The following is a 57,671-nucleotide window of genomic DNA, read 5'->3' as shown; positions in this document are numbered from 1 at the left end:
AATTAGAGGTCCTATTTCGAAAAAATAATCTAAATATTATATAGTAACTATTTCATATTCAAAAGGGAATCAGTATCTTTGCGAACTTAAAATAATTTAGGTACAAAATTTATAAACAAAAACAGGTAAATGCCTACTATTCAACAATTAGTTAGAAAAGGTAGAGTAGCTCTGGTTGATAAGAGTAAGTCACCAGCGTTGGACTCATGTCCACAGCGAAGAGGTGTATGTACACGTGTATATACTACTACCCCTAAAAAACCAAACTCAGCAATGCGTAAAGTAGCTCGTGTACGTTTAACAAACGGTAAAGAGGTCAACGCTTACATCCCTGGAGAAGGTCACAACTTACAAGAGCACTCGATCGTTTTGATCCGCGGTGGTCGTGTTAAGGATTTACCAGGTGTGCGTTACCACATCATCCGTGGTGCATTAGATACTTCAGGTGTAGCAGGTCGTAACCAACGTCGTTCAAAATACGGAACTAAGCGTCCTAAACCAGGACAAGCAGCTGCAGCTCCAGCAAAAGGTAAAAAGAAATAATTAAACGGAGGAAAGAAAAATGAGAAAATCAAAACCGAAAAAGAGAATCATTTTACCTGATCCAAAGTTTAACGACGTTCAGGTAACACGTTTCGTAAACAATATGATGGTAGATGGTAAAAAATCTATCGCTTATTCTATTTTTTACGATGCAGTAGAATTAGTAGAACAAAAAACACAAGAAAGCGGTTTAGAAGCTTGGAAAAAAGCTTTAAACAACGTTATGCCTGCTGTTGAAGTTAAATCACGTCGTGTGGGTGGTGCAAACTTCCAAGTTCCTATGGAGGTTCGTCCAGACCGTAAAATCGCTTTAGGTATGAAATGGTTAATTTCATACGCTCGCAAACGTGGTGAAAAAACAATGTTCGAGAAATTAGCAGGAGAAATCATTTCAGCTTCTAAAGGTGAAGGTGCTGCTGTTAAGAAGAAAGAAGATACGCACAAAATGGCGGAAGCTAACAAAGCGTTCTCACACTTCAGATTCTAATTTTGAAGACATTCAAAAAAATATGATTACACCGACCTCCGATAAATATAATCTTTTATCAAGGTCGGTGTACTTATTTAACATTACATTTAAACACATAAGACCATTAAGGTCCGCTGCTTAAAAATATTATGGCAAGAGATTTAAAATTCACTAGAAATATCGGTATCGCTGCCCACATCGATGCTGGTAAAACTACAACAACTGAGCGTATCCTTTACTACTCAGGTGTAAACCATAAATTGGGTGAGGTTCACGAAGGTGCTTCAACAATGGACTGGATGGAGCAAGAGGCTGAGCGTGGTATCACAATTACTTCTGCTGCTACGACAGTTTTCTGGCAATACCGTGGTAATAAATACCAAGTAAACGTAATCGATACTCCTGGACACGTGGATTTCACGGTTGAGGTAAATCGTTCATTACGTGTATTAGACGGATTAGTATTCTTATTCTCTGCGGTTGATGGTGTTGAGCCTCAATCAGAGACTAACTGGAGATTGGCTGATAATTACAAAGTACCTCGCATCGGTTTCGTTAATAAAATGGACCGTTCAGGTGCTGACTTCTTAAAAGTTGTTGGTCAAGTAAAATCAATGCTAGGCTCTGATGCTGTAGCATTACAATTACCTATCGGTGCTGAAGATACGTTCACTGGTGTTGTTGATTTAATTAACAACCGTGGTATCGTATGGAATGAGCATGATAAAGGAATGACTTTTACAGAAGTTCCAATTCCAGCAGACATGGTGGACGAGGTTGCTGAATACCGTGAGAAATTATTAGAAGCAGTAGCTGGTTATGATGAGACTTTGATGGAGAAATTCTTCGAAGATCCAAATTCATTGACTGAGCGTGAAATCTTAGATGCTTTACGTAAAGCGGTATTGGATAATGCAATCGTTCCTATGGTATGTGGTTCATCTTTCAAAAACAAAGGTGTTCAAACCATGTTGGATCTAGTAATGGAATTGTTGCCTTCACCTCTTGATATCGAGGCTGTAAAAGGTACTAATCCTGATACTGGTGAAGAAATCACACGTAAACCATCTGTAAACGAGCCTTTCGCAGCTTTAGGTTTTAAAATTGCGACTGACCCATTTGTAGGTCGTCTATGTTTTATCCGTGCTTACTCTGGTAAGTTAGATGCTGGTTCTTATGTATTGAACACTCGTTCAGGAAACAAAGAGCGTATCTCTCGTATCTTCCAAATGCATGCGAACAAACAAAACCCTATCCCTTTCATCGAGGCAGGTGATATCGGCGCTGTTGTAGGTTTCAAAGACATCAAAACTGGTGATACACTTTGTGACGAAAAAGCCCCTATCGTATTAGAGTCTATGACTTTCCCTGAGCCTGTAATTGGTTTGGCGATTGAGCCTAAAACTCAAGCTGACGTAGATAGATTAGGTATTGGTCTTGGTAAATTGGCTGAAGAGGATCCTACGTTCGTTGTAAAAACTGACGAAGAAACTGGTCAAACAGTAATCTCTGGTATGGGTGAGCTTCACTTAGAGATTTTGATCGACCGTTTGAAACGTGAATTTAAAGTTGAGGTTAACCAAGGTGCTCCTCAAGTATCATACAAAGAGTCAATCACAGGTACTACTGAGCACCGTGAGGTATTCAAAAAACAATCAGGTGGTCGTGGTAAATTCGCGGATATCAAAGTTGTTATTTCTCCAGCGGACGAAGATTTCGATTTAACAAAATCACCTCTTCAATTCGTTAATGAAATTGTTGGTGGTAAAATTCCTAAAGAATTTATCCCTTCAGTTCAAAAAGGATTTGAAACTTCAATGAAAAATGGTGTGTTAGCAGGATTCCCATTATCAGGAATGAAAGTTCGTTTGATTGATGGTTCATTCCACGCTGTCGATTCAGATTCATTGTCTTTCGAATTAGCTGCTCGTCAAGCATACCGTGAAGGATTGCCTAAATGTTCTCCAGTGTTAATGGAACCAATTATGAAAATAGAGGTTTTAACACCAGAAGAAAACATGGGTGATGTAATGGGTGACTTAAACCGTCGTCGTGGTCAAATGCAAGGTTTGGATTCACGTAACGGTGCACAAGTAATCAAAGCATTAGTTCCACTTTCTGAGATGTTCGGTTACGTAACACAATTACGTACAATCACTTCAGGCCGTGCAACATCTACAATGGAATTTGATCACTTTGAAGAAGCTCCTCGTAACGTTGCTGAAGAGGTGATTGCAAAATCAAAAGGTAAAATCAAAGGTTCTGTAGAATAATATAGAACATAGATAGAGGAACAAAGATGAAGTACTGTTGTAATTTGTCTTTGTTCTTTAATGAAATATTAAATAAACACCGATTGCTAGTTGTGAATAGCTCTAATTAGCAGTCATTTTAAATAAATAAAAATGAGCCAAAGAATCAGAATTAAATTGAAATCTTACGATTACAATTTGGTTGACAAATCAGCTGAAAAAATCGTAAAAACAGTAAAACCTACAGGTGCAGTTGTTAGTGGTCCTATTCCATTGCCTACTGAGAAAAAAATCTATACGGTATTACGTTCACCACACGTTAACAAAAAAGCACGTGAGCAATTCCAATTGTGTGCTTACAAAAGATTGTTGGATATCTATTCATCAAACGCTAAAACTGTTGACGCATTGATGAAACTTGAATTGCCTTCAGGTGTTGAAGTAGAAATCAAAGTGTGATAGATTTCAATCACTGAACAAAAAAGGGCTTTTCTTGCGAAAAGCCCTTTTTTGTTGTTTATATTTTTTTGATTAGAACTGGTATCCAACACCTACTGAGAATACGCGGTTTTTAGAAGTGACCCCTTCGATATCTTTATACATATTTGTTAATCCTAGTCCATAACCAGCATTGATCAAGAAACCATTTGTTAGTTTGTAACCAGCCAATAAATTTAAACCAGCATCGAAGGTCTTTATACCGGCATCGCCAAAACTTCCGCTTTCACTATAATTTCCTTTACTAGCTTTTGCATGAATCCCAAACCCAGCATAAGGACCTGCACCCAAAAACACCTTTCCAGCATCTCCGGTAGGAACATAATATACTAAATTTACAGGAACCTCAATATACATCAGATTATCTTTAGCATCCTCATCCAAACCAAACTCACCAGCAGAAACCTTTCCTCCCTTACCTTGAAGTGAAAGCCCAGGCTGTACACTAAAGCTCGGCGCGAAAGGTATATCTGCATATCCTGTAATGTAAAATGATGTATTAGCATCTGAAGTATAGGTCGTATTACCTCCGCTTATCTTATATTTAGCAAAGTTAACACCAGCCTTAAGACCATAAGAAGTCTGTGCTTTGGCTCCAGCAATAAAACACAATGCTGCAGCGATTGATAGTAATTTTCTTTTTCATTAAAAACAAATTAAATAATGAACAAAAATACAACATAATTTAATTAAATACAATAAAATAGTAATCTTTGCAAGATAATCTTAAAAAAAAATTAGATAATAGGTATACCACATGTTAACAAAAATACATATAAGACATTCTACTTGTGTGCTTACAAAAGAATGTTGAAGATCACTTCGGCAAACCCCAATTATTTAAGGCAATACCGGACCCTGAGCTAACATTAGGCCTTGAAGTAGAAACAATGTGCGATTGATTTCATTCAATGACAAAAAAGTGCGCTTCGTAAGAAAAGCATTCTCTTTTTTAATCCAATCACAGTACCTGAAGTATCGGTAAAGTATAAGACACAAGCGAGGAAAACTCATTTATGACTTACCACAACTAGATTTGATAGCCAACTCCTATGGAAAATATACGGTTGTATGTATTGGATATATCCCTCGTTCTGATATCCAAAAGGCCTAATGCGTACCCACCATTAACCGAAATGCCATTCGCCAATTTAAATCCTGCCAACAAATTTAACCCAGCGTCATACTTCTTCATCTCATTGCTATTTTGCGTAACTCCAAATTTGACTTTATCAACAGTCCCAGTAAACTTCTCTTTACCTGAGATAGCAATACTTGCATATGGTCCCCCAGCTAGAAAAAATTGGACAAAATTATTTAGTGGAAAGTAATACGTTAAATTTAAAGTAACTCCAAAATACTGTATCTTACGCCATCCATCCATCAGAATTTCATTACCTAGGGAACCTGTACTCATTTTGCTTCCTGTCTGCTGAAAAGCCAATCCAGGTTGCAAACTGAACCTATTGCTTAGGGGAAACTCTACATACGCTTCAACGTGCAACCTTTTGATGGGCGGAGAGGCAGAGCTACCATAGTTTGAATAGTTCACTTCTTTTGCGAAATTGACAGCTGTACGAAAGCCAAAAGACATTTGGGCTTTTAGCCCTACCACGACCACAAGTGCTAATGTGGTCAATAACGTTTTTTTCATAAAATACTTTTGTTAACTATAAGCTCGTATAGTTCGCAAAAATAATATAAAAATACTATTATTTATCGCTATCACTATCTGTCAAAGGCGGAAGTTCTTTATGTAATGTTGCGTACATATCGTTATAAACTTCATCTTTACTATCTTCCTCTCCTAACAGAAATCCCCAGGGCCTAAGTTCTTTAATACGATCCATTACAATCTTAACTATTGCCAAAATAGGAATGGCTAAAAACATCCCGGAAATACCCCAAATCATCTCACCAATAATGATAGACAACATCGCAAACAATGAATTTACTTTAACTTTTGAACCCACAATTTTAGGGACGATAAAGTTACTATCAATCATGTGTACAATAATCAACGCTAAGATGACCAAAACCACATGGGTCAACGATGATGTTGCGAAAGTAAGAATGGAAATAATAAGTATAGAGGAAAAAATACCGACATAGGGCAGCACATTAAACACACCTGTAATTAATGCTAAAAGTAAACTATATTTGACACCAATCAATGATAAAACTATAAAGACCAAAAGCGAAACTAAGCTCATCTGGATCAATAAACCAATGAGATACTTTTTGACGACATACTGTACCTGCTGTACTACATCGACCACAATGGGCCGGTCTTCGACACGATTGACAAATAGAAGAAACTTAACAATATGTCCTCTATAGATGAGGAGAAAAAACGTATAAAGGAAAGTAAAAACAAATAATATAAACATGGAGGAAAGTGAAACCAATGCCGTTCCTAGAAATAGCGTACCAGAATCCACGGACTTCGAGGCCGTCTTATTGATGAATTCCATCTGCTCTTTGTGCCTTATGCCGAATTGTTCACTGACCCAGCTTTGCAGTTTACTCGCACCATCCATGATCTGCTCTTTAAATGCTGGAAAATCTTCCTTAAGAAGTGTGAGTTGGGAAGCTAATAGAAAAAGCCCATACCCCAAAACTCCGAAGAATAATATCACACTCAAAATGCCCGCTAATGTTCTTGGGAAGCGTAGTTTACGTTCCATAAAATTGCTCAATGGTATCAAAAGCAGGGAGAATAGCAATCCCAAGATCATCGGGACAAGGATGGTATCACCAATCTTTGCTAAATAACCTAACAGGAGAATACTAATAAGTACACTGGCCAACTTCACATAGAATGGTAAAGTAAGAAATCTTTTCATACAGCTATCTTTTGCATAAAAATAACAATTTAGGTCGATTTAAGTTTAATCCATTAAAAAAGTCCCCACAACCGCAGGGACTCTTTCCTCATAATAAGTTTAAGTACTTATATTTCTTATAGTCCGAAACCGATACCAACGGACCAAACTCTGTTTTTAGCCGAACCAACATTAGGTGATAAGTTCGTCAAACCTAAACCATAACCAGCATTGATCTGAAATCCGTTGGTTAATTGATAACCTGCTAAGAAATTTACACCAAAATCGGTACGCTTCATTTCGTCTCCAGAACCACTGCCAAACTTAATATCATCTTCCGTTGTGACACCGGCAAGAGTTTGCTTACTTTTGCCACTTAATCCAAAACCGACATATGGTCCTGCGCCAACAAAGAAATTACCGGACGCACCAGTAGGCAATTTAGCTACTAAATTGACTGGGATATCCAAAGACATAACAGTTACTTTATTTTCACTTGATCCTTCGCTGATGGATTCTTTCCCACCTTTATTTTGCAGGGATAATCCTGGCTGAATAGAAAATGTTGGTGAAATTGGTGCATCCAAATAACCTGTCACAAAAAATCCTGTGATAGATTTTGTACTACCATTGTCCATGGAATATTTAGGAATATTTACACCCGCACGTAATCCATAACCCAATCCTCCTTGTGCAAATGCGCCCATTGATCCAAATAAAATTGCTGCAGATAATAATAATTTTTTCATGTTTCCCAATTTAATTACTTTGTTCTTTATCTTTTATTCTCATATATTTCCTGTATGAGATTTCTGACAACGTGTTTTGCAATATCTATTCCAAAATATATAATACGTTCATTTTCAAATCAAAAAAATATTAAAAATCAAAAATACTATACTTACTAATGTCCTTTAAAAAAGACAATTGGTGGAGTAAATTCCACCTTACTATGTTGGTAATAATCATCTAAAAAAGCCTTCGTAAATAGCTGGATACTTTATTGAAGTAAAGCGGCTAAAATTTCGCTTTAAATTGTTAAACACATTTTCATAAACATGCGTTAAAGGCTATGCATTGAAAATACAAGCTTGGTTTTCAGAGCAATGCTTAAAAACTCAAAAGTTTTATCATAAAGATTTTTTAATTCCAATTATAAGTTTTATTTTTGCAGACCTTCAAAAGGAAAAAAATAGGGTCGGATGGCCGAGTGGCTAGGCTGAGGTCTGCAAAACCTCCTACAGCGGTTCGAATCCGCTTCCGACCTCGTTTTATTTTAAACAATAAAAATATTATCAAAATGGGAGTTACACGTTTAAAAAGAAAAGATAGAAGAAATAAAACTGTTTCACGTGTTGAAGTTCAGTTTTTGAAATTAGGAACTAACGTAGAGTTGGGTTCTAGATCAAAAATGAAAGCTAGCAACCAAATCGTTAAAAACGATGCTATCTTAAATCAATTAGCTTCAGAAGCTAAATAAGTAAGAAGAATCTAATAGCCTTTAAAGTATAACTTTAAAGGCTTTTTAATAGGTCCACCATTTGGTGGACTTTTTCTTTTGAGCTCATCCACTGTGCTTCATCCATTCCATTGACTTGAACCTGCTTAAATCTCATTTCCGAAACATGCAGCTCCTTTGCCGAACTGTGGATCGCAACTGCACCCGTTTCTTTTAAAATGTGAACGATATTAGATGCATCGACACCTGCACCAGGCATAATCACAATACGGCCACTGGCTTGTTGAACCAACTCTTTGAGTATTGAAACTCCAGCGAGTGCAGAATTTCTTAAACCGGATGTCAAAATACGATCTATCCCCATATCAATAACGTCTTCCAACGCACGGAAAGGATCTTCTACGCGATCAAAGGCGCGGTGGAACGTAACATCCATGGGGCGTGCAGCTTCAACTAACCGCAAGGTATTGACTTTATCGACCGTACCATCTGCATTCAGCATACCGATTACAACGCCATCCATCCCCAACTGCTTACATATTTCAATATCTGCGATCATTTCCAAAATCTCAGTCTCGGTATAAAGGAAGTCCCCTCCACGTGGCCTGATAAGCACATGAATACCAATACTAACCAATTTTCTTACTAACTGTAGCTGGCCAAACGAAGGTGTAGTTCCCCCGTTTTCTAAATTTTGACAAAACTCTACGCGGGTTGCTCCCCCCTTTTCGGCCTCTATAGCAGACGCTACAGAATTTGAACAGATTTCTAATTGGTAGTTTCCAATCGCCTTTTCCTTCATTTGATTTTATTAAGCTATTTTTCGTTTACGCGAATAACGTAAAAAAATAGCAAATAACCTATTCTCTTCCCTGTATTGGACTAATACTAAGGTTAAAAAGAGTAAAACTAATAGTTACGCATACAAATTAAAACATTAAAAACATTCTGCTTACCTATTTGTATTTACCTTACATGTTTTTATTTAAACAGCTAAAAATCAATTGTATATCATTTTAAGTAAATTATCATGGCAATTGTATCGAAGAATATGGAGACGCAGGAGAAAATTATCAGCACTTTTGAAGAGCTCCAACAAGCTATTTATGACCTTAGGCATCAAGTCGTTGAATTTGAGCTACTTTTCAATCAGGCGTGCAACAGACATATTGATTCCAATTTCCAAAAGGAATGGTTGCTGGATAGAATTTCTTCGCGCTACGATATGATAACACTTCGCCACGATGTGATGCTGCTGGTTCGCGACACAATTTCTGGATTCCGGGATTTTGACGGTTATTTTCTTGATGTCAAGCAGTTACTACAGTCGATCGAATCATTGATGCTCAGCCATGCCGATGAGGAAGAATATGAAATTGCAGCTATTATCAAAAAATGGCATGAAAAATTTGCCCAAGCGATTTATTTCGTAAACGACTTCACCTATTAAGTCGCCGTTTTGTTATACTTTTGCAGCATTGTAAAATATTGAGAAATGCGCAAACCTTCAGCTATTGTTGACTTACATACCGATGCCTTCCTTGATGATTGGGAAGATTATTCACCAGAGGAACTCTTACAGGAATCCATTGATTTTATGCGATCTAATCTAGACGCAGCTATTTATTGGGAAATGAACGAAATAAAGTTTATTCATGGCAAGGGAAAAGGAATGCTCAAAAAAATGGTTTTTGAAGAACTGAAGGAATACAAGGATAATGGATCTATTGAACGTTATTATACATCCTACCAGAATGAAGATATTGTGGTCGTTGTCATAGGAATTTAAAAAGGCTACCTATTCTCAGGCAGCCTTAGCGTGATGTGCAGTTACTTAATTGCTGGTGTAATAATCACCTTACGGAATTCAACCGGACCGTGATCCCCCTGGAAATAGATCGGTCCCGGCTCTGCCTCTTTGCTATCCAACGCACCGCCAGTTATGCCTGGGATTTCTTGATTACAGATCACAGTCTTACCATTTGCCACTACCGTCACGAGACGGCCAATAAGTGTAATGTCGAATGTTTGCCATTGTCCGGCTCCTTTATTGACCATTTCATTAGCAGCTAAAAAGCCATATACCCCTGCGAAAAGCACGGCATTTGGATGGGCATCCTTGGGACTATCCTCTATCTGAACCTCATAACGACCTCTCAGGTAGACTCCACTGTTGCTCCCTGCTGGAATTTTAAACTCGACGTGCAATTTGAAATCTTCAAATTTTTGTTCAGAAACTAAATTAGATCCGGACTGCGGACTGGTCAAAATACCATTTTTTACCAACCATTGATTTGTCTTACCTGTGGCTTTCCATCCGGATAGATCCTTGCCATTGAATAGTTGAATAGGTTTACCCCATTTGACAGCAGCGGTGCGCTTTAGTTCTGGAGCGCGTGTACCTTTAAAACGATATGTTTTGCCATCCGGCTCTGTTATCGTTCCTTCCAAAACACCATTGACAAGTTCGCCCTCCACACTCAAATTCATCTTTCCACTCTCCCATTGAGGAGGGATAGAAAACTTAAACTTTCCTTTTTCGTAAAACACATGAGAAACCGGTCGGGCACTCCCAGAAGTACTCACATAGTGACCGACTAACGTTCTATAGCCTGACAATTTCACCTCTAACCAGGATGGTGCTGGTGTACCGTTGACATCTACTTCGATATCCCATCGCCCTATCAGCTCTTTACCCTCTACATCTTGTTGATAATGGAAAGACTCTCCAACTGAATGTGTAGCAAAGGTTACTTGCGGTAATGCACAAGAGGCCAAAATTCCTAAAAGAAATGCCGCTTTTCTGTTCATATTATTTATGTTTATATTCGAATTGACAGTAAATTTAAAGCAATTTAACTGTTTAACAGCGGGTTTACAAAGATATTATGTTAAAAATAGATATAAAAAAAGCCCTAACTTTCGTTAGAGCTCTCTTAGTCGGGGTGGCAGGATTCGAACCTACGACCTCCACATCCCAAATGTGGCGCGATACCGGGCTACGCTACACCCCGAAAAAGGTATCACCTTTGTTTTGTGTGGCACAAAAGTACATTAAATATAGCTATCTTTCAAGAATATTCTTCATAAAACACTTAACAAACTGATTTATTGTAAAATAATTTATGAAAGATTTAATGCCTCAATCAATTTCGGTATAAAAACTAATATAACACCCCCCTAACTTGTAGAATAAATACACAAGCAAACGATTAAAATAGTGGTAGCTTAAACGGCAGGACCGGTTAAATGTTCTAAAGATTGAGCAATAGCGTATCTTAAAGACCCGAGATCTTCACCCTGTCCCGAAACAAAAAAAGCCCTAACTTTCGTTAGAGCTTTTTGCAGTCGGGGTGGCAGGATTCGAACCTACGACCTCCACATCCCAAATGTGGCGCGATACCGGGCTACGCTACACCCCGAAAAGGTATCACCTTTGTTTTGTGTGCACAAATATACGCTTATTACAATTTATTTGCAAATGAAATGCACAAAATAAAACTAACCTGTTGTTTCATTGCGACATATTCTTACTCACAACCGTCTTTTCCATTTACAGCACGTCTCCGATAACTCGCTTTTATTTCAGCACCTAACATGTTCGGATATGAACATCAGGTGTTCATATCCAAACACTTAAATCATTAAAAAAAAATGTAATTCATTCACTACTAGATATTTATTGATTTGGCAGTTCTTTTGAAACTGACCGAAATTAATATTTTTAAGAGTCTGTAGATTAAAATATTATTCAAAGCTATTGATTATCAGAAGATCAAAATGAACACATATAACGAAAAGTATGATAAAGAATTATTTACAAATCGCATGGCGGAACCTGATGAAAAACAAGGTCTTCTCCTTTATCAATATTCTTGGTTTAACGATAGGGATCACGGTCTGTGCTATGATATTCCTATTTATTGCCAATCAGTTTAGTTTTGACAAATTTCACAGCCAGGGTGACCGCATTTATCGCCTCATGCGCGGTTTCGACAATAGCAAAGATCGTGCACCTTATTTATCTGCCCCATATGCTCCTGCCCTATTAACCGATTATCCGGATGAAATCAAAAAGGCTGTACGAGTCATGCCCGCCAATGGACTATTCGCTTTTGATAGCATTACGTTCAATGAAAAAAAACTCTTTATTGCTGATGCTGATTTCTTTGAACTCTTTAGCTTTCCCCTGCTCAAAGGAAATCCAACGACTGTTTTGAAAAACCCAACAAGTGTAGTATTAACAGAAAAAACAGCGAGAAAATATTTTGGAAATGACAATCCAATTGGCAAAATACTCCAGTTGGATAAAAGCAAACAACTCACCGTTACAGGGATTGCAAAAGATCTTCCGGTCAACTCTCACTTAGATTTTGATTTGGTCATTCCATTATCCAACTATATCAATACCGAACCGTTCAAAGCATGGGAAAACAACAACTTATTTACTTATATCCTACTCAACGAAAATAAAAACGCCCAAAAACTTGAAAATCAACTCCCCTCTTTTATGGACAGGCATATGAAAGCGGTTTCCACAAATATGGGAATTCATTTTGATCTAGCGCTCACCCCGCTGAAAGACGTATATCTTGAGCCACACAGCGCATTTGACAGTGCAAAACATGGTGACAAAAAAGTCATTTACATCTTTTTATCGATCGCCATACTCATATTGGTTATCGCCTGCATCAACTTCATGAATCTTTCAACGATACGTGCGGTTGACCGATCAAAAGAAGTCGGCTTACGGAAGGTGCTCGGAGCACAACGTATTCAATTAATGGGACAGTTTATCGGAGAGTCTATTTTACTAACTGCAATATCCTGTTTGCTCGCCATCTGCCTGCTACAACTATTAATGCCCATATACAATCAGCTCTTGGGATACACGCTGACAGTTCCCTGGAATTGGTGGCCCATCTATATTTTTCTACTGGCGCTTATCGTTATTGTAGGCTTATTAGCAGGCAGCTATCCTGCATTATACCTTTCGACCTTTTCCCCTACACAAGCATTAAAAGGGAAATTACGCATAGGTAAAGGAGGAACGCTGTTTCGCCATACGTTAGTTGTGGTGCAGTTCAGCATCTCCATTCTGCTTATCATAGGTACAATGATTATTACCAAGCAGATGAAATATGTAAAAGAAATGGGGCTTGGATACGACGACCAACAGACCGTCGTTATCCCTATTGACAATGAAGAACTATATAACAACCTACGTACATTCAAAAATGAACTATCCGCGAGCAGCGACATTGCATCGGTCTCCTTTATGTCTGGCGAACCAGGCGGCTTTTTCGATAGCCACACATTTGAAGTAGAGAGAAAAATCGGTGAGAAGTGGAAATCCAGAACTGAATTCACTGATTTTGATTACGTAAGCACCTTAAAACTCAAAATAATTGCCGGCCGTAACTTCTCGGCGCAATATCCAACAGACTCCGCTAGCGCCGTATTAGTTAATCGTACTGCAGCATCAATGCTCGGATATACTCCAGAACAGGCCGTTGGAAAATGGATAAAAAATACGATCCGTGACCAATCTCCACGAACAATCATCGGCGTAGTGGACGACTTCAACTTTCTATCCCTAAAAGAAAACATGGATGCACTCGTGATTTCTCCTTCCGATGACCTAAGGGTAGCGCTTCTGAGATTGAACACAAAGGATTTCCCTGCGGCGCTAAATACTATTAAAAAGGCATTGGCTAAATCAGCTCCCTTATACCCTTTTGAATATAGCTTTTTGGACCAAAAGTTTGACACCCTCTACAAAACCGACCTCAGGCAACAGCGCATTCTTAGTCTTTTTGCGGGATTAGCCATATTTATAGCCTGTCTCGGCCTATACGGCCTAGCTTCATTTACGGCTACCAAAAGAAATAAAGAGATTGGAATACGTAAGGTGCTTGGCGCCTCGGTATCCGGCGTTACAGCATTGTTGTCAAAAGATTTTCTGAAACCCGTACTAATTGCTTTACTTATCGCGGCACCAACTGCCTGGCTGATCATGAATAAATGGCTGGAGGACTTTGCTTACCGCATTACTATTCCATGGTGGCTCTTTTTGCTCGCGGGAACTGTGACGATAGCGATCGCTCTGATTACGGTAGGATGGCAAGCCATCCGAATAGCGATAGCCAATCCTGTAAATAGTTTACGAGACGAATAATAGACAAAACAAAAAAGAAGCTGTCCGACAAGGGCAGCTTTTTTTATGGGACTAATTTTTCGTGTCGACTTGGAAAAATGGTTTTTCTGAAATTTGTGATCTTAACAGGTGTTAGACATGAATTTCCGAGCATACAGTTTCTTTTATGGCTGATTTTTGGGAGACAGTTTTTTTTCAAAAAGCCCCATTAGGCCACCATTTTTCTGAAATTATGGCCGAGTGCCATCAACAAGAATTCCAATTCTACCTTTTCCTTTCCTGTAAATGTAAATCTGCTGAACTTATTATTGCTTTTGAGCTGACCGAATACCGCCTCGACCTCTATCGGCCGTTTGCTTCTGTGTTCCAAGCCTTTTTCGCTCATCAAAAGCTCTTTGGCATTGTTTTTCAATTCATTAAGCCGATGGTTGACTTCAATCTGCCGATTATCTTTTGCCTTATGACATAAACTTCGTAGTGGACAGCCCTCACATCTTTTTGCCTGGTAACGAGAAACTTGCGACTCATAGCCATTGCTTGATGTTCGCTTTGCTGTGCCGATATTTTCCATACGCTGGCCCATCGGACAGACATAAAAGTCTTCCTGGACATTGTAGAACAGGTTCTGCACCAGAAATGGATTGTTCTTTGTTTTGCGTTTCTGCTCTTTATGGAAATAACTGTACTTCACATAGGCCGTAACTTCTTTTTGCTCAAGCATCTCGTAGTTCTCTTCACTGCCGTAACCCGCATCTGCCACGATCTCTTTGCTCTGTTTTTGATACGATTGTTCAAAACTGTCTAAATGAGATTCCAACGTTGTCGTATCGCCGGGACTCTGGTGGATGGAAACGTGGGTAATAAACTGGTTCTCCGTGGAAATCTGCGTGTTGTAGGCTGGTTTCAGCTGCCCATTCTGCATATGGTCATCCTTTAACCGCATAAAGGTCGCCTCTTTATCTGTTTTGCTGTAGGAGTTACGTTTGCCCAGGATTGCCAGATCTTCCTCGTATTTGGAAAGCTTCGGAAGATGTTCGTCCTGAAGTTTTTGAAGTTCTTTCAATTGCCTTTTAGTGGCATCTTTCAGCTTTTTGTTCAATACGGATAGCTTTTCGCGAAGTTCATCCGAATTGATTTTTCTGGGCAGTTCCTCTTTGTTCACATCTTGATTGTCAGCCTGTATACTGCTTTCGATATCCGAGAGGATCGTGTTTATCTTTACCTCCAGTTTTTCCTTATATTTCTCTACCGAACCACGCCAGACAAAGGTGTAGCGGTTGGACTTCGCCTCTATCTTTGTACCGTCGATGTATTGCACATCAAGGCTCACGTATCCCATTTCAACCAGCATTTTTACGACTTCCGAAAACAGTTTGTGGATGTGGTCTTTGAGGATCTTTCCTCGAAAATCGTTTATCGTTCGGAAATCCGGCGTGGAATTGCCCGATATGTACATAAAATGGATGTTCTCGGTCAGAGCCCGGGCAATCTTGCGACAGGAATAAACATTGGAAAGATAGCTGTAAAACAGAACCTTGACCATCATACGGGGATGGTATGCCGATGTACCTCCACCTTTATACAGTTTTATTATGTTACTTATATCCAGTGAATTAACCACGATGTCAACCAGTCTAACCGGATGGCTATCAGCAATCTTATCAAAAATGTTGATGGGAAAAAGTTCAGGGGTGTTGCCTGTCTGATGTTTAAATACTACCTTAGCCATTGTTGGTTTTTTGTTGCAACTCTAAGATACCTATTTTAGAGAAAAAAACACAACAAAAAAGGGTGTCTCGACTTTTCGGACACCCTCTTTAAGTCGGGGTGGCAGGATTCGAACCTACGACCTCCACATCCCAAATGTGGCGCGATACCGGGCTACGCTACACCCCGAAAAGGTATCACCTTTGTTTTGTGTGCCACAAATATCTAATCATTTTTTGACTTTGTCAACAGTCAACCAAAAAATAATCACTAACCAACTGATTAATTGCATACTATTTTTACAGGAATAATATATTCTCTAGCCTTTCCTTGTCGAAAACCCCGCCTAAATAACTGCCAAAGGAATATTCAAAATATCTTTAAATTATCCAATTCATTTTCATATCTTTGCATCCGATTTGAATATCAGTCAATAGTTTTTTAAAAAAGTATTTTTATATTCAGAAAATAAGTCGTAATATTGCATTCCGATTTTTACAGGATATAAATCGTTAATAATTACTCGAAATCATGGATTTAGTAAAATTTGTAGAAGAACAAGCGGTAGTAAAGAATGAAATTCCCGCTTTTAAAGCTGGAGATACCATCAGCGTTCATTATAAAATTCGCGAAGGAAATAAAGAGCGTGTACAGGTGTACCAAGGTGTAGTAATTCAATTAAACAGCGAAGGTGCTAACGCTACTTTTACCGTTCGTAAAATCTCAAACGGTGTAGGTGTTGAACGTATTTTCCCTGTAAACTCACCAAACATTGAAAAAATTGTAGTAAACAGCTACGGTAAAGTTCGTCGCGCGAAATTATTCTATTTACGCGGCCTTACTGGTAAAGCTGCTCGTATTAAATCGAAAAGAATCTAATTACGACTACCACGGCATAAAAAAAGGCTTTGAATGATTTCAAAGCCTTTTTTTATGGACTATAGATTTCCTTTTTACCCCCCAAGCCATATTACCAACTTCCTTCTGTAATAAATTTAGGATAATTATATCTTGCTGTTTAAAATAGTCCCCTCTTTTTGCCGCGCTAAAACATTTTACTTACTTTTAATACCGTATTGTCTTCACTTTATTTTTGGCACGAATAATTAAACTATATATCGATGAGAACTATCGCTTTTATCCTTATTTTTATTATCTATCCGAACTTTGCTTTCGCACAGCGGAATATGAATGAATTTCTTCAACTACAGCCGCAGCCTCAAGTGTACTATGTGCAGCCAATAACTGATGTTATTACTATAGATGGAAAAGACAATGAAGATTCGTGGTCTAAAGCCGTATGGACAGATTCATTTAAGGATATTGAGGGATTGCAAAAACCTCATCCCATATTTGACACAAAAGTCAAGATGCTTTGGGACAAAGAAAACCTATACTTATTTGCTAAGCTTGAAGAGCCTCATATTAAAGGATATTTAAAACAAAAGGACACCATCATTTATCACGACAATGACTTTGAAGTTTTTCTTAAGCCAAATTTACTATCTCCGGAATATATAGAGATTGAAGTAAATGCTTTAAATACGGTCATGGATCTTTTGATGACTAAACCGTATCGCTTTGGCGGCAGGGCTAATCTAAATTGGGACACAAAAGATATTGAAAGCGCCGTTTATCATGCAGGCACAATCAACAACCCGAAAGATAAGGATGAATATTGGACGGTGGAAATGAAAATACCGGTTAAGAGTCTGAAATACTTTGGCGAAGGAGATCAGATTAAGGCCAATGAAATCTGGAAGATAAATTTCTCCCGAGTTCAATGGCTTTATGAAAATACGGGAACAACTTATAGCAAGAAAAAAGACAATACTGGAAAGAATCTTGCCGAGGAGAACTGGGTATGGTCTCCTATTGGGCTTGTTAACATGCACTATCCGGAACGATGGGGGCATATCAAATTTATCGATAGTTCAAATCAGCTATTTATCGACGAGCAATTCTTATCTCTTGAAAAAATGGCCTGGAATATTTCTTATTTACAACAAATTTATAGAAACGATAAAAAACGCTATGCGACGTCTGTTCTGGAATTGAGCAAACTATATCCCGAAATTCTGAATGAGCGAAAAAAATATGACATCATATTTTCAAATAGTAATAATTTCTATCGTGTTGAAATCAAGTCAAAAACAAAGCCTACATTAAAGACAACGATAGATAGCCGGGGTAATATTTATTTTTAATTTAATTATTAGAGCAATCTTCAATGCTAATTTTTAATAATAATTGCTACCTTTGTATCCCGTACATAAAGCAACTATTATTGGTCATTTTGACCACATAAAATTGAAAATCCTTTAATTGTTATGACTAAATATATTTTTGTTACGGGCGGCGTTACTTCGTCGTTGGGGAAAGGTATTATTGCTGCCTCCCTTGCTAAACTTCTCCAAGCGCGTGGCTATAAAGTTACCATTCAAAAATTTGACCCTTACATTAACATTGATCCAGGAACATTAAATCCATATGAACATGGTGAATGTTATGTGACTGAAGATGGTGCCGAAACTGACCTTGACTTAGGTCATTACGAGCGTTTCTTGAATGTCCCTACCTCACAAGCAAACAATGTCACAACAGGCCGCATCTATCAACACGTTATCCAACAGGAACGTGAAGGTGCATATTTAGGAAAAACCGTTCAAGTAATTCCGCATATCACAGATGAGATAAAACGCAGAATGCAATTGCTGGGAGAGTCTGGTCAATATGATATTGTGATCACCGAATTAGGAGGAACTGTTGGTGATATTGAGTCTTTACCCTTCGTGGAAGCAGTAAGACAACTCCGTTGGGAATTGGGAGCCAATAATTCGTTGGTTATCCATTTGACTTTGGTTCCATATTTGGCTGCTGCTGGCGAGCTGAAAACAAAACCTACTCAACATTCTGTTAAAACATTATTGGAATATGGGGTACAACCTGATATTCTTGTTTGTCGTACAGAACATAAATTATCTCAGGAAATCCGTAAAAAATTAGCACAATTCTGTAATGTCAATATCAATGCAGTAGTCGAATCCATCGATGCTTCTACAATTTATGATGTGCCTTTACTGATGCTGAAGGAGAACTTGGATAAAACGGCATTAACAAAACTGAAACTTTCCAACAAAAATGAGCCTGATCTGGAAAACTGGAAAAACTTTTTAGGTAAGCTTAAAAACCCGACAAATGAAATTAATATTGCATTGATTGGGAAATATGTTGAACTTCCAGATGCGTATAAATCCATTACTGAAGGATTTATCCATGCAGGTGCTACAAATGAGTGTAAGGTAAAAGTGAGTTACATTGCTGCCGAAAGTGCTACAAAAGAAAATGTTGCTGAAAAGCTAAAAGGAATGGACGGCGTGTTGGTTGCTCCGGGATTCGGTGAACGCGGTTTGGATGGTAAGTTAAATGCTATCCAATATGTTCGTGAAAATAATATTCCTTTCTTTGGGATCTGTTTAGGTATGCAATGTTCAGTAATTGAATTCGGAAGAAACGTATTGGGACTGAAAGATGCCAACAGTTTTGAGATGGATGCCAACACGACTAATCCGGTTATCAATCTGATGGAGGAGCAAAAAAACATCACCAATATGGGTGGTACCATGCGTTTGGGCGCTTACGATTGTGAAATTAAAAAAGGAACTAAAGCCTTTGCAATCTATGGCAAAACAAAAATTTCTGAAAGACACCGTCACCGTTATGAATTTAACAACGACTATTTGAAGCAATATGAAGCGGCCGGAATGATTGCTTCAGGCTTCAATCCAGAGACTGGATTGGTAGAAATTGTGGAACTGAAAAACCATCCATTTTTCGTTGCCGGACAATTTCATCCAGAATTAAAGTCAACAGTTGCAAATCCTCACCCACTTTTTGTTAGCTTTGTAGCCGCTGCTTTGGCCAACAAGAAATCAAAGTAGTAATAGAAGGATACAATTAATTAAGTTTAATTATTAAAAATGGATAGAAATACCCTAATTGGTTTGGTCCTGATGTTTGCTATCATCACTGGTTCATTTTACCTGATGAAGCCTTCAGAATCAGAAATCAAACAAGAACAAGCGCGACAAGAGGCTAAAGCGCGTACAGAAAAAGGACTTCCTGCTGAAAGTGACTCTACCGCGAAAGCCAAAACAGCACAAACAGCAGTGATTGCTGATTCGGCGGAACTGAAAAAGCCTTTTGGTGCCACGAAATTTGGAACCGAGAAAGTCATCACGATTGAAAATGAAAAAATCATTGCCAAGATCAGCACGAAAGGCGGTAAAGTTAAATCTGTCGAACTAAAAGGTGAAAAGAATTTCAATGGAAAACCGTTGATGCTTTTTGAAGGTGAGGACAATAAATTTGGTTTTCTGTTTAATGCAGCGGGTCAAAACGTGGCAACAAACGATTTGTACTTCAATACAGAATCTTCGGATATCCAAGTTTCTGGTGAAGGAAAACAATCGGTAAAATTCAGACTAAATTACAATGCCGACCAATACATTGAATATATATACTCTATTGCCGGCAAAGGTTATAATGTAGCGCTGGACATCCATACAAAAGGGATACATAATTTAGTTCCACAAAGTCAAAAAACGTTGACCCTTAACTGGAATACCACGTTAAGACAAAAGGAACAAAATATAGAGTCTGAAAGACAAAAATCTACCCTTTACTATAAAGAAGACAATAAGGTAGATCATCTTTCAGAATCAAAAGACGCTGACGAAGCATTGGAGAAAAAAGTGGAATGGATTGCTTTTAAGCAACATTACTTTTCTAGTATCTTGAACGCGAAAGATGGTTTTGTGAATGCTAAAGTGGATGTAAAACATGCGACTGAAACGGATGTCATCAAGTTTTACAATACGAACGCGGAATTAGCATTTGATAACCATAAGGACAATAGCTATTCGTTGAACTTCTTCTTTGGCCCGAACCAATACAATGTGCTGAAAGCGGAGGGTAATGATTATCAATCGATCATCAATATGGGCTGGGGCCCTATGCGTTGGATCAACCAATGGATTACGGTACCGGTATTCAACTTCCTGGATGGTTTCCATATGAGCTACGGTATCGTGATACTCTTATTGACGCTGATGTTGAAATTGATCCTTTCGCCAATGACCTACAAATCCTATGTTTCTATGGCCAAAATGCGCGTATTAAAACCGCAGCTGGACGAGATCAAAGCAAAAGTCGGCGAAGACAACCAAATGTTGATGCAACAGGAGCAAATGAAATTGTACAAACAGGTCGGTGTCAATCCTCTTGGTGGATGCCTTCCCCTCGTATTACAAATGCCTTTTACAATTGCATTCTTCTATTTCTTCCCAAATTTGTTTGAATTGAGAGGACAGAGTTTCTTGTTTATGAAGGACATGTCAACCTATGATACATTATTCACATTTGCTCCCATCTTTGGATCGTTTAACCACATTTCTTTGATGTGTATCTTGATGACGTTAACAACGTTGTTGACCACTTGGTATAACAATGCTACATCCGGCGCTACAGGTCAGATGAAATACATGGGCTATATCATGCCGTTGATTTTCTTCTTTGTGTTGAACAGCTTCCCGGCTGGTTTGAACTACTATTACTTCTTGAGTGCTTTATTTACATTCTTGACGCAATTGGTAATCCGCACCATGGTGAATGATGAGAAAATATTAGCTAAATTGGAGGAGAACAAAAAGAATCCAAAAGCAGAAAAAAAATCAAGCTTCCAGGCTAAAATGGAAGAAATGATGCGTGCTCAACAGCAGGCACAACAAAATAAAAATAAATAGTAACATTTATTCGATTGATAAATAAGGCTTCCAGATTGGAAGCCTTATTTGTTTGTAAACTTTTGTAGCACTTTGCCAAACCAAACGTTAAAAGGGATGTTAATAGGTTAAAATTTAAAATATGAACTTTAAAAACATCGCAATATTGGCCATCTTAAGTATTGGTCTTGGTAGTTGTTCTGTCGTCAACAAGAAGTCGACTGATCAAAGTGAAAACAGTTCGACATCAACTGTCGTTGGAAAAAAGTGGCAATTAATTGAAATCAATGGGCAGGCCGTAGCGGATCAAATCAATGGTAAAATGCCCTACCTGCAACTGGAGGAAAAACGCTACAGTGCAAGTGGGGGCTGCAATGGCATCGGAGGAGATTTAATACTATCCAAAAATGGAAAAATTAAATTTGCTCAGGGAATGTCAACTATGATGGCCTGTCCGGATATGTCTATCGAACAAGCGCTGTCAAAAAACTTGATCGCTGCAGACAATTACACTGTCAACAATGGTATTCTTAGCCTGAACAAAGCTAAAATGGCTCCATTGGCAAAATTTAAGTTGATCCAGGACGATAAGCAGCAACTTTCTGGAACTTGGGAGCTTGATTATATATCGGGCGCACGCATTGCTTTCGAGGGTCTATATCCCGACCGTAAACCAACAATGATATTTGACGCGGTCAGCGGAAAGGTAAATGGCAATAGTAGCTGTAACAACTATAATATGACGTTCAAAACCAATGGAAATAGTATTAATTTCGGCCCCATTATGTCAACAAAAATGGCTTGCGAAGGGAATGGCGAAGCAACTTTTTTCTCTACCTTAGAAAAGGTGAACACGTACAGTATCAGCGAGAATACCCTAACATTTATCATGGGCGATATCGCCATTATGCGGTTTAAACGCAAATAGTCAAGTTCAGTTTGCGTTTAATTCAGCTAAAAAGGGCTTTGTTGTTTAACAAAGTCCTTTTTAGTAATTCTCGACATCAAGAAACGAAAAGTTAGCCGGAAAGCAGCTACACGAAAGCACTAAATCCAGTTATACTTCGACCAACAATGAGGGAATTAATCTCCTTTGTACCCTCATAGGAATAAATTGCTTCTGCATCCGCCAGAAATCGCGCGACATTATACTCTAACAAAATGCCATTGCCCCCCATGACTTCACGGGCTTTGGAAACAATATCTCTCGTACGCAAAGAACAAAACACTTTTGCCAGCGAAGCATGTTCATCTCTTAGCTCACCTTTATCCTGAAGTTCAGATAGCCTAAAGACTAGCGTTTGCATAGCGGTCAAATTGGATAACATTTCAACCAGGTGATTCTGAATAAGCTGAAAAGAGGCGATTGGCTTACCAAACTGTTTCCTTTTTCGGGTATAATCCAATGCATTTTCATAGGCTCCTCTAGCACAGCCCACAGCCATCCAGGCGACCCCGGCCCGCGTCATCTGAAGAACCTTACCTGTATCTTTAAAGGAATCTGCCTTTTGTAAACGGTCACTTTCAGGAATGATACAATGATTTAAAGTAATGAGGCCATTCTGCACAATACGCAACGCCATCTTATCCTTGATCTTTTCGACAGAAAAACCCGGGTTATCCTTCCTTACAATAAAACCTTTGACTTCTCCATCATCGAGATCCCTAGCCCATATAATTGTAATATCGGAAAAAGTAGAATTTCCGATCCATTTTTTCTGACCATTCAAAACCCAACCATCGGTTGTTTTTTTACAAGTTGTCGTCAATCCGCCTGCAGCCCCCGAGCCCACTTCAGGTTCTGTTAATCCAAAAGCACCTATCACCTGCATCTGTTGCATCTTGGGCAACCACTCTTGCTTTTGTTCTTCAGATCCGCAAAGATAGATTGACCCCATTGCCAAACCACTCTGTACGCCAAAGAATGTTGCTACAGAAGCATCCACACGTGCTATCTCAGCCGCTATAATTCCTTCCATCAAAGAACTTCCGCCCATACATCCATACCCATTGTATGTATATCCACAAATATTTAAAGCCGCCAGTTTGGGTACGATTTCAAAAGGAAATTCATCTCTCAACCAATATTTATTAACTATTGGTTTGACTTCGGTCTCCATAAATTCTCTCACCTTCAATTGTAAAGCGCGGTCTGTATCGTTTAATTTACTGTCCATCGCATAGAAATCACCATTAATAGGAGGCAATTCTCGCTTTTCCTTTCCGGAATTCAGCATTTTCATTAAACCATGCAGCTGTTTATCATCCATTTTTGATACAGCATCCATAACTGCTCCCAAATCCACTTTTTTTGCTATTTCTTCCAATTTGGCAAAGTCTATCGATTTTGCCAAATCCATTATATTCTTAACTTTATCAAACATATGTGTATTTTTTTTAAAGTGCGTACTTCTCAAAATAAGAAAAATAACCGAAAATTGTTTGCTATTTAATAACAGTTGGACCGATACATTTGTCGAGTTAGAGGCGGCACACAACTTATGCACAACAAATAGACAAGATCCACCTAGCGATTGCCTTACTTAACCCTTGTAACGCTAAAGGATAGCGCAGTCGAAAGCCTAAGATACACGTCTTGCTAAAAAAAATAAAACTTTGATAAACAAACTTTTATATAAATTTTTAAAAAAAATATATTTTTTGGGTTACCTTTTTTAGTTACGTGTATTAACAGATGAAAAAGAAAATTATTTCAATTTAAATTAGAAAATTAGAAAATGAAAAACGCATTAAAATTCGGTTTCTTAGGTTTAGCTTTAACTGTAGCTTTCGCATCTTGTAACAATTCAGAGAAAAAATCTGAAGGTGCTGCAGATTCAGCTTCTGCTTTAGTTGATTCAGCTGCTAACACTTTGGATTCAGCTGCTAACCACGTAGATTCAGCTGCTGTTAAAGTTGATTCTGCTGCTGCTAAAGTTGATTCAGCTGCTACTAAAAAATAATTTAGGACTGAATAAAGCTTTTGGAAGGCCTTTTTTAACAAAAGGTCTTTCTTTTTTCAAAAAGAGAAAAATCTGGGGTTACCTTTTTAATTTATCGGTATTAACCCCTAAATAACAAGATTTAAAAATATTTAATTTTAATAAAATGAAAAACGCATTCAAATTCGGTTTCTTAGGTTTAGCTTTAACATTAGCTTTCGCATCATGTGGTGAAACTGGTAAAACAACTGACGCTGCTACTGATTCAGCTAATGTTGCTTTAGATTCAGCTAACACACAATTGGATTCAGCAAAAACTGCTGTAGATTCAGCTGAGGCTAAAGTTGATTCAACTAAAGCTGCTCACTAATTTTCTGAAATATAATTTAGACCTTATAAAAAAGCTTCCTTCACCAAGGAGGCTTTTTTTATATCTGCGCCAATTAAATTGCTAAGCTCCAAGCATTTTTTTACCTTTGCCAAAAAATCATTCAATCTATGGCTTTATCATCTTTAACAGCAGTTACTCCTATCGACGGACGCTATTACAATAACACTCATGAACTTTCAGCATTTTTTTCTGAATTTGCTTTAATAAAATATCGCGTACGCGTGGAAGTGGAATATTTTATTGCATTATGTGAATCAGGTATTGCCCAATTGCAACAATTTGACAAAAGTCTAAATGAGAAATTGCGTGACATTTATAGAAATTTTTCTGAGGAAGATGCCATCTGGATCAAAGACACAGAGAAAGTTACGAACCATGATGTTAAAGCGGTTGAATATTTTCTAAAAGATAAATTTGAAAAATTAGGGCTACAGGACTACCTTGAATTCATTCATTTTGGTTTAACATCCCAAGATATCAATAATACAGCTATTCCGCTTTCTTGGAAAGAAGCCATCAAAGAAAGTTACTCGCCAGCGATTGACGAGTTGCTTCATGAATTAAAATCATTAGCGACGTCATGGTCAGGCATTCCGATGTTGGCCCGTACACATGGACAGCCTGCGTCTCCAACTCGATTGGGCAAAGAGTTCTATGTTTTTATCGAACGAATAGAGCGACAGTTACAACTACTCAATCAAGTTCCATATTCCGCCAAATTTGGCGGTGCAACAGGTAATTTCAATGCGCATCAGGTTGCTTATCCGAAAACCAATTGGATCAATTTCGGAAATAATTTTGTCAACAATATCTTGGGTTTAGACCGTTCACAAACCACAACGCAAATTGAACATTACGATAACTTTGCGGCAAGCTGTGATGCTTTAAAACGCATAAATAATATCCTAATCGACTTATGCCGCGATATCTGGACTTATATTTCGATGGATTATTTTAAACAAAAAATCACTGCCGGACAGATCGGTTCATCCGCTATGCCCCATAAGGTCAATCCAATTGACTTTGAAAATGCAGAAGGAAATTTGGGCATTGCAAATGCTATTTTCGAGCATCTCTCCGCTAAATTACCGATTTCACGTCTTCAGCGCGATTTAACAGATTCGACGGTTTTACGTAATATTGGTGTTCCATTTGCGCACACGCTAATTGCCGTTAAATCGACATTAAGAGGTTTACGTAAATTGATTTTAAACGAACAGGCATTGGCTGATGACCTTGAAAATAACTGGGCTGTTGTTGCCGAAGCATTACAAACCATATTAAGAAGAGAAGGCTATCCAAAACCGTACGAAGCGCTGAAAGATCTTACACGTACAAACACGCGGGTAACGAAAGAGACAATAGCAGCGTTTGTCGATCAGCTCCATGTTTCCGATAAAGTCAAAGCAGAACTCAAAGCGATCAGTCCTGCTAACTATACGGGTGTCACTTTATAAGCTTTTACTTATAAATGACCTTAATAAAGCTCCTTTTGATATATATTTGCTTGGAATAAAAAAATAGATAATACATGGCTACGATTAACGTATATACAGAATCTACACCCAACCCTTCTACCATGAAATTCTTGGTCAATAAGTTATTGATCAACGGTAGTGTGGATTTTCCAAATAAAGAAGCAGCACAAGATTCACCGTTTGCACTTGAATTGTTCAAATTTAATTTTGTAAATGGTGTATTTTTCGCGAGTAACTTCGTAACTATCACCAAAACGGAAGATGCGGAATGGGAAGACATCGAAGCTTTGTTGAAAGATTTTGTAAAAGGGGCTGTAGAGTCTGAACTTGCTGTAAAAACGGTACACCACGACACAGAAGTGAATTTTGAGGGCACCGAAACTGAAGTTAAGATACAACAAGTTTTACACGATTATGTACGACCTGCTGTTGAACAGGATGGGGGTGCCATACATTATAAATCATTTAATGAAGGTGTGGTAACGGTTGAACTAAAGGGCTCTTGTAGTGGTTGTCCATCATCGACAATTACTTTAAAAGCAGGCATTGAAGGATTGTTGAAGCGCATGGTCCCGGAAGTGACTGAAGTTGTTGCTGAAGCCATGTAATCTCAGCTTCACATTTATAATAAAAAAGGATTCGGCAATTAGTAGTGCTGAATCCTTTTTTTATGTCCGGTAATGTAAAAGGTCTGAAAATATCCAGCGTATCAAAGTACTAGTCAGGTAGGCAAAACTCCTCGGCTTCACTAGCATTTTTTGATTGCTATCCTGCGAACCTTCTTCTGAAGCGGCTTGATATTCGGGCATAAGTCAATATAAATTCATTTTTTAACAAGCATCTAGCTTAAAAATAGTTAACTTTACGACCAATTGTGAAACCAACAAAAAAAATGAGTGCAGATATTATCAAACTAGAACAAATTGCATCACAGGTAAGACGTGATATCGTACGTATGGTACACGCTTGTCAATCAGGACACCCAGGTGGTTCGTTAGGTTGTACAGATTACTTTGTGGCGCTTTATTTCAATGCAATGAAACGCAATCCTTCCTTTGACATGGATGGAAAAGGAGAAGATCTATTCTTCCTGTCAAATGGACACATCTCTCCTGTATTTTATAGTACATTGGCACATGCGGGATATTTTGAAGTGAGCGAATTAGCAACGTTCAGAAAAATCAATTCCAGACTTCAGGGTCACCCTACAACACACGAGGGCCTTCCGGGCATTCGTATTGCTTCGGGATCTTTAGGCCAAGGATTATCTGTTGCAATTGGTGCCGCACAGGCAAAAAAATTGAATAAAGACAATAATCTAGTTTATGTATTAATGGGTGATGGTGAATTGCAGGAGGGCCAAGTTTGGGAAGCTGCAATGTATGCACCACACAACAAAATAGACAATCTGATCGCTACTGTTGACTACAACAAAGCGCAAATTGACGGATCTACGGATCAAGTATTATCTCTTGGTGATCTTCGTGCAAAATGGGAAGCGTTCGGCTGGGATGTGATGGAAATTGCGAAAGGCAATGATATGAACGCTGTGGTAGCTGGTTTGGCAGAAGCCAAGTCACGTACAGGAAAGGGTAAACCTGTCATCATCCTAATGCATACCGAAATGGGCAGTGGTGTTAATTTTATGATGGGCTCTCACAAATGGCATGGTGTTGCTCCAAGTGACGAACAATTGGCGTCGGCGTTGAATCAGCTTACAGAAACTTTAGGAGATTACTAGAATGAAAAAATATACTTATACAGAGTCAAAAGATACACGTTCAGGATTCGGAGCGGGCTTATTGGAAGGGGGAAAGCAAAATGAAAATGTGGTTGCATTATGTGCTGATTTGATCGGTTCGTTAAAAATGAACGATTTTATTAAAGAGTTTCCAGAGCGCTTTTTCCAAATCGGTATTGCAGAAGCAAATATGATGGGTATTGCAGCCGGGTTGACTATCGGCGGTAAAATCCCATTCACGGGTACGTTCGCGAATTTCTCTACTGGCCGTGTTTACGATCAAATTCGCCAATCGATTGCATACTCTGACAAAAATGTAAAAATTGCTGCATCGCACGCGGGTTTGACATTGGGTGAAGATGGTGCAACTCACCAAATCTTAGAAGATATTGGTTTGATGAAAATGCTACCAGGAATGACGGTGATCAATCCTTGCGATTTTAATCAAACAAAAGCGGCTACTATTGCAGTAGCTAAATATGAAGGTCCAGTTTATTTGCGTTTCGGCCGTCCTGTTGTTCCTAACTTTACCCCTGCTGATCAAGAATTTGTTATTGGTAAGGCGGTGTTATTAAATGAAGGAACAGATGTTTCCATTATTGCTACGGGTCACTTAGTGTGGGAAGCTATACAAGCTGGGGAAAAATTGGCAGAATTAGGTATTAACGCCGAGATTATCAATATCCATACAATCAAACCTTTGGATGAGGAGGCTATTTTGAAATCTGTTGCCAAAACGAAATGTGTAGTAACGGCAGAAGAGCATAATCGTCTTGGTGGTTTAGGTGATAGCGTGGCTCAGGTACTAACAAGAGAGTTACCTACTCCGCAAGAGTATGTTGCTGTCAATGATAGTTTTGGGGAATCAGGTACTCCTGCTCAGTTGATGGAGAAATACGGTTTGAATGCAGCAGCTATTGTTGCAGCGGCTCAAAAAGTAATCAAAAGAAAATAACAATACTACGCAGGTCAATATATGGATGACGCTTTAATTATAGCAAAGTTCGCTGAAGAGAGTACGCGAGAAGAAGCTTTCCGTTTATTGTTGAAGAAATATCAACAGAAGATTTATTGGCATGTGCGAAGAATGGTCATCGATCATGACGATGCGGACGATGTTGTGCAGGATATCTTTGTGAAAGTATGGAAGAATCTTGGAAACTTCCGAGAAGACTCGCAACTATATACTTGGCTTTATCGCATTGCAACAAATGAATGTATCACCTTCTTAAATAAGAAAAAACAAAAGCAGAACGTGTCGTTGGATGACGACACGACTGCTTATTTGGCAGAAACACTTGCTGATGGCAATTACTTTAGCGGCGACAAGGCTCAAATGAAATTACAACAGGCACTGTTGACCTTGCCCGAGAAACAGAAATTGGTTTTCAATATGAAATATTTTGAAGACATGAAATATGACGAGATTTCAGAAGTGCTCGGAACGAGTGTTGGGGCGCTTAAAGCTTCATATCATTTAGCCGTCAAAAAAATTGAGGCTTTTTTTAACAACAATGATTAAACCTTTTGGCTAAATTAGGCTCTAACAGATACTATGAAGGAAAATGGCACATATCATGATGGGCTGGAGCCTAACAATCTTCCAGCATCGTTGCGTAAAAATCCATTTGACTTACCGGAAAATTATTTCAATGATCTAGAATCAAAAATAATTACGCAAGTCAAATTGGTTGAAAGCAAAGACACCGTCTTTGAGGTTCCAGAAGGGTATTTTGACAATCTCTATGATGTCATTGTGTGTAAAATCGCGGAAGATAATTTAAAAAGTCAAGTCATTGTGGACGGTTTCGAAATTCCTGAAAATTATAGTTCTGAGCTTTCAGGATCTATTCTCAGCCAAATTTCAGAAGACGCATTAAAAGAAAAAGTTTCATCTGATGGTTTTACACTGCCACATGATTACGACCACGTCCTTGAAAATTCTATTTTTTCACGTATAGCTGAACTCGAATTGAAGGATACAGTTCTTACAGATGGATTTTTGACGCCAGTTGACTATGAGAAAAGCTTAGAATTGACTATTTTATCGCGTATTGCTGAAGAAAAATTAAAAGAAACTGTTGGTACTACCAATTTTAATGTACCCCAACATTATTTTGAGAATCTGTCAGATAGAATTATTAACGCTGTACAGGAGGTTGAAGAAGATGTTACACCTATCCATCGCATAGGCAAACCAAAAAAATGGTATGCTCGTTACGCTGTCGCTGCATCTTTTGCGGCCATGTTGAGTATCGGGGGGTACTGGGGCTATCAATATCTACAACAAGATGCTGTTGCTGCGGATGGGATCACAGAGGAGCAACTGAGCCAGCATTTATCTGAAATTCCTAAGCAAGAAATCATCAATTACCTTGCAGCGTCAGCGTCTGGTGATGATATGATATATATGTCCCAATATACTGATGAAGCTAATCTCCCTACTAAGGGATTTGGCAGCAATTTATCTAAACAAGAAATAGAAGATTATCTAAATTATACCTTATAATGATGTTCAAGAAAAAATACATATGGATAACATTGTTCTTTAGTATATTTTCTATTGCCTTGAGCTTTGCACAAGACAAAAATCGATTTCAAGCTATAGAAAATGAAAAAATAGCTTACATTACTAAAGAACTAGATTTGACGCCAAGAGAGGCTCAGCAATTCTTCCCACTCTATAATGAGTATAGTCAAACACTTTGGGATATCAGAAAAGAAAAGTTAAATGGTGCTCCTAAAAACAGCTTTAGAAATGGTTCGAGAGATATATTACAGTACGATGCGAAAGAAGTGGAGATCAAAAAGGAATACCGGGCTAAATTTGCCAAAGTGATTGGCAACGCGCGGGCATCGCAATTTTTCGAAGTTGAGCAAGAATTTAGGGAACATCTTTACAAATCCCTGCAGAATAGAAGAAAATAATCTTAAAAATAGAAAAGAAGTCTTAAAGACTTCTTTTTTATTTTCGGACATTTGTAATATCATGTTAAGCAACAGAGAATTATTTTTAATGAATACTGCTCAAACATCTAGCTCCCCTAGATTGGTTGAAGTGGTAAAGGCTGAAGGTGTTTACCTTTATGGCCCCAATGGAGAAGAATATATGGATTTAGTCTCCGGGTTTAATGTCAGCAATATAGGCCATCGTCATCCAAAAGTGTTGGAGGCCATAAAATCACAATTGGATAAATACTTACATGTCACCGTTTATGGTGAATTTGTGCAGGTTCCTCAAGTGCAGTTTGCAACAGAATTACTCGCAGAGCTGCCTGCTCATTTTCAATCTGTTTACTTCACTAACAGCGGAACTGAAGCGGTAGAGGGTTCCATGAAAATAGCAAAGAAATATACTGGCCGTAGGCAGATTATAGCTGCAAAAAAAGCCTATCATGGCAGCACACAGGGTGCACTCAGTCTCATCGGAAACGACGAGTATCGTAAAGCGTATGCTCCTCTCCTACCCGAAATAGATTTTATCGAGTTTAATGAGCTGGAAGACCTAACAAAGATTACCGAACAAACAGCTGCAGTTATACTCGAAGCTATTCAGGGGGAAGCTGGTGTTCGGGTGCCAGACATCGCTTACATGCAAGCCGTCAGAAGACGCTGTGATGAAACTGGTACCTTACTCATCTTTGATGAGATCCAAACTGGCTTCGGCCGGACAGGCCGTCTTTTCGCTTTTGAACATTTTGGTATTGTTCCCGATATCTTGATGCTCGCCAAAGGTATAGGCGGCGGTATGCCTTTAGGGGCTTTTGTTGCAGCAAAGGAAGTTATGGATGTTATTAAAGATAATCCTATGCTTGGGCACATCACGACTTTTGGTGGCCATCCTGTGAGTTGTGCAGCAGCTCGCGCTTCGTTAGCAGTCATCAAAACAGAAAATTTAGTTGAGCAGGTAGAAAGAAAAGCTCTTTTATTCAAAGAAAAGCTCAAACATCCTGCGATCAAAGAAATTCGCGGATTAGGTCTTATGATGTGTCTTCAATTGCACTCTTTTGATCAGGTTTACAATGTGAGCAGGTACTGTGCTGAGAATGGGGTAATGATTGATTGGTATCTGCATTGTGAAACAGCCTTGCGTGTAGCTCCGCCATTGACGATTACAGAACTTGAAATCGAAAAAGCGTGTAATATCCTTATAAAAGGTTTGGAAAAGTATGCTTAAAAGTATGTAACTTTAAACATAATAAATCCTCATACTAAACAAGAACCTAATAATGAATACGAACCGCAGATCATTTATCAAGAAAAGTATCATTGGCACCGGTCTTTTGAGTGGCGCCAGTTTACTAGGAAACGAAGTTTTCGCCCATGAATCAACATCCAGTGCCTCAAAAATAAGTTTAAATAACGACGACATTATTTTATTCCAGGGCGACTCCATTACAGATGTGGGTCGGGATAGGAATAACAGAAATGCCAATGACACTGGTGCGCTGGGTCACGGTTACGCTTTATTGGCCGCTAGTCAACTTTTAAATAAATATCCAGCAAAGAAACTCAAGGTCTATAATACAGGTATCAGTGGCAACCGTGTACCGGATCTACAGAAGCGTTGGCAGGAAGATACATTAGCCATTAAACCAACAGTATTAAGCATTTTGATTGGTGTAAACGACTTTTGGCGCACGATTGATCGGGGCGCACAAACTACAGTTGATGAATATAAATCCCAATATCAACAGTTATTGCAGGAGACGCTACAAAAGCTTCCCAATGTCAAACTGATCATTGGAGAACCCTTTGCGGTCAAAGGGGTGGGCCATATTACTGATGCTTGGTATCCAAAGTTCTTGGCTTATCAAGAATCTGCCCGTGAAATAGCAAAAGAATTTGGGGGAATCTTAATTCCCTATCAAAAAATATTTGATAATGCTCAAAAGAGTGCTCCTGGTGCCTACTGGGCGGCAGATGGAGTTCACCCCACACTTGCTGGGGCACAGATGATGGCATCCGCATGGATGGAATGCATTAAATAAAAATAGCCAGCGGATATCGTACTGGATATTCGCTCGCTATTTTTAACAGACGACACAATTGCTATTGTTTATTTTCAAGTTTAAATCTCTTTGTATTGCGTTTTTTGTAGATCGGGAAGAAAATAAGCTACAATACCGATCAAAGGAAGATAAGAACATAAGTGATAAATAAACTCGATAGAAGTGTGATCTGCCTGCCAGCCTAGCACAGCTGATCCTATTCCGCCCATTCCAAATGCAAAGCCGTAAAATAAACCGGAAACCATGCCTAGTTTTTTCGGCAATAGCTCCTGTGCATAAACAATAATCGCTGGAAAAGCTGATGATAAAATTAATCCGATCATGACGATCAATATCCCCGTCATGGTAAGTCCTACATAGGGTAAAGCCAATGCAAATGGTGCAACGCCCAATACAGAAAACCAGATAACATATTTTCGGCCAAATCGATCGCCGAATGCTCCTCCTAATAGGGTTCCGACAGCAACTGCAATAAGAAAATAAAAGAGATAAACCTGGGCTTCTACTTCACTAATCCCAAATTTTTTAATGGTATAAAACTGAAAGTAATTTGTGATACTGGCGATATAGAAATATTTTGATACGATCAACAATAGGAGGATAATCACAGTCATGACGATCCGCCCATTGGGTAAATCTGGCACGCGTATCGCTCGCTTGGTAGATTTAGCTGTATTTCGAAGCCTTTCTTTATACCAACTTCCGATATAATAAGATATAAATTGGCCAATGATTGTGAATAGGCACATCCATGCGATTGCCTGCTGCCCTCTCGGTAAAATCAAAAAAGCGACAATAATTGGGGCCATAGCTGTCCCCGCATTTCCGCCGATCTGAAAAATAGATTGTGCCATACTCCTTCTTCCACCTGACGCCATGTAAGCGACGCGAGACGATTCGGGATGAAAAATTGAAGATCCAACCCCAACGAGAAAGACTGAACATAAGATCCATTCATAACTGTTTGCTTTTGAAAATAAAAGCATACCAAGGAGAGAAAAAGACATTCCGATAATCTGCGAATATGGAACAGGATGTTTGTCTGTAAATGAGCCCACAACAGGCTGGAATATTGATGCTGCTATCTGATAAACCATTGTGATCATTCCAACCTGCGAAAAGCTCAGATGATGTTCTTCTTTGAGCAAGGGATATGTCGCTGGTATCACTCCCTGAATCATGTCATTCAAAAGGTGCACCATGCTTACGGCAAATAAAATAGAAAAGATAGGTCTACTCGATTTTTCTTGTATCATGACGTTGTTCAAAAATTAAAAAGGTTGGTTTTCGCAAACCAACCCAAATTATCTTCATGTAATAAATTATAATACGCGGACCAACAATCCTTTCAGATATTCTCCTTCGGGAAAAGAGGCCCGCACAGGATGGTCCTCAGGTTGATGAAACTGTCTGATAAACTGAATTTCCTTACCTGCATCCAACGCTGCCCAAGCAAGCACTTGTTTGAAGGTATCCATATCCATTGCGCCTGAACAAGAAAAGGTTGCTAACAAACCACCACTATTTAACAACATCAATCCACGGCGATTCAGATCTTTGTAAGCTCGAGATGCTCTTTCCAAGGCTGATCGTGATGGTGCATACTTAGGCGGGTCCAAGACTATCATATCAAATTTTTCACCCGCATCGATGAATTTGCGTAATTGCTTGTTTACATCCGCCAATATTGCTTTATGTCGACTGGGTTCAAATCCATTTTCAACAATATTCTTTTCCAGGGTTTCAATAGCTAGTGCAGAGCTATCTACGGAAATGACTTCTGATGCCCCGTTTTTCAGGCTATTCAATGTAAAGCCACCAGAATAGCAAAAACAATCCAGGACTCGCTTATTAGAAACGTAGTTGGCTGTCAGCTGACGGTTTTCTCGTTGGTCGCAATAGAATCCGGATTTTTGTCCATCAATAATGTTCACCTTATAATGGATACCATTTTCGACAACGTCAACAAATTCTGGTGGAAGTTCTCCATACAAAAGCCCATTGGTGTCGGGTAGTCCCTCATGTTCACGGGATTTCAGATCGCTACGTTCATAAATTCCTTTTGGCTGTAGCAAAGCATTCAATTCGTCGATAATAATTGATTTAACTTTTTCAAGTCCAACTGCGTGAACCTGAATAGATATAAAATCTGCATATTTATCTGCAATAAGTCCAGGAAGAAAATCTGCTTCAGCAAAGATTAGACGAACAGTATTCGTCACGTCTTTCTGTAATAGGTGCTGTCGTGCCGCAACAGCCTTCTGGACGCGTGAACGCCACCACGCTGCATCAATCTGCACTTGAGGATTCCATTCTAACAAACGAATGGCCACGCGCGAGCTATTGTGAAATAGCCCATAGGCAATAAATTCACGTTCAGCATTGTAAACACCAACAACTTCGCCATCCTCAATTTTATCGGACAATGATTTAATTGCTCCAGAAAATACCCAAGGATGCAATTGCCACGCAGCTTTATCCTTACCCTTATTCAAATAAACTGATTTCATTACTGCAAAATTAATGTATTAATTCGACATCATGACGAAACTTTCTGGATAAAACCTCGCTCTTTCTCAAAACGTCATACTTTTTTTAAATTATTCCTTCCGTGTAAAAGAACCGCTATTTGTGAATGAAAGTAAAAAGGGCTCCGAAAGGAGCCCCAAGCATTTAATTATGGTTGATTAGATATTTTTTGAATGCTTCAAAATCGACTTTTAAAGGTTCAGCTAACTTTTCCCTTCCTTGCAAAGCTTCTGCTCCTTTAGGCAGAACTATCTTTTCAAACACATCTACAGCGATTGCATCAGGGAATTTGCAGGGATGAGCAGTAGATAAGAAAACCGAAGCATAGTGACCAGGATACTCATTTGCATAGGTACGAGCGCCAAGCCATGCGATTGCTGTATGTGGACAGGCGATATAGTTCGATTCTTCAAATAACTTCTGCATTCCTCTTTCTGTTTCTTCGTCTGTAAAAGTATAAGAAGATAACATACTTTTTAATTCGTCCACATCTCCTCCAAAGATATCCTGTATACGAACCCAGTTGCTCGGGTTTCCGACATCCATTGCATTGCTCAATGTTTGTACTGAAGGCAGCGGTTCATATTTGCCTGATGAAAGAAATCTAGGTACGGTATCATTTACATTTGTAGCCGCAACAAAATGTTTGACAGGTAGCCCCATCTTATAAGCTAATAGGCCTGCCCCAATATTACCAAAATTACCACTCGGTACTGTAAATACGACCTCATTGATTCCTTGCGACTTTAATTGCGCATACGCATAAAAGTAATAGAATGTCTGTGGGATCAATCGTGCTATATTAATTGAATTAGCTGAAGTCAACCGTAAGACAGCATTCAGTTCGGGATCATTGAAAGCCTGTTTCACTAATGCCTGGCAATCGTCAAATGTACCTTCCACTTCAATTGCACGAATGTTTTGTCCATTTGTAGTCAATTGTAATTCCTGAACCTCGGACACTTTACCTTTGGGGTATAAGATGGTTACACGCGTTCCCTCAACGCCCAAAAATCCCAAGGCAACAGCTCCACCAGTATCGCCAGATGTCGCAACAAGCACATCCAGTAATTTATCATCCGTCTTCGAAAAATAACCCATCACTCTGCTCATAAACCGGGCACCAAAATCCTTAAAGGCGTAAGAAGGTCCATGGAAAAGTTCGAGCACAGCTGTGCTGTCGGTCAAGAATTTTACGGGAGCATCAAAGTTAATCGCGTCGTTCACGATTTGCTTTAAATCTTCTTTGGGAATATCATCCCTCAAGAGCGTGTAAGCGACTTCAAATGCAATCTCTTGTAAAGAATGCTGCTGAATATTCTTAATAAATAATGGATCCAATTGAGGGATCGCTTCCGGCATATACAACCCTTTGTCTGCTGGTAGCGAATTGAAGACCGCATCTTTAAAGGAAACTTCTAATGTTTTATTATTTGTGCTATAAAATTTCATATGTAATATTCTTTTTTTTTTAAGGCCATATGAAACATCCCGTTTTAATTGAATTGATATTTTCACATGGATATTTCACTTTGTTATCTTTTTAAGAGGTAAATATGAATTAACCTTAGATTTGATAGACCGCTATGCTGTAAACAACTTTTGATCTAATATTCTGGGGCCTTCTACATTGACACGGGAAACGTATCCAAAACTATCAATTTCATTTTCTTTGAGATGAGTTTGAATTTTGTCTGCGATATCCTCTGCTATTTTCTCGTCTCGTGTTATTGCCACAACTGATGGTCCAGAGCCAGAAATACCGAAACTTAAGGCACCGTGTTTTAGAGCAATCTCTTTCATTTCATAAAATTGAGGGATTAAAATAGCTCGCGTCGGTTCGATAAGAACGTCTTTCATGCTTCGCGCAAGGAGATCATAATCTTCTTTGAACAAAGCAGCTACCAATCCCGCGATATTACCCCACTGGGTGACAGCGTCTTTTAATAGTACTTTATCTTTAATAAGTTGTCTAGCGTCGCGTGTGGGAACATCGACTTGTGGAAAAACGACTGCAGCAACGAGTTCTTTAGGCGAAGGAATGGAAATCACATCCAAAGGTTCATTTCCCCGAATTAAAGTTATACCTCCATAGAGTGCTGGTGCCACATTATCAGCATGCCCCGTACCACAGGCCAAGCGCTCGCCTTCGACACAGAATGGCAATAATTCTTCTTTTGTCAAGGGGTTACCCAGCATGGTATTGATGGCAAAAAGCCCTGCCACTGTGCTGGCTGCGCTAGAACCTAAACCCGATCCGATAGGCATATGTTTATGTAATTCAATTTCCACACCGACCTTTGAAGAAATATTCAGAGCCTGTAATAAATACTGAACGCAGGCAGAAACGGTATTTTTACCTGGATCAAGCGGCAATCTTCCATCGTCGCCTGTTATTTTACGAATAGTTACCCCGGGTTGTGTTGTGCGTCGCATGACCACCTCGTCTCCTGGCGCCTCAACCGCAAAGCCCAGTATGTCAAAACCACAGATCATATTGGCGACAGTTGCAGGTGCAAAGACACGAACTTCGGACAGCATGCTGTCTAAATTTATAATCTTATCTTTCAGATACTCTACATTTAAATTATTAGCCATCATGTAATTGTTATTTTCCTTGAATCGTTTTTATGCTCCAACATTTACTAAATCGGCAAATACACCCGCAGCTGTTACTTCAGCCCCAGCCCCCGGACCTTTTACTACTAAAGGACGTTCTTTATAGCGCTCTGTTGTAAATGATATAATATTGTCACTACCCGATAATGCATAGAAAGGATGGTTTTCATCAACAAACTGAATCGCAATGGATACTTTTCCATTTTCCAATTTTCCGATGTAGCGTATTACTTTATTTTCATCTTCAGCTTTCTTCTTCATGGCTTCGAAATAGTCATTTTCGCGCTGCAATTCTGCGTAAAACGCATCTACGGATTCAGCTTTCAAACATGCCGGCGGAAGTATTGAACCTAGGTCTACGTCCTCGGCTTCGACAGGATATCCGGCATCCCTAGCTAATATGAGCATTTTACGCATAAAATCTATACCGCCTAAGTCGTCCCTTGGATCTGGTTCAGTATATCCTAGTTCCTGTGCCTGTTTAACAACATCATAAAAAGAAGCATCAGCTTTAAAATTGTTGAAGATATACGAGATTGTTCCAGATAAAATAGCCTCTATCTTGACAATACGATCACCACTCAACATCAAGTCTTTGAGTACGCGGACGATAGGTAGTCCCGCGCCTACGTTTGTCTCATAAAAAAAGTCCACACCGTGTCGATGAGCGGTATCGCGGAGTGTTTTATATTGCTCATACTTACCTGAGTTCGCAATTTTATTGCAGGTGACGATCGAAATATTGGATTTAAAGATGTCTTCATAATAGGTAGCTGGTAATTTGCTCGCGGTATTATCGATAAAAACACAGTTTGGCAGATTGAGTGCCTTCATGCGTTCAATAAACAAGGCCAAGTCCGATTCAGTTCCATTTCTGTCGAGTTCATTAGACCAATTATTTAAATCAACACCTTCGGTATTAAAAAGCATCTTACGGCTATTCGAAATTCCGACGACTTTAATTTCGATATCGTTTTTATCCAGTAGGAAATCATGTTGACTTTCCAGCTGTTTAAATAAAGTTGCGCCGATGTTACCCGTACCAATATTAAACACATGAAGGGTTTTCTTTAGCTCGGCAAAAAAAGCGTCGTGTACAGCGTTAAGCGCCTTCGCCAGATCTTCCTTACCTATAATAACAGATATATTATATTCAGATGAGCCCTGTGCTATAGCGCGAACATTAATGCCATTCCTCCCTAGCGCGGCAAATAATCGACCGGACATACCAGGTGTCTTTTTCATATTTTCGCCAACGATGGCCAAGACTGAAAGGTTATCTTCAATCGCTGGAACGATGAGCTTATTGGCTTGGATCTCCAATTCAAACTCCACTTCGATTAATTGTATCGCGCGTTTGGCGTCAGATGGGTTTACAGCAAATGTGATGCTATGTTCGGAAGATGACTGCGTAATTAACACAACATTGATTTGCTCTCTAGCCAATAAAGTAAAAAGCCTTCCGCTAAAGCCCGACTTGCCGATCATGCCTGAACCACTTAGATTGATAACCGAAATATCTGATATAGAGGAAATTCCTTTTATTGGTAGCGCTGTTTTGCCGCTATCAAACTGAATGACGGTTCCGGAGAAATCAGGCTCAAAGGTATTTCTAATAACAATCGGAATTTTCTTCAAGAAAGCAGGGATCATGGTAGGAGGATAAATCACCTTAGCACCAAAGTAAGACAATTCCATGGCCTCGGTATATGATAAAACAGGTAAAGAAAAAGCCTTTTTCACAATGCGTGGATCCGCGGTCAACATGCCATTTACGTCTGTCCAAATTTCAATGGCTGCCGCGTCTAATATGGATCCGAAGATAGCTGCTGTATAATCTGAACCACCTCTTCCTAGAGTGGTAATACGACCGTTTTCGTTACTACCGATAAAACCCGTCACAAATAATAATTTATCGCCATGTGATATGTATAGTGATTTCACCAATTGCTCGGTCAATGTTTCATTTAAATGCGCATTACCAAAGTTCGAATCAGTTTTCACATAGTGAGAAGCATCCACAAATAATGATTCTGGAACATATTGTTCCATCACTTTAGATACCATATAATTCGAACAACGCTCGCCGTAGCTTAATATCAAATCTTTGCTTTGATAGCTCAGCTCTTTTAGTGCAAAAATTCCTTGAAGAAGATCTTCTATTTCATTAAAAAATAATTTCAGCTTTGTAAATACAGGATTTTGATATTTCACAGCCAGAAGTTCTTTCACTACTGTAAAATGCCTATCTTCCAATGATTTCAGTCCCTCTGAAAAGGATTTTCCTTCTGCAGCGTCCTCAGCTAATTGCGTAAGTAAATTTGTCACACCCGACATAGCTGACAACACAACCAACGGTTTTTCCTTTGCATCATAAGATTTTTTCACGATGCCCAGGACTGCCTTTAAGCTTTCTACTGTACCGACTGATGTGCCTCCAAATTTTAAAACTTTCATGCTACTTTATACTGTTTGTTTAGATTGATGATTTTGCGATAAAAAAGAAGCGCTTTCCTGTTTTGAGGAAAGCGCTTCTAAATATTGTGTCTACAATTATATACAACGAAACTACTTCCTCCTGAGTCTTATCCCGGTGGTAATAATAATCGACGTAATAATTGAAGTTGTGTTCATTGCTTTTAATTATGTTTTGTAAATATAGAACAAATATTATCACTTTACCAAAGGAAATTAATATTTTTTTTAAGATTCACAATAGTAACCTCATTGAGGTGGTATTTTATCATCACATAAGTACACTAAAATAGCGTAGGTGCTGTCCTTAATAAATACGGAAACGCATCAGATGAAATCGTTCTCAACAGGTATAAATACATCTTTGAAGATGTTAAAATTGTTAAAATTTCGTTAAATACGTGAAAATAAATTTGACCTTAAACTGTTATTGTATTATATTCGCAACAGTGCTGTCCAAAATAGATGACAGTATTCAATTTTTAAAAGTTAAATGTTGTACAAAAAAGCGATTTAATGAAAACAAAGAAATTTATAGCGTCAATGCTATTTATCGGCTTATGTCTAGTGTCGCAGGCACAAACCAACAGAAACTCCAAACCAGAATCAGATCCTGACAACTTAGCGAAGGAATACTTTTCACAAATCATGGGAGTTGCAGTATCAGCAACAACAAACACCAAACTTTATCAATTTGTTTATGAATGGCTAGGTACTCCTTACCGTTTAGGAGGAGATTCAAAGAGAGGCATTGATTGTTCAAAATTTTCTTACGAATTATACGACAAAGTGTTCAACACATCGCTGGGGTATAATAGCAGAAATCAGTACTCTCAAGTAAAAACCGTCGAAAAGAATGAGCTTAAAGCTGGTGATTTGGTATTCTTCAAAATTAGAAGTAGAAGTATTACCCATGTAGGGGTTTATATCGGAGATAATAAATTTGCACATGCATCTTCTAGTAAAGGTGTCATGATCAGCAACCTAGATGAGCCATACTGGAGACGTTATTACTACAATGGAGGTCGTTTACCAGAAGATAATAGAACGCTTACTGCGGAGATAATCAAAGCAGAAAAAGATAATAAATTGAATTAATAGGATTAGATTCACTCTCAGAAAGTCCAAAGCGTTTAACTCGTTTTGGACTTTTTTTATACAATATAATATCCTATTTTTACCCAATAATCATTGGAAATACTATTATGTCTTCAAAGAAAACCCTCATCTTAAATAAAGAACAAATAAAACAAAAATCTATTCGGATTGCCTATCAAATATTGGAAGACAATTTTGAAGATGAAACGCTCGTATTAGTAGGTATTGCTGACCGGGGCTATGTATTTGCTCAACGTCTTCAAGCAATTTTGCAGGATATTTCAGACAAAGAGATTCTATTGATTAAGGTAACAATGAAGAAGACCAGCAGGTCATTAAGCGCAAACACAGACTTAGCTGTTGACATTGCAAAAGACAAGACGATTATCCTTGTTGACGATGTACTCAATAGTGGCAGGGCACTAGCTTATGGGCTGGGTGTATTTTTGAATGTACCATTAAAAAAAATGAGAACTGCTGTATTAATTGATAGAAGTCACCATAAGTTCCCAATATTTAGCGATTACTATGGTACAAAGCTTTCTACGATATTACGGGAGCACGTAACTGTTACGCTCGAAGAATTTGACAATGAAGAGGATGCAGCATGGTTAATTTAAACCATGCTGTTATTTTTTTGAGACTTTCAATTTCATACCTGGTTTTATCCGGTTTCCGCTCAAATCGTTTTCACTTTTAAGCCGGCCCACTGAAGTACCATTTTTATCTGCAATCTCAGATAATGTATCGCCTTTCTTTACGACATAGTAAGCTGTACGTGTGATGTTGGCTACATGCTGCTGGCTTTTCTTTGCAGATCGTTCTGTATTGCGGGCTAATTTTGTATTTACAAAATCATCCTTCTTTTTTATTAGTAGGTTTTGTCCAGGAACAATTTGATTGCCGCGCAGATTATTCCAGGATTTTATATCCTGAACTGTCACGTCAAACTTATCAGCAATGGAAGCGAATGTTTCGCCAACTTTCACTTTATACTTTCCATTGAGTAGGGTCTGCACTATGTTTTCATTTTGGATTGCATTTGACGGGGCGACTGGCGTATTAAGTGCTGCATACAACTCTTCTGTAGCAATTTTCTTGTCCACTACAGGTAACACTAACCGCAATGGGGCATCCTCGGTACCATTTAATACATTCTTCTTAAAGCTAGGATTTAATGCACGTAATGTTTCTTTAGACACCTGTAATGCATCTGCTATTTGGTTCAATGATATCCGCTTATTGATATCCAAGATCTGCGTTCTTAATGAAAGTTCGGTATCTGCCGCATTGATATTATTTTCATCTGCATACTTCATCGCATAGGTCATAGCGATAAATTTCGGGATATAGTTTTGAGTTTGTTGTGTCAAATAAGGTGCAACATCCCAAAAAGTTGCCTTCTCCTTTCCTGAGCGCTGAATTGCACGGCTAACAGCTCCTTTACCGCCGTTATAGGATGCTATCGCTAATAGCCAATCGCCGTATTCCTCATAAGCCTCTTTTAAAATCTTTGCGATTGCATAGCTGGAAGCGATCGGATCCATACGCTGGTCGGTATAACTGTCTACTGTAAGGTGATAAGTTTTGGCTTCGTAATACATTAACTGCCATAAACCTGTCGCTCCTGCACTGGAAATATCGCGCGGATTTAGGGATGATTCAACTACACTAAGGTATTTGAGTTCGCGTGGCACACCGACCTCATCCAAAATTTTATCAAACAATGGAAAATAGTATTGTCCTAATCCCATCATTCTACACATATAAGGATTATAATTGTCTGAGGTGTATTTCGCCACCAGCTCTTTCACTCGAGGCGAGTAGTCTAGAGGAACCTCTCGTTCTATTGCCTTCAATTTCCGAACCAGCTGTATATCTTCGTCTGTTATTTCAGAATACTGCTGTCCGTTATTCCCCGTAGATTTTATACTATCTAGGTATTGGTAAATCTCCTGTTTTTCCTTTTCGATGCTTTTTTGAAAGAAGTTTTGAGCTGCTTCTTTCATACCTTCTACAGCGCTTTCTTGGGCCTTAAGTGGCAGCACAAAGCATACCCCTCCTAGTAATGAAATTAACGCCTGTTTTCCGATCATAAATTTACTGTTAAATCCGAGTTTGATTGATCTACTGAAAAATCAACAATAATCTAAACGCTTAGAAATGGGTTTTAGTATAAAAATGGTTTTCGCCCTATTCAGCTTTAGGTCGAGTATAAAACAAAATACGATTTTGCTCCTCGCAAAATCGTATCCATGCTATAATGGGATCTAAACTTCCCTTATTTATTATCTTCTACCTCAGTTTTTTTCTCTGTTGGAGAGTCCTCTTTTTGGCCATCTTTAAATTCCTTAACGCCCTTACCCAACCCGCGCATCAATTCGGGAATCTTCTTGCCACCAAATAATAGTAACAATATTACTACAATGACAATTAACTCTTGCCCCCCGATTCCCATGATTAATAATGATGTTGACATAACTATAATTTCTTGTTTTTCAATTCTTTTAAACTAAATTTCTCACTCTCCTTACAAATGTAAGGATAATTATTAAATATAGTAATTATTTCTTATCTAGCCAACCATGACATTGGGTTGAGTGGTGTCGTTCCCTGTAAAACAGAAAACTCTACCATCGGAACCCCAGTATCTGAGTCGACATCAGCTGTTCCTATGGTTTGTCCTGTGCTTATTTTTTGTCCTTTTGAAACATTTACACCTGCCAAATTCATATACACCGTAAAGTATTCCCCATGTTTAATCATGACAATACGCTGCCCCATCATTGAAACTATACTTAACACTTCTCCATTAAATACTGCTTTCACAGCTGCACCGCTCGACGTTTGAATTTTAACCGTCTCATGATCCCAATTGACGTTTCTACCGACACTTTCTGAACCAAACTCTTGCATGATCTTCGCATTGGAAACAGGCCAAGGTAAACTACCGCGATTAGATCTAAAATCATTCGAAAGTTTAACAGCTTCCGGTGTGCTACGCAAGACTTCAGAATCTGATTTTCGCGCAGTATTGCTGCTTTTTGAACTTGCGGCATTTTTATTTTTTGTATTCGTTGTAGGCTCATTTGCTTTACGGTTTCGCTCAGCTGCAGCTTCAGCAGCACGGCGCGCAGCCTCAGCCCGGCGACGTTCAGCCTCAATCTCCCTTCTAATGATTTCCTTAATGGCTGCATTGATACGACGCTCCTCTTTTTGTTTTTGCGTAATATCTTTTTTCACGCCACGCTCTGTAACGATCAATTCACTTAATTGCCCTGAATAAACGGATCTTTGTTGCGATATGGTTCTCTTCTCATTTTCCTGCTCTTTCATTAAAGCAACCTGCTTGTTGCGGTCAGCTTGCAACTGAGCAATTTTCTGTTCAATCTGCTTCTTGGTATTTTCGATGTCGGCAGCTTTCAGCTTTCTAGAATCGTTGAACTGTTGTAAATACTTTACTCTTCTAAACCCTTGATTGAAATCTTTCGATGCAAAAATAAACATCAATTTATTGTATGCATTCCGATTTCTGAAAGCAAACATAACCATTTTCTCATAGTCACGTTTCATCTTCTCCAATTCAGCCTTTAATTTACTCACTGCAGCCGTATTGGCATTAATATGTCTATTAATCACAGCTACTTCGGAAGTAATGGTATTTATCTTCTGCTCGCGCAAATTAATCTGCTTACTCAATGCTGTCACTTGTTGTTGGGTCAATGATTTTTCTTTTGCAATTTCTTTGACCGTATTTTGTAATTCAGCAATTTCACGATTGAGCTTCTCACGTTGCTTTTCAAGTTCAGCTCTAGTTTGCGCCGATGAAATCCCAATCATGAATAGGAAAACAGCTATACCAAGTATTGTCTTTTTAAAGTTCATTTACAGTACTATTTTTTTGTGTTTGCCATCTTTCTAACTTATCACTTCATATCCTACTTTAGCAAACTAATTGCGAAAGTAATAAATCTAAATCATATAGACATCCTGTCATCGGATTACCTTATATCGCGACGATACTGAAAAAGGCATTTCGACAGGTTCATTAAAAGTAACTTTGTTAAAATTAATTTCTGTCTTAATTTCTTGGCGGCCATCAGAAATTATCATTTTTAAAAGCATCGGAAATTCCTGTCCCGAAGCCATAGCATATTCGCCATAGTTAGCTTCCAATAATTGTTTCTTTGAAAGCTGGGCTAATCTAAATTGATAAGGCCTATTGTTATTATTCAACCTATACAAAAAATCCAACTCATTGAGTTTACCGTCCAACTGAACGGACATTGAATCCTGCTTAAAGTTTACCTGATCAATATCAGACAGGAGATCCACAGATAGGTTGGCCAGCAATAAGTCTTGTAAGTTTCCAAAGGTCAGATCGGAACTAGCGAAACGGTATAGATAGTCAAAAGGCTTAACCATATATTCACTTTGGAACTTATTGAGGATCTGAACACTGTCTGGAGTTATTAGAACACGCGCCACTTCGATACCCAATGTAGCAGAAATGGAAATCCAGATTCGCTTGTCCTTTTCTATTCTAATAGTCGAATTGACGTCATAACTGTCCTTTCCCATATCAAGCCTCATTTTAGCTTTTCCCGAAAAAGTCGAATAATTCAAATTGGTCAAAAAAAGATTGCGTAAACTATTTTTCTTTGCCTCTCTGGTATTATCCTTTATAATCAATTCGTTTTGAGCCCTCAGCTCAGCTTCTTTCAGCATCCTCTTCTTCGAACTACAGGAAGAGAGCAACATCACTACAGCACAAGCCCAAACAATTTTATTCCACATAACTTTTTGTGTCAATCTTCTTTTTCAATTTCAGCTTATTATCATCCGAATCCACTCCTTTTTCCAAAGCCAAAGTCCATTGTTTAACAGCATCGTTTGTTTTCCCTAACTTAAACAGAATATCACCATAATGCTCCAGCAACACCGAAGTTTGTGGATTAGTATTTTTTAATGCCTTTTGAATCCAAACCAATGCTTCGTCATATTTTCCATCGGCAAATAGTACCCAAGCATAAGTATCCTCAAACGTACCATTATTAGGTTGCAAATCTGTTGCCTTAGCAGCGTATTTCGTAGCCTCATCAAGTCGTTCCTTTCTTAACGACAAATAGTAGGCTAAATTGTTCATTGCTGTCACATTTGTACTATCAAGTCGGATGGCTTCCATGTAAGCTGCGTCGGAGGCTTTATACATTTTAAGCGAGTTATAAATATCACCCAAGCCGCCATAGATATTTGCTTGTAAGAATGGAGATTCCTCCTGTGCATTATTGAGTGCTGCCTCCATAAACTTCCGACTATTTTCCATATCCTTCTTCATCAGATAAGCCATACTGGTAAAATAGAGTATTGTAGCGTTATTAGGCACATAATGCAAAGCTTCTCCGCCATGAGCGATTGCCTGATCGAATTCACCTTTATCCATATCCAAGCTCATTAACATTCGCCAGGCATCGATCTGATAAGGGTTCATACTAACCGCTACTGCCAAAGAGCTTTGCGCAGCAGTTTTATCATCTTTTAGCCATAGTACCTGCCCCTTTGCCATATGGCTTTCAGCAATCCGTGGATGAACCTCCACCAAGATATTAGCTAACTCCAGCAGCTGATCCGGTGTATAAGGCCCCTTTGGATTCAATAAGGTCATTATGATTCGATTTTTGTCTGCAAAGTCTATCTTTTTAGATTGAAACCCTTGTTTGAGTGCATCAAAGGATAACTTGAACTTTTTATCAAATCGGTATAGATCAGCTAAATCAAAATAAAGAAAGTCTTCTTTTGTGTTGAGAATTCCCTTATTGATATATTCAAGTGCTAGCTTCGAGTTTTTGGAAAGATTATAAGCTTGTGCCAGCTGACCATACACCTGGGCTAAAGAAGTCCCTTTATCCGCCCAGGGCTTCAAAAGCTCAATGACACTTTTATAATTGCCAGCATCATTCAACAACACACTACCGACCATATCCAACGTATCGGAAGCACCTGCAATTTCTTTGGTTTTATAAAAATACTCTAAGGCCACATCTTTATATCCGCCATTAAAAAGAAGCATGATGCGTTCGCGTTTAAGTGACGCGGTGTTATTATCATCCTGATCAATCAGCTTATCGAGATAAATCAATGCACTGTCAGCATCATTTTTACTTTTAAACGCGTCGACTGCGAAACTCAGATATTCTGGCTTAGACTGGATATCCAGCGCTTGCTTAATGGCTTGAATCGCTCCATCCTGATTTCTCATCTGAGCAAGAAGAATCGCTTTAGTGAAATAGATATCGTCTGCCTGCGGAAAGTCTGCGATGATAGCGTCAAGAGAATCCATACCTGGTCCAATTTTGCCTTGCTTCAATATCTCTTGCACATTTTTAAATCGGGTATCATATGGTTTTGTTTTCCTATCTTGTGATTGCGCGTGCAATGAATTCACTACCAAAAGGAACACGCCAATAAAACTTAAAAATCGTTTATTCAAAAAATTAAATCTCATCTACTTCCGCTAAATAATTAAAAATTTGTTCCTGCAATATACTAACTAATGTAACAATATTCATTCGAGGTAGTTGTAAAAATATTGAGATTAGGGGGGAGTGTGGCAAATTCGACTCGTTTTCAGCAAAATAAGCAAAATAGATTTTAAAATATAGAATATTAGATGTACCTTTGCAGACCCTTGAGATAAGGGGAAGAAAAATTTTTTAATAAATTATTTAAACAAAAGCAAGTGAATACGTTAAGTTACAAAACTGTCTCTGCCAACAAGAACACCGTTAACAAAGAGTGGATCGTTGTTGACGCTGAAGGAGAGATTTTGGGGCGTTTGGCGAGCAACATCGCGAAAGTAATTCGTGGTAAGCACAAGCCTACATTCACCCCACACGTAGACTGTGGAGATAACGTGATTGTTATCAATGCAGACAAAATCAAATTGACAGGAAACAAATTAGGCGACAAAGTTTACGTACGCTACACTGGATATCCAGGTGGTCAGCGTTTCGTTTCTCCTAAAGAGTTAATGGCTAAATTCCCTGAGCGCATCATTGAAAAAGCTGTTCGTGGTATGCTTCCTAAAAACCGTTTAGGTCGTCAATTGTTTAAGAACCTTTACGTTTATGCTGGTACTGAGCACAAGCATGAAGCACAAAATCCAAAACCAGTTAAATTTTAAGGAGAATCGACATGTCAACAACTAATACTTCAGGAAGAAGAAAAACTGCTGTTGCCCGCATTTACTTAACTGCTGGTAGCGGAAACATAATCATAAACGGTAAAGACCACAAAGAGTATTTCCCAACATTACCTTTGCAATACATCGCTACTCAATCTTTGAACGTAGCTGGTGAATTAGCAAACTTTGATGTAAAAGTAAACGTTAACGGAGGTGGTGTTAAAGGTCAAGCAGAAGCTGTTCGCTTAGCGATCGCAAAAGCATTGGTTGAACTTAACCCAGAAGTTAAACCTGCATTACGTGCTAAAGGTTTAGTAACGCGTGACGACCGTATGGTTGAGCGTAAGAAACCAGGACGTCGTAAAGCTCGTAGAAGATTCCAATTCAGTAAACGTTAATCAAAGGAGGATCAAAAAATGGCAAGAACTACTTATCAAGATTTATTGGATGCAGGTGTGCACTTTGGTCACCTTACACGTAAATGGGATCCGAAAATGGCTAAGTACATTTTCATGGAGCGCAACGGTATCCACATCATTGACTTGAACAAAACACTTACGAAGTTAGAAGAAGCTGCATCAGCTATCAAACAAATCGTAAAATCAGGTCGCAAAGTTTTATTCGTAGCTACGAAAAAACAAGCAAAAGAGATCATCGCACAACAAGCTAAAGAGGTCAACATGCCTTTCGTGACTGAGCGTTGGTTAGGTGGTATGCTTACAAACTTCGCTACAGTTCGTAAGTCTATCAAAAAAATGTCTAACATTGACAAAATGCAAAAAGACGGTACTTACGATGTATTGTCTAAAAAAGAGAAGTTGATGATTCAACGTGAGCGTATCAAATTAGAAAATCTTTTAGGAGGTATCGCTGATTTGAACCGTTTGCCAGCTGCTTTATTCATCATCGATGTGAAAAAAGAACACATCGCTGTTTCTGAAGCAATGAAATTAAACATCCCTACTTTTGCAATGGTAGATACAAACTCTGATCCTTCAAACATTGATTTCCCAATCCCTGCAAATGATGACGCTAGCAAATCTATTAGCTTAATCGCAGGTATCATTGGTCAAGCAATCCAAGAAGGTTTGGACGAGCGCAAACGCGACAAAGAAGAAGAAGCTGAAAAAGATGCTGCTGCTGCTAAAGCAAAAGCTGATAATGGTGAAGCTTCAGAAGCTAAACGTCCTCGCAAAGCGAAAGACGGAGAATAATATTTTTATTCCAAACCGGATGGCGTAGCGTTAGTTTCTGGAAAAGTTTACTTTTCTTGAACTAGCCTATCTGTCCGGTTTTTTGTTTAACAGAACCCGTTTAGCAAGGAATGTTAAACTTCATATTAGCTTAACCTTTTTTAAGTTAATATTGTACAAATTTCAGTCGTAAATAATAATAAAAAGAAATAAACATGTCAGTACAAATTTCTGCATCAGATGTAAACAAATTGCGTCAACAAACTGGCGCTGGTATGATGGATTGTAAAAAAGCTTTGGTTGAGTCTAATGGTGACTTCGAAGCTGCTGTAGATTACTTGCGTAAAAAAGGCGCTAAAGTAGCTGCTAGCCGTCAGGATCGCGACTCTAACGAAGGTGTTATCATCGCTAAAGCTACTGCTGATGGCAAATCAGGTATTGTAGTTGAAGTTAACTGTGAAACTGACTTCGTAGCTAAAAACGCAGACTTCGTAGCCTTCGCTGAAAAAATTGCAGATATTGCATTAAACCATAAGCCTGCTTCTTTGGAAGAATTAAAAGGTTTGGAACTTGATGGCAAAAATATCGCTGATTCTTTAATCGAGCAAACTGGTGTAATTGGTGAGAAAATCGACGTTTCTAAATACGAAACTATCACTGCTGAAAAAGTTATCGCTTATATTCACGGTAACTACCGTTTAGGTGTATTGGTAGGGCTTTCTGCTGACGCTGCTGGTGCTGAAGAAGCTGGTAAAGATGTTGCAATGCAAATTGCTGCAATGAACCCTATTGCAATTGATAAAGATGGTGTCGATCAAAACACAATTGAGCGTGAAATTGCTATTGCAAAAGAGCAAATCATCGCTGAAGGAAAACCAGCTGAAATGGCTGAAAAAATTGCTCAAGGTAAATTGAACAAATTCTTCAAAGATACAACCTTGTTAAACCAAGAGTTCGTAAAAGATTCTTCTAAAAATATTGCGCAATTCTTAGATTCAGTTTCTAAAGGATTGACTGTTACTGCTTTCAAACGCGTACAACTAGGCGCGTAAGCCTACCTCCATTCTATTAGTAGAAATGGATCTAACTAAAACAGGAGCTATTCAATGAATAGCTCCTGTTTTAGTTAGATCTTTTTTCCTCACTATACAATCTTCCCCGCCCCGCCCTTTTATTTTATATCAAATTTTATGTAACTTAAGGATACATAAAACTGGACGATATATGGGCATGTTAACAGAAAACGCACTAAAAGGAAAACGAATTCTGATCACTGGTGGTGGTACGGGGCTAGGCAAAGCAATGACAGATTACTTTCTCGAGCTTGGGGCCTCTTGCTTGATTACAAGTCGCAAAGATGATATTATACAACAGACAGCAAAAGAATTATCAGAAAAACATCAGGCTAAATGTCTTGCTGTGGCGGGGGACGTTCGCAATTATGATGATGTTGAACACGTCGTTTCATTTGGATATGAACATTTCGGTGGAATAGATATTCTCATAAATAATGCCGCTGGAAATTTTATCTCCCCTACTGAACGTTTAAGCCATAGAGCCTTTGAATCTGTCATTGGAATTGTCCTTCAAGGGAGTATAAATTATACCCTCGCGCTAGGAAAAAGGTGGATCGCGCAAAATGAACAAAATAAAGCTGTACTCAGTATTATCACAACCTATGCGTGGACGGGATCTGGATATGTCGTACCATCTGCAACAGCCAAGGCTGGAGTTCTAGCGCTAACCCGTTCGTTGGCTGTGGAATGGGGGAAAAAAGGGATACGACTAAACGCTATAGCACCAGGTCCATTTCAAACCTCCGGAGCCATGGAACGCTTGTTGCCTGGAGAATTAGGCGAACTTCTCTCCCCAACCAAACGTATCCCTTTGGGTCGCCTGGGTGAACTACAGGAACTTGCTAACCTCGCTGCTTATTTAGTATCTGACTATGCAAGTTATATCAACGGTGATGTCATCACTATAGATGGTGGAGAGTGGCTTAAAGGAGCCGGCGAATTTAATGGTTTGGATGTTATTCCGCAGGACCAGTGGGATAATATTGAAAAAATGACTAGGAATGCAAAAAGCACCTAACAATTCATTGGAATCAAAAATTATTTATATTTTATCATGAATGTAAATCCATAATTGTTCCATTACAACAAGAGGAAAAATTAAGTGTTTATTCTATTTTTCTTAGGTTTGTAGTTGGTATTTATTCAATAGAATCGTACATATGACGAATTTATCTTTCGCTTCTCAAAAAATCAAGCAGAAACAAAAAATAGAACTAAATAAAACAGGCTTTGATTTTGCTTTAGTATATATATTGGAGGGATCGATCCTTTCTAAAGAAAATAAGTTGAAATTTTCAAAAGGAAACTTACTCTTTTTGAATAAGACCTTTGAAACACTTGACACTAAGAAAGATGCAATAGTATTTGTCCTTTATTTTTCCGGTTCCTATTTTAAAGATCTTCATTTTATACAGCAAAATTTCAGACTTTCTTTCAGCCCGGTGGATATTTTCAATTCGAAGACATTTTTAAATAGGAGCCTATCCCTTAAGAAAGAAAATAAAAAATTGACAGAGCAGGTATTCGAACTGATACATCAATATGACCGTGAGGACGCAACGACTTCTATTTTCATATTCCACCAAATTATGTCTCTTTTCGCCTTAGTGGAAAATATTGTAAAGGACCTGGGCCTGCCTATTCATGCATCTTATGAAATGTCTCAAGAGATCGAGCAATATATTCATCAAAACATTTATTTTCCCGACAAATTACAAATTAAATCGATTGCCGATCAGTTTCAAATTTCCGCTAATTATTTTGGTGCATTTTTTAAAAAGCGATATGCTGTGAGTTATAAAACATATATCGATGATATTCGTATTAAACTTATTGAAGATAGGTTAGCTTCCAATACATATAGCATGAAACAAATTGTAGAAGAACTTGGATTTAACGATGAGAGTCACTTGACTAATTTTTATAAGAAGAAACGAAATATTACACCAAGCTCTTATAAAAGAGCTAAAAATAGCGCCTGATTAGTTGTCGAGCTGAATTCTACCATGGACACTATAATTTAGACAAAGCTGAATGGCTTCTCCTAAAACTAACATGTTCTGCCCTTTTTAAAATGAAATTTTATCTTTTTGGTATTTCAATAGCGCTTGAGCCCTACTTTGTCTAGTAAAATCCAAACTTTTTTTTATGTGAACTGTTTTAATGATGAATAAAAATTAGCAGAATTATGTCAAAAAAAGAATATAGAAACGGGAAAGTTGAAGAAGACTATCCAGATAAAGATCAGGACCTTACTTTTAACAAAGAGCTTGACAGTTATGAAATGGATGTCGACGGTAACGATCCAGATTATGCTCACCCAGCTGATTACGATACTATTGCAGAGGGTGCTGTTGATGATGATTCAACCTATGACAATTCAAACCCATTTGTGGGAGATGAATATGCTTCGAAAGATGAACTCCAGGGTGAAGATTTGGATCAGGCGAACATGCGAATTGAGACTTTTGATCATGAACGGTTATCTCCTTTAGACAAGAAATTAGCAGAGAATGAAGAAGATTTGAGAGATGATCTTGATGAAGAAGGATATCCTAAAAATGACAGATAGTTTCCGAAAATAAAACCATTGTAAGGGACCAAAAGGTCCCTTTTTCTATTTTTTGAAATAAGAATCTTTTATTTAAAAAATACAGTCTATACCGATCTCAACAGTAATCATAACTCCCAATTTTTACGTAAGTTTACTTTGAAGATTGTTATCATATGCAAAGTATATTACCGCTCATCCGGATCGTTGACCTTAAAAAATCGTACGGAACCAAGGAAATTTTGAAAGGAATCAACCTCGACATATTCCCAGGCCAAGTTATCGGATATATTGGCCCAAATGGGGCAGGCAAATCCACCACCGTTAAAATATTGACAGGACTAATTGAAGATTTCACAGGCACTGTAGAAATTAATGGTATCAACATTCAAGAAGATCCATTGGCCGTGAAAACATTGTTAGGATATGTTCCCGAGAATGCTGAATTATATGAAGTACTGACTCCAATTGAATATTTAGATTTTGTGGGTAAACTCTATGGAATGGAAAATAATATTATTCTGGAGCGTTCCTTAAAGTTATTGACTGCTTTTGGTCTTGAATCAAATGCAAATAATAGAATGGACACCTTCTCAAAAGGAATGCGTCAAAAAGTACTACTGATTTCAGGAATTATTCACAACCCTCAAATTATTGTTCTGGATGAACCCTTATCTGGACTTGATGCCAATGCTGTTATTTTTGTTAAGGAACTTATTTCCTTGCTTGCAAAAGAAGGAAAAACAATTTTCTACTGCTCCCATATGATGGATGTTGTCGAAAAAGTATCCGATCGAATTTTACTTATAAACCAGGGGAGCATTATTGCGGATGGTACAATTGAGGAGCTAAAGACAGAAGCTAACGAATCTTTGGAGCATATATTTGCAAAATTAACAAATAGTGGCAGCAATACATTGGATGTCTCCAATATCATTAGAGCAATTCAATAACATGGAAAAACTCATCTTAAAGTTTATTCTTCTGTTTCCTGGGGTTTGGAAAAGCTTAGGTATTAATTTTGAACAGTTTAAGATCATCTTACAAACGAAAATCATTTTAGAAAACCGAAAACCTATTAGTTTTCGGAGACGTAGAACGGAGAAATCCTCCTCATCGTCTTCGATTTTACAATTTGTGTTATACCTGATTATTGGCTTGGTATTCATGGCCATACTTTTGTCAATTCCAGATAGATATTTAGCTGTTTCTATCATGCTGCTCACCTTTATCAGTATGCTAAGTATTACATTGGTTACTGATTTTTCACCTATATTATTAGATACCCGGGACCAGTATATCATTATGCCGCGTCCAGTTAACGACAGGACCCTATCGATTGCGCGAATAACTTTTATTGCAATAAAGCTGTTTAACCAAATAATTGCACTCACCGCACCAGTACTTGTTTATGTATTGTTTAATTGGGATATTACTTCAGTCCTTGTTCTATGTTTACAGCTTATGTTCAGCACCTTAATCGCTCTCATCGGTGTCAACGGATTTTACCTGATCAGTATTAAATACCTGCCCATCCAAGAGTTTAAAGATGTTATTACTTATATACAGATAGGCCTCTCACTGGTTCTTTTCCTGTCCTATTATGTTGGTCCAAATCTGATTCAATCTATTGTAGAATCTCATTTGACGATGGAACAGCTCCGATTTCTTTGGATATTTCCGAGTACTTGGATTGCATCTTTTCAACCCTTAATGTTCGGAGACCAAAATTTACCCGTTATCATGCTATCCATATTGGGGGCACTCACTCCCCTTGTAGGTGTCTATGCCTGTATCAAGTTATTTTCACGTGGATTTAATGCAAAAATAGCTGCATTGGCAAGCGCAGACATCTTCCCCAATGAAAATTTACCTTTGAAGCAGAATCATGGATCTAAACTGCCTGTTTATAAATGGATATCCGCGAAAGTATGTTCATCCGCAGTTGAAGAGGCAGGATTTGGCATTGTATGGCTGATAAGTGCTAAAACAAGAGAATTTAAACAACAGCTCTACCCTTCGTTGGCTTATTTGCCTATTTACTTTACTTTTTTATTTATACGTACTGGAGAAGAGCTCCCAATGGCGGACAAGATATTAAAAATTCGGGATTCAGGCCTGTATATCATTATGTTCTATCTCTCATTACTCACTATTTTAACCGTTTTCCAGCTTATTACTCAAAGCAACAAGTATAAAGCAGCTTGGATCTATCATACTGCTCCCATACACAAGCCGGGACAGTTGATGACCGGCGTTCTTAAGGCTTGTCTCATTAAGTATGTTTTACCTTTCAACGTCGTGTTTTTATGTATCTGTATACCCCTATTTGGTCTCAATTCAATTAATGATCTACTATTATCTTCTGCAGTTGGCGGCATTGAAAGTATTTTGATTATGCTTTTTATGGTCAAAAGCTACCCGTTTTCAAAAGCAAACCAATCCAATTCTAAAGCAATAACCAATTTATTCATCTTAGGCCTTTTGGGGATATTGGGCTTCTTACATAAAACAATCTTCCACTTCGAAACGCTAATTTGGATTTTAGCCGGACTCGGATGGATCATATTCTTTTTGATGTTAAAGTATCTACAGAAAGAAGATTGGAAAAGCCTTGCTTATGACGACAATTGATGAAACATACAGATTGTCTACCACCAACGGATAACACTTGAACAGGCATTTTTGCTGAAAACGCGCAATCTCTTTAGCCGAACATCTAAAGAGGCAAGCAGTATTCAGAGGGGGTGAAAAAAAATAACTATTCTCCATAAGGCAATAAAAGGGCTATACTTTCCTCTAGCCACCAAAATAAGGTATTTTGTAGAACAAGATATTTTTCATAAAAAAGCATCAACCTAAAGAGATTGATGCTTTTAGTAGCGGGGAGCAGAATCGAACTGCCGACCTTTGGGTTATGAATCCAACGCTCTAACCATCTGAGCTACCCCGCCGTTTCGGTATGCAAATATACCACTTCATGTGTCAATTCAAAAGATTTTTTTATTTTTTTACCAATTATCTAGTATTAAAACCGTCTATTAAGCGCAACAAACTCATTTTTAACCAAGTAAATTTATTATCTAAAAAAAGCAGATAACTTTTAAAAATTTGATCGTATTAAAAACGTAATATTTATCAAAATAAGGACTCAACTTTTCATAAAAAAACTTGCAATAACAAAATAAATATGTATTATTACAAATAATAAGTTTATGCAATAAAAAGCAATTTTGGAAGAGATTTGTAGCGGGGAGCAGAATCGAACTGCCGACCTTTGGGTTATGAATCCAACGCTCTAACCATCTGAGCTACCCCGCCATTTTGGGAATGCAAATATAGCTTATTTTTGATTTAAACAAACTAATATTTAAAAAAACATTTATATGGCAGATAAAATAAAATTCCAACTAGAATATATCATCAACTCTTCACCTAGAATTTTATTTCCGTATTTGCAAGAACCAAACGAATTGGCACAATGGTTTGCAGATGATGTAAACTATAAAGACACCGTTTATACTTTCATTTGGGATGATGAACCACACCGAGCAAAAATTGTAGCATCGAAAGAAAATAAATCCGTACGCTTTAAATGGCTTGATGATGATCCCTATTTTTTCGATCTGGAGATCGACCAAGATGAACTAACAAATGATGTTGCTCTTAAAATAACTGATTTCGCTAAAG

Annotated in this window: 53 protein-coding genes, 6 tRNA genes and 1 pseudogene (1 of these 60 only partly in view); 37 read left to right on the top strand and 23 right to left on the bottom strand. The window is 38.3% G+C overall.

The genetic code is table 11. The features are described from left to right. Window positions 1-129 precede the first annotated feature (129 nt). The 4 genes from rpsL (at window position 130) to rpsJ (ending at window position 3,723) form a co-directional block, all read left to right on the top strand. Window positions 130-543 carry a 30S ribosomal protein S12 gene (rpsL, locus tag J2X77_RS21760; protein WP_002993550.1) on the top strand — a complete coding sequence of 138 codons (414 nt, stop codon included), beginning with the start codon at window positions 130-132 and terminating at the stop codon, window positions 541-543. 19 nt (window positions 544-562) lie between these two features. After that, the gene (gene rpsG / locus J2X77_RS21755) at window positions 563-1,030 is read left to right on the top strand and encodes a 30S ribosomal protein S7 (RefSeq protein ID WP_046671863.1); all 468 of its coding nucleotides are present in this window, start codon (window positions 563-565) and stop codon (window positions 1,028-1,030) included. A 131-nt stretch (window positions 1,031-1,161) separates the two neighbouring features. Next, on the top strand, window positions 1,162-3,285 hold the full coding sequence (fusA, locus tag J2X77_RS21750; RefSeq protein ID WP_209581590.1) for an elongation factor G: 2,124 nt from the start codon (window positions 1,162-1,164) through the stop codon (window positions 3,283-3,285). 132 nt (window positions 3,286-3,417) lie between these two features. Beyond that, a complete protein-coding gene (gene rpsJ / locus J2X77_RS21745; protein ID WP_028070501.1) occupies window positions 3,418-3,723 on the top strand; it encodes a 30S ribosomal protein S10 in 306 nt (101 codons plus the stop codon). A gap of 72 nt (window positions 3,724-3,795) precedes the next feature. Here the strand turns inward: rpsJ and J2X77_RS21740 are convergent, their stop codons facing one another. From J2X77_RS21740 to J2X77_RS21725, 4 genes are all read right to left on the bottom strand, one after another. After that, on the bottom strand, window positions 3,796-4,386 hold the full coding sequence (locus J2X77_RS21740) for a porin family protein (RefSeq protein WP_310082511.1): 591 nt from the start codon (window positions 4,384-4,386) through the stop codon (window positions 3,796-3,798). A 406-nt stretch (window positions 4,387-4,792) separates the two neighbouring features. Beyond that, a complete protein-coding gene (locus J2X77_RS21735; protein ID WP_209581585.1) occupies window positions 4,793-5,416 on the bottom strand; it encodes an outer membrane beta-barrel protein in 624 nt (207 codons plus the stop codon). 58 nt (window positions 5,417-5,474) lie between these two features. After that, the gene (locus J2X77_RS21730) at window positions 5,475-6,608 is read right to left on the bottom strand and encodes an AI-2E family transporter (protein WP_209581582.1); all 1,134 of its coding nucleotides are present in this window, start codon (window positions 6,606-6,608) and stop codon (window positions 5,475-5,477) included. A gap of 116 nt (window positions 6,609-6,724) precedes the next feature. After that, window positions 6,725-7,336, bottom strand: a complete 612-nt coding sequence (locus tag J2X77_RS21725) for a porin family protein (RefSeq protein WP_209581570.1) — start codon at window positions 7,334-7,336, stop codon at window positions 6,725-6,727. Between the two features lie 447 nt (window positions 7,337-7,783). On the opposite strand from J2X77_RS21725, the gene J2X77_RS21720 reads away from it, so the two are divergent. After that, window positions 7,784-7,854, top strand: a tRNA-Cys gene (locus tag J2X77_RS21720). 33 nt (window positions 7,855-7,887) lie between these two features. Then, window positions 7,888-8,067, top strand: coding sequence for a hypothetical protein (locus tag J2X77_RS21715; protein ID WP_046671880.1), 180 nt, complete (start codon window positions 7,888-7,890; stop codon window positions 8,065-8,067). Between the two features lie 34 nt (window positions 8,068-8,101). On the opposite strand, the gene J2X77_RS21710 is transcribed toward J2X77_RS21715, so the two are convergent. Continuing rightward, complete coding sequence (locus J2X77_RS21710; protein ID WP_209581569.1) at window positions 8,102-8,848, bottom strand: copper homeostasis protein CutC; 747 nt, start codon at window positions 8,846-8,848, stop codon at window positions 8,102-8,104. Between the two features lie 228 nt (window positions 8,849-9,076). On the opposite strand from J2X77_RS21710, the gene J2X77_RS21705 reads away from it, so the two are divergent. Then, window positions 9,077-9,496, top strand: a complete 420-nt coding sequence (locus J2X77_RS21705; RefSeq protein WP_310082461.1) for a hypothetical protein — start codon at window positions 9,077-9,079, stop codon at window positions 9,494-9,496. Window positions 9,497-9,541: 45 nt separating this feature from the next. Further along, window positions 9,542-9,835, top strand: coding sequence for a Smr/MutS family protein (locus J2X77_RS21700; RefSeq protein WP_209581567.1), 294 nt, complete (start codon window positions 9,542-9,544; stop codon window positions 9,833-9,835). A gap of 41 nt (window positions 9,836-9,876) precedes the next feature. Here the strand turns inward: J2X77_RS21700 and J2X77_RS21695 are convergent, their stop codons facing one another. From J2X77_RS21695 to J2X77_RS21685, 3 genes are all read right to left on the bottom strand, one after another. Next, window positions 9,877-10,857, bottom strand: coding sequence for a DUF1080 domain-containing protein (locus tag J2X77_RS21695; RefSeq protein WP_293888849.1), 981 nt, complete (start codon window positions 10,855-10,857; stop codon window positions 9,877-9,879). Between the two features lie 129 nt (window positions 10,858-10,986). After that, a tRNA-Pro gene (locus J2X77_RS21690) sits at window positions 10,987-11,060 on the bottom strand. A 334-nt stretch (window positions 11,061-11,394) separates the two neighbouring features. Further along, window positions 11,395-11,468: transfer RNA gene (locus tag J2X77_RS21685), tRNA-Pro, on the bottom strand. Between the two features lie 380 nt (window positions 11,469-11,848). Here J2X77_RS21685 and J2X77_RS21680 point away from each other — a divergent pair. Further along, window positions 11,849-14,224, top strand: coding sequence for an ABC transporter permease (locus tag J2X77_RS21680; protein WP_293939682.1), 2,376 nt, complete (start codon window positions 11,849-11,851; stop codon window positions 14,222-14,224). 196 nt (window positions 14,225-14,420) lie between these two features. On the opposite strand, the pseudogene J2X77_RS21675 reads toward J2X77_RS21680, so the two are convergent. Together J2X77_RS21675 and J2X77_RS21670 are read right to left on the bottom strand one after the other, a co-directional pair. Next, window positions 14,421-15,932, bottom strand: a pseudogene (locus J2X77_RS21675) (IS1182 family transposase); the annotation flags it as partial. A 93-nt stretch (window positions 15,933-16,025) separates the two neighbouring features. After that, a tRNA-Pro gene (locus J2X77_RS21670) sits at window positions 16,026-16,099 on the bottom strand. Between the two features lie 342 nt (window positions 16,100-16,441). Here J2X77_RS21670 and rplS point away from each other — a divergent pair. The 5 genes from rplS (at window position 16,442) to J2X77_RS21645 (ending at window position 22,621) form a co-directional block, all read left to right on the top strand. Continuing rightward, on the top strand, window positions 16,442-16,789 hold the full coding sequence (gene rplS, locus J2X77_RS21665; protein ID WP_209581561.1) for a 50S ribosomal protein L19: 348 nt from the start codon (window positions 16,442-16,444) through the stop codon (window positions 16,787-16,789). A gap of 242 nt (window positions 16,790-17,031) precedes the next feature. After that, window positions 17,032-18,117, top strand: a complete 1,086-nt coding sequence (locus tag J2X77_RS21660) for a carbohydrate-binding family 9-like protein (protein WP_310082457.1) — start codon at window positions 17,032-17,034, stop codon at window positions 18,115-18,117. A 123-nt stretch (window positions 18,118-18,240) separates the two neighbouring features. Continuing rightward, a complete protein-coding gene (locus tag J2X77_RS21655; protein WP_310082455.1) occupies window positions 18,241-19,851 on the top strand; it encodes a CTP synthase in 1,611 nt (536 codons plus the stop codon). A gap of 39 nt (window positions 19,852-19,890) precedes the next feature. Next, complete coding sequence (yidC, locus tag J2X77_RS21650; RefSeq protein WP_293939688.1) at window positions 19,891-21,714, top strand: membrane protein insertase YidC; 1,824 nt, start codon at window positions 19,891-19,893, stop codon at window positions 21,712-21,714. Between the two features lie 121 nt (window positions 21,715-21,835). After that, window positions 21,836-22,621, top strand: coding sequence for an META domain-containing protein (locus J2X77_RS21645; RefSeq protein WP_293939690.1), 786 nt, complete (start codon window positions 21,836-21,838; stop codon window positions 22,619-22,621). A 106-nt stretch (window positions 22,622-22,727) separates the two neighbouring features. Here the strand turns inward: J2X77_RS21645 and J2X77_RS21640 are convergent, their stop codons facing one another. Continuing rightward, on the bottom strand, window positions 22,728-24,077 hold the full coding sequence (locus J2X77_RS21640; RefSeq protein ID WP_293939692.1) for an acyl-CoA dehydrogenase family protein: 1,350 nt from the start codon (window positions 24,075-24,077) through the stop codon (window positions 22,728-22,730). Between the two features lie 354 nt (window positions 24,078-24,431). On the opposite strand from J2X77_RS21640, the gene J2X77_RS21635 reads away from it, so the two are divergent. The 11 genes from J2X77_RS21635 (at window position 24,432) to J2X77_RS21585 (ending at window position 33,236) form a co-directional block, all read left to right on the top strand. After that, a complete protein-coding gene (locus tag J2X77_RS21635) occupies window positions 24,432-24,656 on the top strand; it encodes a hypothetical protein (protein WP_209581520.1) in 225 nt (74 codons plus the stop codon). Window positions 24,657-24,801: 145 nt separating this feature from the next. After that, window positions 24,802-25,005 carry a hypothetical protein gene (locus tag J2X77_RS21630; protein ID WP_293939694.1) on the top strand — a complete coding sequence of 68 codons (204 nt, stop codon included), beginning with the start codon at window positions 24,802-24,804 and terminating at the stop codon, window positions 25,003-25,005. Between the two features lie 128 nt (window positions 25,006-25,133). Next, window positions 25,134-26,483: an adenylosuccinate lyase gene (purB, locus tag J2X77_RS21625; RefSeq protein WP_310082451.1), complete on the top strand. Its 1,350-nt coding sequence runs from the start codon at window positions 25,134-25,136 to the stop codon at window positions 26,481-26,483. Window positions 26,484-26,557: 74 nt separating this feature from the next. Next, window positions 26,558-27,112, top strand: a complete 555-nt coding sequence (locus J2X77_RS21620) for a NifU family protein (RefSeq protein ID WP_209581510.1) — start codon at window positions 26,558-26,560, stop codon at window positions 27,110-27,112. A gap of 284 nt (window positions 27,113-27,396) precedes the next feature. Next, window positions 27,397-28,245 carry a transketolase gene (locus J2X77_RS21615; protein WP_209581507.1) on the top strand — a complete coding sequence of 283 codons (849 nt, stop codon included), beginning with the start codon at window positions 27,397-27,399 and terminating at the stop codon, window positions 28,243-28,245. A gap of 1 nt (window position 28,246) precedes the next feature. Further along, a complete protein-coding gene (locus tag J2X77_RS21610) occupies window positions 28,247-29,200 on the top strand; it encodes a transketolase C-terminal domain-containing protein (RefSeq protein WP_310082448.1) in 954 nt (317 codons plus the stop codon). 21 nt (window positions 29,201-29,221) lie between these two features. Next, complete coding sequence (locus tag J2X77_RS21605; RefSeq protein ID WP_209581501.1) at window positions 29,222-29,767, top strand: RNA polymerase sigma factor; 546 nt, start codon at window positions 29,222-29,224, stop codon at window positions 29,765-29,767. Between the two features lie 33 nt (window positions 29,768-29,800). Beyond that, window positions 29,801-30,754, top strand: coding sequence for a hypothetical protein (locus J2X77_RS21600; protein ID WP_209581499.1), 954 nt, complete (start codon window positions 29,801-29,803; stop codon window positions 30,752-30,754). Further along, entirely contained in the window at window positions 30,754-31,173 is a 420-nt protein-coding gene (locus J2X77_RS21595) for a hypothetical protein (RefSeq protein ID WP_293939699.1), read from the top strand. The genes J2X77_RS21600 and J2X77_RS21595 overlap by 1 nt, the downstream gene beginning before the upstream one ends. A gap of 61 nt (window positions 31,174-31,234) precedes the next feature. Beyond that, window positions 31,235-32,422 (top strand): aspartate aminotransferase family protein, encoded by a 1,188-nt coding sequence (locus J2X77_RS21590; RefSeq protein ID WP_209581497.1) that lies wholly within the window; start codon window positions 31,235-31,237, stop codon window positions 32,420-32,422. Window positions 32,423-32,474: 52 nt separating this feature from the next. Continuing rightward, complete coding sequence (locus tag J2X77_RS21585; RefSeq protein WP_209581495.1) at window positions 32,475-33,236, top strand: SGNH/GDSL hydrolase family protein; 762 nt, start codon at window positions 32,475-32,477, stop codon at window positions 33,234-33,236. Window positions 33,237-33,316: 80 nt separating this feature from the next. Here J2X77_RS21585 and J2X77_RS21580 read toward each other — a convergent pair whose 3' ends face one another. The 5 genes from J2X77_RS21580 to thrA form a co-directional block, all read right to left on the bottom strand. Continuing rightward, window positions 33,317-34,513 (bottom strand): MFS transporter, encoded by a 1,197-nt coding sequence (locus J2X77_RS21580; protein ID WP_209581493.1) that lies wholly within the window; start codon window positions 34,511-34,513, stop codon window positions 33,317-33,319. Between the two features lie 66 nt (window positions 34,514-34,579). After that, window positions 34,580-35,767, bottom strand: a complete 1,188-nt coding sequence (locus tag J2X77_RS21575) for a class I SAM-dependent rRNA methyltransferase (RefSeq protein ID WP_209581491.1) — start codon at window positions 35,765-35,767, stop codon at window positions 34,580-34,582. Between the two features lie 163 nt (window positions 35,768-35,930). Further along, the gene (thrC, locus tag J2X77_RS21570; protein ID WP_209581488.1) at window positions 35,931-37,238 is read right to left on the bottom strand and encodes a threonine synthase; all 1,308 of its coding nucleotides are present in this window, start codon (window positions 37,236-37,238) and stop codon (window positions 35,931-35,933) included. Window positions 37,239-37,370: 132 nt separating this feature from the next. Next, window positions 37,371-38,327: a homoserine kinase gene (locus J2X77_RS21565; RefSeq protein ID WP_209581629.1), complete on the bottom strand. Its 957-nt coding sequence runs from the start codon at window positions 38,325-38,327 to the stop codon at window positions 37,371-37,373. An 87-nt stretch (window positions 38,328-38,414) separates the two neighbouring features. Further along, a complete protein-coding gene (gene thrA, locus J2X77_RS21560) occupies window positions 38,415-40,862 on the bottom strand; it encodes a bifunctional aspartate kinase/homoserine dehydrogenase I (RefSeq protein WP_209581486.1) in 2,448 nt (815 codons plus the stop codon). A gap of 534 nt (window positions 40,863-41,396) precedes the next feature. Here thrA and J2X77_RS21555 point away from each other — a divergent pair. Together J2X77_RS21555 and J2X77_RS21550 are read left to right on the top strand one after the other, a co-directional pair. Next, window positions 41,397-41,978 carry a C40 family peptidase gene (locus J2X77_RS21555; RefSeq protein ID WP_209581483.1) on the top strand — a complete coding sequence of 194 codons (582 nt, stop codon included), beginning with the start codon at window positions 41,397-41,399 and terminating at the stop codon, window positions 41,976-41,978. 107 nt (window positions 41,979-42,085) lie between these two features. After that, complete coding sequence (locus J2X77_RS21550) at window positions 42,086-42,598, top strand: phosphoribosyltransferase family protein (RefSeq protein WP_209581480.1); 513 nt, start codon at window positions 42,086-42,088, stop codon at window positions 42,596-42,598. Window positions 42,599-42,607: 9 nt separating this feature from the next. On the opposite strand, the gene J2X77_RS21545 is transcribed toward J2X77_RS21550, so the two are convergent. The 5 genes from J2X77_RS21545 to J2X77_RS21525 all read right to left on the bottom strand — a co-directional run bounded on the left by J2X77_RS21545 (window position 42,608) and on the right by J2X77_RS21525 (window position 48,483). Then, window positions 42,608-44,074 carry a LysM peptidoglycan-binding domain-containing protein gene (locus tag J2X77_RS21545; protein WP_209581477.1) on the bottom strand — a complete coding sequence of 489 codons (1,467 nt, stop codon included), beginning with the start codon at window positions 44,072-44,074 and terminating at the stop codon, window positions 42,608-42,610. Window positions 44,075-44,259: 185 nt separating this feature from the next. After that, window positions 44,260-44,457, bottom strand: coding sequence for a twin-arginine translocase TatA/TatE family subunit (tatA, locus tag J2X77_RS21540; RefSeq protein WP_209581473.1), 198 nt, complete (start codon window positions 44,455-44,457; stop codon window positions 44,260-44,262). A 92-nt stretch (window positions 44,458-44,549) separates the two neighbouring features. Then, entirely contained in the window at window positions 44,550-45,863 is a 1,314-nt protein-coding gene (locus J2X77_RS21535; protein ID WP_307184996.1) for a murein hydrolase activator EnvC, read from the bottom strand. Window positions 45,864-45,971: 108 nt separating this feature from the next. Beyond that, window positions 45,972-46,775, bottom strand: coding sequence for a DUF4292 domain-containing protein (locus J2X77_RS21530; RefSeq protein ID WP_209581468.1), 804 nt, complete (start codon window positions 46,773-46,775; stop codon window positions 45,972-45,974). After that, on the bottom strand, window positions 46,765-48,483 hold the full coding sequence (locus tag J2X77_RS21525; RefSeq protein WP_293881871.1) for a tetratricopeptide repeat protein: 1,719 nt from the start codon (window positions 48,481-48,483) through the stop codon (window positions 46,765-46,767). Before J2X77_RS21525 ends, J2X77_RS21530 begins: the two co-directional genes overlap by 11 nt. 234 nt (window positions 48,484-48,717) lie before the next feature. Here J2X77_RS21525 and rplM point away from each other — a divergent pair, with 234 nt between their 5' ends. The 9 genes from rplM (at window position 48,718) to J2X77_RS21480 (ending at window position 56,615) form a co-directional block, all read left to right on the top strand. After that, window positions 48,718-49,161 carry a 50S ribosomal protein L13 gene (rplM, locus tag J2X77_RS21520; protein WP_046671993.1) on the top strand — a complete coding sequence of 148 codons (444 nt, stop codon included), beginning with the start codon at window positions 48,718-48,720 and terminating at the stop codon, window positions 49,159-49,161. 11 nt (window positions 49,162-49,172) lie between these two features. Continuing rightward, a complete protein-coding gene (rpsI, locus tag J2X77_RS21515; protein WP_209581462.1) occupies window positions 49,173-49,559 on the top strand; it encodes a 30S ribosomal protein S9 in 387 nt (128 codons plus the stop codon). Window positions 49,560-49,577: 18 nt separating this feature from the next. Then, window positions 49,578-50,375, top strand: coding sequence for a 30S ribosomal protein S2 (gene rpsB, locus J2X77_RS21510; RefSeq protein ID WP_075994149.1), 798 nt, complete (start codon window positions 49,578-49,580; stop codon window positions 50,373-50,375). 194 nt (window positions 50,376-50,569) lie between these two features. Continuing rightward, window positions 50,570-51,406, top strand: coding sequence for a translation elongation factor Ts (tsf, locus tag J2X77_RS21505; protein WP_209581459.1), 837 nt, complete (start codon window positions 50,570-50,572; stop codon window positions 51,404-51,406). A gap of 178 nt (window positions 51,407-51,584) precedes the next feature. Further along, window positions 51,585-52,448, top strand: a complete 864-nt coding sequence (locus J2X77_RS21500) for an SDR family oxidoreductase (RefSeq protein WP_310082509.1) — start codon at window positions 51,585-51,587, stop codon at window positions 52,446-52,448. Between the two features lie 142 nt (window positions 52,449-52,590). Then, the gene (locus J2X77_RS21495) at window positions 52,591-53,412 is read left to right on the top strand and encodes an AraC family transcriptional regulator (RefSeq protein WP_293881859.1); all 822 of its coding nucleotides are present in this window, start codon (window positions 52,591-52,593) and stop codon (window positions 53,410-53,412) included. 206 nt (window positions 53,413-53,618) lie between these two features. After that, window positions 53,619-54,002: a hypothetical protein gene (locus J2X77_RS21490; RefSeq protein WP_293881857.1), complete on the top strand. Its 384-nt coding sequence runs from the start codon at window positions 53,619-53,621 to the stop codon at window positions 54,000-54,002. A gap of 155 nt (window positions 54,003-54,157) precedes the next feature. Further along, complete coding sequence (locus tag J2X77_RS21485; RefSeq protein WP_293881855.1) at window positions 54,158-54,934, top strand: ABC transporter ATP-binding protein; 777 nt, start codon at window positions 54,158-54,160, stop codon at window positions 54,932-54,934. A gap of 1 nt (window position 54,935) precedes the next feature. After that, the gene (locus J2X77_RS21480; RefSeq protein ID WP_310082437.1) at window positions 54,936-56,615 is read left to right on the top strand and encodes a hypothetical protein; all 1,680 of its coding nucleotides are present in this window, start codon (window positions 54,936-54,938) and stop codon (window positions 56,613-56,615) included. Between the two features lie 246 nt (window positions 56,616-56,861). On the opposite strand, the gene J2X77_RS21475 is transcribed toward J2X77_RS21480, so the two are convergent. Both J2X77_RS21475 and J2X77_RS21470 read right to left on the bottom strand, forming a co-directional pair. Further along, a tRNA-Met gene (locus J2X77_RS21475) sits at window positions 56,862-56,935 on the bottom strand. Window positions 56,936-57,228: 293 nt separating this feature from the next. After that, window positions 57,229-57,302: transfer RNA gene (locus tag J2X77_RS21470), tRNA-Met, on the bottom strand. 65 nt (window positions 57,303-57,367) lie between these two features. On the opposite strand from J2X77_RS21470, the gene J2X77_RS21465 reads away from it, so the two are divergent. Beyond that, window positions 57,368-57,671, top strand: partial view of an START-like domain-containing protein gene (locus J2X77_RS21465; RefSeq protein WP_310082435.1) — the 5' portion only. Its footprint extends 74 nt past the window's final position; only the first 304 of its 378 coding nucleotides appear in the window; the start codon lies at window positions 57,368-57,370; its stop codon lies off the right edge, out of view.

Source organism: Sphingobacterium sp. 2149, assembly GCF_031455655.1.
In the GTDB taxonomy this organism is placed as follows: domain Bacteria; phylum Bacteroidota; class Bacteroidia; order Sphingobacteriales; family Sphingobacteriaceae; genus Sphingobacterium.
Note: the sequence above shows the minus strand (reverse complement) of the source record. Positions and strands in the feature narration are given on the sequence as shown.

Bases quoted from the DNA above. Each gene is read 5' to 3' on its own strand.
- J2X77_RS21730 (WP_209581582.1), bottom strand. From the start codon at position 6,608: ATGAAAAGATTTCTTACTTTACCATTCTATGTGAAGTTGGCCAGTGTA.
- J2X77_RS21575 (WP_209581491.1), bottom strand. From the start codon at position 35,767: ATGAAATCAGTTTATTTGAATAAGGGTAAGGATAAAGCTGCGTGGCAA.
- J2X77_RS21660 (WP_310082457.1), top strand. From the start codon at position 17,032: ATGAGAACTATCGCTTTTATCCTTATTTTTATTATCTATCCGAACTTT.
- J2X77_RS21715 (WP_046671880.1), top strand. From the start codon at position 7,888: ATGGGAGTTACACGTTTAAAAAGAAAAGATAGAAGAAATAAAACTGTT.
- J2X77_RS21495 (WP_293881859.1), top strand. From the start codon at position 52,591: ATGACGAATTTATCTTTCGCTTCTCAAAAAATCAAGCAGAAACAAAAA.
- J2X77_RS21545 (WP_209581477.1), bottom strand. From the start codon at position 44,074: ATGATCGGAAAACAGGCGTTAATTTCATTACTAGGAGGGGTATGCTTT.
- J2X77_RS21600 (WP_209581499.1), top strand. From the start codon at position 29,801: ATGAAGGAAAATGGCACATATCATGATGGGCTGGAGCCTAACAATCTT.
- J2X77_RS21695 (WP_293888849.1), bottom strand. From the start codon at position 10,857: ATGAACAGAAAAGCGGCATTTCTTTTAGGAATTTTGGCCTCTTGTGCA.
- J2X77_RS21735 (WP_209581585.1), bottom strand. From the start codon at position 5,416: ATGAAAAAAACGTTATTGACCACATTAGCACTTGTGGTCGTGGTAGGG.
- J2X77_RS21645 (WP_293939690.1), top strand. From the start codon at position 21,836: ATGAACTTTAAAAACATCGCAATATTGGCCATCTTAAGTATTGGTCTT.
- J2X77_RS21710 (WP_209581569.1), bottom strand. From the start codon at position 8,848: ATGAAGGAAAAGGCGATTGGAAACTACCAATTAGAAATCTGTTCAAAT.
- J2X77_RS21610 (WP_310082448.1), top strand. From the start codon at position 28,247: ATGAAAAAATATACTTATACAGAGTCAAAAGATACACGTTCAGGATTC.
- J2X77_RS21725 (WP_209581570.1), bottom strand. From the start codon at position 7,336: ATGAAAAAATTATTATTATCTGCAGCAATTTTATTTGGATCAATGGGC.
- rpsL (WP_002993550.1), top strand. From the start codon at position 130: ATGCCTACTATTCAACAATTAGTTAGAAAAGGTAGAGTAGCTCTGGTT.
- J2X77_RS21565 (WP_209581629.1), bottom strand. From the start codon at position 38,327: ATGCTGTCCGAAGTTCGTGTCTTTGCACCTGCAACTGTCGCCAATATG.
- J2X77_RS21595 (WP_293939699.1), top strand. From the start codon at position 30,754: ATGATGTTCAAGAAAAAATACATATGGATAACATTGTTCTTTAGTATA.
- purB (WP_310082451.1), top strand. From the start codon at position 25,134: ATGGCTTTATCATCTTTAACAGCAGTTACTCCTATCGACGGACGCTAT.
- fusA (WP_209581590.1), top strand. From the start codon at position 1,162: ATGGCAAGAGATTTAAAATTCACTAGAAATATCGGTATCGCTGCCCAC.
- J2X77_RS21535 (WP_307184996.1), bottom strand. From the start codon at position 45,863: ATGAACTTTAAAAAGACAATACTTGGTATAGCTGTTTTCCTATTCATG.
- J2X77_RS21530 (WP_209581468.1), bottom strand. From the start codon at position 46,775: ATGTGGAATAAAATTGTTTGGGCTTGTGCTGTAGTGATGTTGCTCTCT.
- J2X77_RS21590 (WP_209581497.1), top strand. From the start codon at position 31,235: ATGTTAAGCAACAGAGAATTATTTTTAATGAATACTGCTCAAACATCT.
- yidC (WP_293939688.1), top strand. From the start codon at position 19,891: ATGGATAGAAATACCCTAATTGGTTTGGTCCTGATGTTTGCTATCATC.
- J2X77_RS21555 (WP_209581483.1), top strand. From the start codon at position 41,397: ATGAAAACAAAGAAATTTATAGCGTCAATGCTATTTATCGGCTTATGT.
- thrA (WP_209581486.1), bottom strand. From the start codon at position 40,862: ATGAAAGTTTTAAAATTTGGAGGCACATCAGTCGGTACAGTAGAAAGC.
- J2X77_RS21485 (WP_293881855.1), top strand. From the start codon at position 54,158: ATGCAAAGTATATTACCGCTCATCCGGATCGTTGACCTTAAAAAATCG.
- J2X77_RS21635 (WP_209581520.1), top strand. From the start codon at position 24,432: ATGAAAAACGCATTAAAATTCGGTTTCTTAGGTTTAGCTTTAACTGTA.
- rpsG (WP_046671863.1), top strand. From the start codon at position 563: ATGAGAAAATCAAAACCGAAAAAGAGAATCATTTTACCTGATCCAAAG.
- rpsI (WP_209581462.1), top strand. From the start codon at position 49,173: ATGTCAACAACTAATACTTCAGGAAGAAGAAAAACTGCTGTTGCCCGC.
- rpsB (WP_075994149.1), top strand. From the start codon at position 49,578: ATGGCAAGAACTACTTATCAAGATTTATTGGATGCAGGTGTGCACTTT.
- rplS (WP_209581561.1), top strand. From the start codon at position 16,442: ATGGATTTAGTAAAATTTGTAGAAGAACAAGCGGTAGTAAAGAATGAA.
- J2X77_RS21605 (WP_209581501.1), top strand. From the start codon at position 29,222: ATGGATGACGCTTTAATTATAGCAAAGTTCGCTGAAGAGAGTACGCGA.
- J2X77_RS21585 (WP_209581495.1), top strand. From the start codon at position 32,475: ATGAATACGAACCGCAGATCATTTATCAAGAAAAGTATCATTGGCACC.
- J2X77_RS21480 (WP_310082437.1), top strand. From the start codon at position 54,936: ATGGAAAAACTCATCTTAAAGTTTATTCTTCTGTTTCCTGGGGTTTGG.
- J2X77_RS21615 (WP_209581507.1), top strand. From the start codon at position 27,397: ATGAGTGCAGATATTATCAAACTAGAACAAATTGCATCACAGGTAAGA.
- J2X77_RS21680 (WP_293939682.1), top strand. From the start codon at position 11,849: ATGATAAAGAATTATTTACAAATCGCATGGCGGAACCTGATGAAAAAC.
- J2X77_RS21500 (WP_310082509.1), top strand. From the start codon at position 51,585: ATGTTAACAGAAAACGCACTAAAAGGAAAACGAATTCTGATCACTGGT.
- thrC (WP_209581488.1), bottom strand. From the start codon at position 37,238: ATGAAATTTTATAGCACAAATAATAAAACATTAGAAGTTTCCTTTAAA.
- J2X77_RS21580 (WP_209581493.1), bottom strand. From the start codon at position 34,513: ATGATACAAGAAAAATCGAGTAGACCTATCTTTTCTATTTTATTTGCC.
- J2X77_RS21525 (WP_293881871.1), bottom strand. From the start codon at position 48,483: ATGAGATTTAATTTTTTGAATAAACGATTTTTAAGTTTTATTGGCGTG.
- tatA (WP_209581473.1), bottom strand. From the start codon at position 44,457: ATGTCAACATCATTATTAATCATGGGAATCGGGGGGCAAGAGTTAATT.
- J2X77_RS21655 (WP_310082455.1), top strand. From the start codon at position 18,241: ATGACTAAATATATTTTTGTTACGGGCGGCGTTACTTCGTCGTTGGGG.
- J2X77_RS21700 (WP_209581567.1), top strand. From the start codon at position 9,542: ATGCGCAAACCTTCAGCTATTGTTGACTTACATACCGATGCCTTCCTT.
- J2X77_RS21550 (WP_209581480.1), top strand. From the start codon at position 42,086: ATGTCTTCAAAGAAAACCCTCATCTTAAATAAAGAACAAATAAAACAA.
- J2X77_RS21620 (WP_209581510.1), top strand. From the start codon at position 26,558: ATGGCTACGATTAACGTATATACAGAATCTACACCCAACCCTTCTACC.
- rpsJ (WP_028070501.1), top strand. From the start codon at position 3,418: ATGAGCCAAAGAATCAGAATTAAATTGAAATCTTACGATTACAATTTG.
- J2X77_RS21640 (WP_293939692.1), bottom strand. From the start codon at position 24,077: ATGTTTGATAAAGTTAAGAATATAATGGATTTGGCAAAATCGATAGAC.
- J2X77_RS21630 (WP_293939694.1), top strand. From the start codon at position 24,802: ATGAAAAACGCATTCAAATTCGGTTTCTTAGGTTTAGCTTTAACATTA.
- tsf (WP_209581459.1), top strand. From the start codon at position 50,570: ATGTCAGTACAAATTTCTGCATCAGATGTAAACAAATTGCGTCAACAA.
- J2X77_RS21705 (WP_310082461.1), top strand. From the start codon at position 9,077: ATGGCAATTGTATCGAAGAATATGGAGACGCAGGAGAAAATTATCAGC.
- J2X77_RS21490 (WP_293881857.1), top strand. From the start codon at position 53,619: ATGTCAAAAAAAGAATATAGAAACGGGAAAGTTGAAGAAGACTATCCA.